Origin of the sequence: Aquibium pacificum, assembly GCF_040839445.1 — a bacterium.
In the GTDB taxonomy this organism is placed as follows: domain Bacteria; phylum Pseudomonadota; class Alphaproteobacteria; order Rhizobiales; family Rhizobiaceae; genus Aquibium; species Aquibium pacificus.
In genome coordinates this window covers 503,079-560,074 of record NZ_JBDPGJ010000001.1, presented here as the reverse complement: position 1 = coordinate 560,074, position 56,996 = coordinate 503,079, and the positions used below count along the sequence as shown (strand labels likewise).

Sequence of the window (56,996 nt, the reverse complement as noted above, 5' to 3'; positions counted from 1 at the left end):
CCGCCTCGCTGTCGCCTTCCAGACGCAACCAGACCAGCCCCCCCTGCCAGTCGTAGAAGGCATCGGCAGCAGTTTCCATCCGCAACGCCATGACCATCCGGTGAGCCTCGCCCGGCGCCATCGAGAGCCGCCAAACCGGGTTCCGCGTCCCATCGGCAAAGGGCTTGCAGTCGCGCACCTCGCGCCAAAGCGTCCTGGAGCGGACTTCTTCCAGTTCGTCGATGTCAAACGACCGGAACATGTCCTTGAGCATCGTCGCGCGATAGACCACCGACGGTCCGAAGCCCTCGACGCGCAGGAGGGTCGAACCCGCGCCCGATAGCGCGCCGTCGAGCACCTTGCCTGTCACCGTCTCCGGCAGGTGCGCCGCCGCCGATACCTCTGCGCTGGAGCCCATCGCGGCCGCCATGGCCGCCGCCGCCTGTTCCTCCGTTAGGCCGCGCAAGGCCAGCGTGGTCTCGGTCTCGGACTTTGGCAGAACCTTGAAGGTCACGTCGGTCAACGCCGCCAGCGTGCCCCATGAGCCGGCCATCGCCTTGGAGAGATCGTAGCCGGTGACGTTCTTCACCACCCGCCCGCCCGACTTGAAGGCTTCGCCGCGGCCCGAGACGGCACGGATGCCGAGGATGTGGTCGCGCGCGGCGCCTGCCTTGAGACGGCGGGGACCGGCGAGGTTTGCCGCCAGCACCCCGCCGATGCTCCCGCCTCCCGCCTCGCCGCCGAGTAGCGGACCGTAGTCCATCGGTTCGAAGGCGAGTTCCTGGCCGTGCTCGGCCAGCAGCGCCTCGATCTCGGCCACCGGCGTGCCGGAACGGGCCGAGAGCACCAGTTCTTCCGGCTCGTAGAGTGTCACGCCCGTAAAGCGGGACACGTCCATAACGTGCTCGGTCTGCACGGGCCGGCCGATGCCGCGCTTGGAGCCTTGTCCGACGATCTCCAGCGGCTCGCCCTCGCCGGCCGCCCATTGGACGGCGGCCAGCACCTCGGCGGCGGTGGTGGGCGTGAAGGTGGTCATGTGAAATGCGATACCGTCATGCCGGGCCGGGACGTCGTGTATTCTTTGGCAATCGCACAACCTCGAGCTGGCCCCCATTCACGCAGTCCGAGACGCCCCACCAATTCCGCCGAAAGACCAATCCGACCGCCGTCATTGATCGTCAGGACTGGCATGGCGCTTATTCGATCTATACGGGAAAGTACGATTTCTGCCTCCCCATCGTCACTTCACCGGCGTGCCGCGATAGAGATCGGCGACCTTGCAGGAAAAGCCGAACTCGGGAAGCTCGATCAGGTCGTCTGGCGATCGATAGACGCGTCCTTTCCAGTCGTCCGCCCGAGTCCAGACTTCGACCGCGAAATCCCTCTGGGAGAGAACCAACACGCAGAGACAGGACGGCGTGACCGAATAGATCGACCGTTTCCGACTGATCGACTCACGGGTGTTCGAATCGGAGAGAATCTCAGCCGCAAGATAGAAACTCGTTCCGTAGATCTCGTTCTCGACCTCCGCGTCGACCACCGCCACATCGGCTACTGCCAGGAAATCGGGATGTTCTTCAGACCGGATGCCGATCTCCTGAAGCGCTACCAAATCCTTCCTGTGCTTCTCCAGCGCATTGTCCAACAGCCGTGCGAGGTTGCGGCCGATCATTTGATGCGGGCGCGTTGCAGGCGACATCATCATGAACGGCTCTCCGTCGACCAATTGCCAGCGTTCCTCGCGCGGACGATCCTCGATGAACTCCAGAAACTCTTCGACAGTCAGTTTGCCAGACGGTGGCGCGACATGCGTATTCATGGAGACGGCCTCCTACTCCCTTCCATCATAGCGGATTTCCGGCGTCCAACCAAAGCCGCCTCAGGGCACGGCCGGTCCTGGTTCCTCGCGCCCCGCGCTACCATCAAAACCTGGGTATGTCCGGAAACGCTATCTGCCCCCGATGCACGTGCATGCGCCCCAGTTCGGCGCAGCGTCTCAATTGCGGAAAGACCTTGCCCGGGTTGAGCAGATGGTTGGGATCGAAGGCGCATTTCACCCGCATCTGCTGGTCGAGATCGGCCTGGTTGAACATGGTTCCCATCAGGTCGCGCTTCTCCACGCCCACACCGTGCTCGCCGGTGAGTACCCCGCCGACCTCGACACAGAGCCGCAGGATGTCGGCGCCAAAGGCTTCCGCCTTCTCCAGTTCGCCGGGATTATTGGCGTCGTAGAGGATCAGCGGATGCAGGTTTCCGTCACCGGCGTGGAAGACGTTGGCGACGCCGAGCCCGTAGCGCTCCGACATCTCGCGCATCCCGGCCAGCACCTTCGGCAGTTCCTTGCGCGGGATCGTGCCGTCCATACAATAATAGTCTGGAGAGATGCGCCCGACCGCCGGAAAGGCTGCCTTGCGCCCGGCCCAGAAGGACAGCCGCTCCTCGTCCGAGGTCGAAACCCGGCACGTGGTGGAGCCGTTCTCGACCGCGATCCGCTGCACCTCGCCGATCAGATGGTCGATCTCCGGCCCCGGACCGTCGAGTTCGACGATCAGCAGCGCGTCGACATCGAGCGGATAGCCGGCATGCACAAAATCCTCCGCCGCGCGGATGGCCGGCCCATCCATCATCTCCATTCCGCCGGGGATGATGCCGACGCCGATGATGTCGGCCACGCACTGTCCCGCCGCCTCGCTGGACGGAAAGCCGATCAGCAGCGCGCGCGCCGCTTCGGGCTTCTTCAGGATGCGCACTGTCACCTCGGTCACTACGCCGAGCAGGCCCTCGGAACCCGTCATGATGCCCAAGAGGTCATAGCCCTCCGCATCCAGATGCTTGCCGCCGAGGCGTACCACCCCGCCGTTCATCAGCACCATCTCGATACCCAGCACGTTGTTGGCAGTCAGCCCATATTTCAGGCAGTGCACGCCGCCCGAGTTTTCCGCCACGTTGCCGCCGATCGAGCAGGCGATCTGCGATGACGGGTCGGGTGCGTAGTAGAATCCCTCCTGCTCCACCGCATGGGTGATGCCGAGATTGGTTACGCCCGGCTGCGCCGTCACCGTCCGGTTGGCGAAGTCGATGTCGAGGATGCGGTTGAAGCGGCTCATCACCAGCAGCACGGCATCCTCCAGCGGCAGGGCGCCGCCGGACAGGGACGTGCCGGAACCGCGCGGCACCACGCGGATGTTGCGGTCATTGCAGTATTTCAGGATACGCGAGACCTGCGCCGTCGTCTCCGGCAGGACGACGACCAGAGGCAGTTGCCGATACGCGGTCAGCCCGTCCGTCTCGAAGGCGCGCATGCCGTTGACGGCGTCGACCACGCCCTCGTTCGGCACGATGATCTTCATGTCCTCCACGATCTCGGTGCGCCGGCCAAGTGTGGCAGGGTCGGGTTTGGGCATCGCCAGTCCGGTCATGAGGCCTCCGCGCGAAGTGGTAAAAACTCTTTACCAGTTTTTCCGACAGGCGCAAATGGCGGAGACGGTCGATCGCGGGACTCTCGGCGGACTTGTCCCCCCGCCTGCTTCTTGCTCCCTATTCCCCTCCCTCCCCGTGCGTCCGCCTGATGCGCCGCACGGTCCACCAGACGCCCGCGACCACGGGCACTACGAGAGCCGCGGTCAGGGCTTCCGGCTTCACGGCCAGCCCGAACGGCGCAGCGCCCTTGGCGAGATACCCGATCAGCCCGACGACGTAGTAGGACACGGCTGCGACCGAGAGGCCCTCGACCGTCTGCTGCAGGCGAAGCTGCATCTTTGCCCGGCGGTTCATCGAGGCGAGCAGGTCGCGGTTGCCCTGTTCCACTTCCACGTCGACCCAGGTGCGGAGCAGCGTCGCCGCGCGGGCGAGCTTGCGGGACAGGTTCGCCTGCCGCTCCTCCACCGAACGGCAGGTGCGCATAGCCGGGGCCACGCGCCGCTCCAGGAATGCAGACCAGGTCTCGCCGCCCGGCGCCGGCTCCTCGCCAAGGGCCGCCAGCCGCTCCTCGACGATCCCGTGATAGGCGCGGCTCGCGCCGAAGCGGTAGAGGCTGGCCGCCGCATCCGCCTCCAACTCCGCCGCGAGTTCGGTCAGTTCGGCCAGCATGTCCTGGTTGCGCCGCTCCGCGGTGGACCGCATCTGGCTCGTGATCAGCGCCAGCCGATCCTCGATGCGGCGCATCCGCGGCGAAAGCGACTGCGCCAGCGGCAGGCCGAGCATGGCGAGCGTCCGGTAGGTTTCGACTTCGATCAGCCGTTGCGCCAGCGCCCCGATGCGAGCCGGCGCAAGGCCGCGGTCGAGCACGAGGATACGCGTGAGGCCGTTACCGTCCTGGCAAAAGTCGGTAACTGCCGCCGCCATTCCGTTCTCGACCAGCGAATGGCACAGGCTCGCGGGATCGAACGCCTGGATCAGCGCCTCGTTCTCAGCGTTCCAGGGCATGATCATCAGCCGCGCGCCCGAGATCACCAGCCCAGGTGCCGAAAAGCCGTTGCCGAAGGGGTTCTCGTCCCGCCCGCCGGCGGCTGGCGGCGGCCCGTCCCAGAGATAGGTCGAGAATTCCGTGTGCCGCTCCCAGCGCAGCGTGCCCCGGGCCCATGGCATGGCATGGTGACGCGCCTGCCGATCGGGCGGCGCCATTCCCAGACGCCGCGACAGTTCGCTCAGGACGGCGTGGTCGACGGTCGATCCGCCCTCGGTCATGAAGGCGAGCTGGATCAGGTGGCGCGGCGTCTCGATGAGCGGATAGGGGCGCGCGTGCACTTCGCCCACCGCGCCCGCCCTCGCCTCATGCGCGCGGAAGGCCATCACCGTTCCGGTCAGGGGCGTCTCCTGCGGCACCGCGCCTGCGTGCTCGTTCATGATCCCTCCCGAGTGGCGATGGAAGCTTACCCGCACGGATCGACGCGTCCATGCGGCATCGCGTCCGGCAACGCATCCGCCATGCCTCAAGCAACTGGACAAGATTCTTGACCAGTTATAGGGTCGGCGCGTCGCGCATGCTGCGGCCGGAGCACGAGTTGGAAGAAATCTTCGCCCCCATCGAGCATTCCCGAACGTCCGACGAGGTGGTCCACCAGATCGAGAGCCTGATCCTCGAAGGCATCTTTCGCGCCGGCGATCGCCTGCCGGGCGAGCGCGAGCTGTCGCGCCAATTCGACGTCTCGCGGCCGATCCTCCGCGACGCGTTGAAGGAACTGGAAGCGCGTGGCCTGCTCGTAACGCGCCATGGCGGCGGTACGCATGTGGCCGACATCATCGGCGAGGTGTTCACGCGGCCCGTGCTCGACCTGATCGCCACGCACAAGAAGGCGTCGCGTGACTTTCTCGAATACCGGCGCGAACTCGAGGCCGTGGCCGCGGAATATGCCGCGCGGCGCGCGACGCCGGACGACCGGACAATGCTGGCCGACGTGCTCGGCCGGATGAAGACCGCGCACGGACGCGCGGATTTCGCCGAGGAAGCGGCACTCGACGTCGAGTTGCATGGCGCGGTCGGCGAGAGCGCGCACAACATCATCCTCCTGCACACGCTACGCTCATGCTATCGGCTGCTCGCCGACGACGTCTTCGTCAACCGCACGCTGATCTACGCCCTGCCCGGCGCCCGCGACGACCTGCTCGCGCAGCATCAGGCGATCGGAGAGGCGGTCATCGACGGCGATCCGGCAAAGGCGCGGACCGCGGCGCGGGACCATATCGACTATGTGGAGCGCGCCATGAACGAGGCGGAACGCAGCGAAGGCTGGCACAAGGTTTCGCGGCTCAGGCTGATGCACCGCAACGGCGCCGAAACGAGAAAGACGATGGGGAACGCGCATTGAACGCGACGAGTGACAGACCGAAGGTGGGCCTTTTCGTAACCTGCCTGGTGGACCTTTTCCGGCCGGTGGTCGGTTTCGCGGCGGTAAAGCTCATCGAGGATGCCGGCTGCCAGGTCGACGTGCCGATGGCGCAGACCTGCTGCGGCCAGCCGGCCTACAATTCGGGCGACCGGGCCGACACGCGTGCGATCGCGGAAAACACGATCCGCGCCTTCGAGGGCTTCGACTACGTCGTGGCGCCGTCGGGCTCCTGCGCAGGCATGCTGAAGAAGCACTATCCGGCGCTCTTCAAGGACGATCCCGCATGGGAGGCACGCGCGAAGGCCTTTTCGGCAAGGGTGTACGAACTCGTCTCGTTCCTCGTCGACGTGCGCGGCATGGACAGGGTGACGGCGGCCAATGCCGGCGCGGTCACCTACCACGATTCCTGCTCGGGCCTGCGCGAGCTCGGCATCAAGGGCCAGCCGCGCGCGCTGCTCTCTTCCATGGCGGGGACGGAAATCCGCGAGATGCGCGATCCCGACGTCTGCTGCGGCTTCGGCGGCACCTTCTGCGTCAAGTACCCGGACGTGTCGAACGCCATCGTCGAGACGAAGACGATGACCATCGAGGCGAGCGGTGCCGAAACGCTGCTGGCGGGTGATCTCGGCTGCCTGATGAACATGGCCGGCAAGCTGAAGCGCCAGGGCTCCAGGGTCGAGGCCCGCCACGTCGCCGAGGTGCTCGCCGGCATGACCGACACCGCGCCGATCGGCGGGAAGGGCTGACCATGCAGATCACTTCCCCTGCCTTCAAGCAGAACGCCCGCCACGCGCTCGATGACGCCCAGTTGCAGAAGGCGCTCGGCAACGTGCGCGGCGGCTTCATCGACAAGCGCCAGAAGGCGGTCGATGCGCTGCCCGAATTCGACGCGCTGCGCGACAGTGCCCGCGACATCAAGAACCACACGCTGGAGAACCTCGACCTCTACCTCGAAGCCTACGAAAGCCAGGTGACTGCCGCCGGGGGTCATGTCCACTGGGCCGAGACGGCTGCCGACGCCCGCCGCATCGTGCTCGACATCTGCCGCATGACCAATGCCCGCACGGTGACCAAGGGCAAGTCGATGATCACCGAGGAGATCGAGCTCAACGATTTCCTCGAGGCGGCCGGCATCCAGCCGATCGAGACCGATCTGGGCGAATACATCATCCAGTTGCGCGGCGAGCACCCCAGCCACATCATCGCGCCCGCCGTCCACGTCAACAAGGAGCAGGTCGAGGCCGACTTTCGCCGGGTCCACAACCATCTGGCGCCCGACCGCGACCTGACCGAGCCGGAGACGCTGCTCGACGAGGCGCGGCGCATCCTGCGCGCCAAGTATTTCGAGGCCGACGTCGGCATCACCGGCGCGAACTTCCTCGTAGCCGAGACAGGTTCCTCCATCATCGTCACCAACGAGGGCAATGGCGATCTCACCCAGATCCTGCCGCGCGTCCACGTCGTGCTGGCATCGATCGAGAAGATCGTTCCCACGCTGAATGACGCCAGCCAGATCCTGCGGGTCCTGGCACGCTCGGCGACTGGCCAGGACATGAGCGTCTACACGACGCTCTCGACCGGGCCGAAGCGCAACGGCGATCCGGACGGGCCCGAGCAGTACCACGTCATCCTGCTCGACAACGGCCGCTCGTCCATGCTCGGCACGGAGTTCCAGGAGATGCTGCGCTGCATCCGCTGCGGCGCCTGCATGAACCACTGCCCGGTCTATCACGCGATCGGCGGCCACGCCTACGGCTGGGTCTATCCCGGCCCGATGGGCGCGGTTCTGACGCCGGCCCTCATCGGCATCGACAAGGGCGGGCATCTGCCGAACGCCTCCACCTTCTGCGGCCGCTGCGAGGCGGTCTGCCCGATGAAGATCCCGCTGCCGAAGATGATGCGCCACTGGCGCGAGAAGGAATTCGAGCGCGGCCTGAACCCCGCCACGCAGCGCTACGGGCTCGGAATCTGGGCGTGGTTCGCCAGGCGGCCCTGGGCATACAACCTCGCCACGTCGCTCGGTATTCCCGTTCTCGGCATGCTCGGCGGCAGGAATCGACGATTCTCCTGGCTGCCGCTGGCCGGCGGCTGGACCAGGCACCGCGACCTGCCGGCTCCGGAGAGCCGGACCTTCCGGCAGCAGTGGCGCGAGCGGGACGCGATCAAGCAGGGAGCGCTCTCATGAGCCCCCGCGACGCGATCATGACCAAGATCCGCGGCGCGCTCGCCGCAGGCCACAGCGACGAAGCCCGCCGGAAGGCTGTCGAGTCCCGGCTTTCCCGGCCGCCGAAGGGCGTCATCCCCGCCCGTGGCCAGCTCGACGACGATGCGCGCGTCGAACTGTTCTGCGAAATGGCGCGAAGGGTTACCGCGTCCGTCGTGCGGGTGAGGTCGCACGACCGGGTGCCGAAGGCGATCAGCGAGTATCTGCGCGCAAAGAACCTTCCCTCCTCGATCCGCATCGGCGACGATCGCCGCCTGAAATCGATGCCCTGGGACAAGTTCGGGTCGCTTGAGGTCAGGCGCGGCCCTTCCGACGGCTTCGACGAGACGGGCGTCAGCCATGCGCTCGCGGGCATCGCCGAAACGGGTACGGTCGCGCTCGCGTCCGGCAAAGACAACCCCACGACCATCAATTTCCTGCCCGAGCACCATATCGTCGTCGTCGACGCGAAGGATATCTCCGGCGATCTGGAAAGCGTCATGGGGCGGGTCCGGAAAAAGTTCGGCAAGGGCGAGATGCCGCGTACGCTGAACCTGATCACGGGGCCGTCGCGGTCGGGCGACATCGAACAGAAGATCATACTCGGCGCCCACGGCCCCCGCGCGGTTCATGTGATCGTGGTGGGGTAATTGGGCGTCCACTTTCTCGACGCGGCGGGACCGGACGGCGTCCGCATCTACGCGATCGGCGACGTGCACGGACGCCTCGACCTTTTGCGACGCATGCATGCCATCATCCGCGACGAGATCGAGCAGGACAGGCCCGCCGACTGGCGCATCGTTCATCTCGGCGACTACGTTGACCGTGGCCCGGACTCAGCCGGCGTACTCGATTTCCTGACCCACGCGGTGGCTTCCGACGAGCGCAACGTGGCGCTTGCAGGAAACCATGATCTAGGCTTCCTCCAATTCCTCGCCGAACCGGACCCTGGAGGATTGTTCGCAAATTTCGGAGGCCGGGAGACCGCCGCCGCTTACGGGGTCTTCATCACTGGCAGGGACCGCCGCGGCTTTGTCGATGCGCATAGGGAATTGTGCCAGGCGGTTCCGCGCGAGCATGTCGGGTTCCTGTCTGTGCGGCCCTATTCGGTGTCTTTCGGCGACTTCTTCTTCTGCCACGCCGGCATACGCCCCGGCATCCCGCTCGAGCGGCAGAACCCCCACGATCTCGTCTGGATACGGAACGACTTCCTCGATTGGCCGCACCTTCACCCGAAGGTCATCGTCCACGGCCACACGCCGCACCACGAGCCGCAGTTGATGCCGAACCGGGTCAACGTCGACACCCTCGCCTACCAGTCCGGCAGGCTCACCGCGCTGGTGATAGAGGGCACGCAAAAGCGGTTGATCTCAGCTTCCGCGGAAAGTTGAGGTCGTTATGGCAACTGAAGGAAATAGTTAGGAGAACCGCGTCACCGGTTGGTAGCGCTGACGCCATATCCATCGACGACCTGATGCCCGGAAGCGGCGTCGGCAGCGTAAATTCCTGCACCCCAGAGGGCAATGCCGGAGAGCATGAAGAGGGAGAGCAGCGTGGCTTTCACGGGTGTCATCTCGGTTTCTCGTTGCGTCGCATTCGACACGATCGCGGTTACTATTCGGTTTCATCGCCGCACGGATTTCGTAACGGGACGGTTTCTCCCGTGAATACGATTTGCGAGTTCGAAAGTTCCCGTCGCAGATCCGCTCCGGGCGGCGTCTCCATAGTCTGGTAGCGGGATCGGTGATAGACTTCCGTGAAATCCTCCACACGGATTCCGGAAGGCGTATCAAAAATGTCACGTCTGCTGATCGCGATGCTGTCGCTTTTCCTCTCACTGCCGCTCGCCTCTCACGCGACGCCCGTCGAGGGGCTTCTCCCCGAGCCGCGCCTCGGCGACGATGGCCTCCACATCCAGGATTGGTTCCTGCAGTCGTTCCTCGATATCGGCGAAGACCTCGCCGAAGCGCAGGCGAACGGCAAGGGGCTCGTGGTCGTGTTCGAACAGTCCGGCTGTCCCTATTGCCGCGAGATGCACCGCGTGAACCTGCGCGATGCCGCGATCGTCGAGCAGATCAAGGCGACGTTCGACGTGCTTCAACTCGACCTGCGCGGCAGCCGCAACGTGACCGACACGGATGGCGAGGAACTGCCGGAGCGTGAGCTTGCCCGCAAATGGGGCGTGGTCTTCACCCCGACGCTCATCTTCATCCCGCAGGATGCGGATCCCGCGGGCAAACCGGCCAATATGGCGGCAGCGGCGGTCATGCCGGGCTACTTCAAGCCTTTCCACTTCGCGTCGATGTTCGACTACGTCGCGAGCGGCGCCTGGCGCGACCAGCATTTCCAGGAGTTCATCACCGCGCGCGCCGATAAGCTTCGCTCGGAAGGCGCCGAGGTCGAAATCTGGGACTGAACTTTTCTCAGACCGCCGCCAGCCAGGCGCGCGCGATGGCGAGGCCGGCCGCGTCCGCCTGCGGCCCGTGGCGTGCCGCCTCCGCCTCGAAGCGGTCGCGCCAGTCGGGATGGTGCTCGGCAAGATAGTCGGCGAAGTTTTCGTTCCAGCTCCGTACGAGGCCCCGGTCCGCCTCGAAATGAAATTGTATCCCATAGGACGCCCGCCCCACCCGGAAAGCCTGGTTGTGCGCCGCCATGTTGCCGGCGAGCCGGACCGCGCCTCTCGGCAGGGTGAAGGTATCGTCGTGCCACTGAAAGATCGGGAAACGCTCCGGCAACGGGCCCAGGACCGGATCAGTCTTCCCCTCGTCCGTCAGTTCGACCTCCTGCCATCCGAATTCGGGCGCGGCGCCGATCAGATTGTCCGCCCCGAAAGCCCGTGCCAGCATCTGCGCTCCGAGACAGACGCCGAGCACGGCGCGGTCCGCCGACGCGAAATCGCGCATCAGTTCCACCAGTTGCGGCATGTAGGGGTACTCCGCGTCGGCGAGCGCGTTCTGGCCGCCGCCGAGCACGATCAGTCCGTCATGGCCGTCGTCCGGCGACGGCAGCGGCTCCCCCACATATGACTTCACGACATCGACCTGGGCACCCGCCTCATCGAGGGCGAAGCCGATCTGGCCGAGGCCCGTGTCGTCGTAGTTCTGAATGGCGAGGATACGCATGGATGCCCGGATCGTGTGGCGGAAAGGGTCCCGACAGCGATAGCATGACCGCCTTCGCGCGCAAGGCCGCACCTTCAGGGAGATGAGACCGATGCCGCTCCGGAACCGCGTCGATCCGTCGGGCGAAATTTACGCCGATACCGCCCGCGGCATGTTTACGGGCAACCGTGGCGTCATTCACGATCCGGCCACGAAGACGCTGCTTTCCCGCCGCTGGACGACGAAAGCCTGGATCGTCTGCCTGTGCGATTTTCGTGGACGCAGGCGCGAGGTGATGGGCCGCAACGCGCCCTCCGGCGGCGCCGGCTGGACCGAGCTGTTCTTCCTCGACGAGGTCACCGCGCTCGCCGCCGGCCACCGCCCCTGCTTCTACTGCCGGCGCCGAGCCGCGAAGGAGTTTGTCCGGTGCTTCGCGGCCGCGCGGGGATTGCCCACAGTGACCGCGCCGGAGATGGATGCCGTTCTCCACACGCAAAGATGCGCCTCAGACGGCGCGTCTATCAATGTCGGGGATGTCCGATCACTGCCCGATGGGACGATGGTGGCTTCCGCTGGCAAGTATCTCGCGGTCCGTGACGGCCGGCTGCTCGAATGGTCTTTCGAAGGCTATCGCGTCGCCACGCCGGCATCAGAGACCATGGCGGCAAGACTCCTTACGCCGCCCGCGACGGTCGCAACTCTGAACGCGGGATACCAGCCGATCTGGCACGGATCCGCCTCTTAAGCCCGCGGTAACCATCCTGCGTAACGCGACGGTAGTGCGGAGCGGTCATGTTGGAGGAACATACGGGGGCATATCAGGTGAGCGGCACGTTCGACATTTTCACTCTCTTTGCCGCCAATGCCATCTGCCTGGTCATCATGGCAGCCGCGTTTCTTTTCGCCGGTCGAGGCGGTCACGGACACCGGTTCTGGAAATCCTGGGCGTTCGCCAACCTTTGTATCGCCGCCTCAATCCTGCTCTACATGTTTGCCGGGCCGATCCTGCAGTCGGCATTCTCCGCCGTGCCGAACAGTCTGCTCCTGGCTGGCTTCGGGCTGAGGTGGCAGGCATCGCGCGAGTTTGGCAGGCGCGATCCCGTGAGATCCATTGTGTGGGGTCCGGCGCTGCTGATGTTCGTAATCTGTCTGATGGCTCCGCTGATCGGCTCGCGCGGGCTCGTCTATACGAGCACCAATCTGCTCCTGACGGCGATGGCCGCTGCCACCGCCTGGGAATTCTGGCGCGATCGGGCCGACAAATTGCCATCGAGATACGGGCTCACCGGCGCCTATGCGTTTATGGCGGCTTCGTTCGGCGTCCGCACCATTCAGGGTTTGATCAGTGGCGAATCCCTGAGCGACTACATACCGAATGACACGCTGTTGATCGCTCACTTGATGCTCGGCCTCGTCTATACCTGCTCCAGTGGCGCTTTCGCGCTTTCGATCGCCTATGAAAGGAATGCATCCAAACTTCGCATCTGGGCGATGTACGACGCCCTGACCAATCTTCTGAACCGCGGTGCCTTCGAGGAACTCTCCCGCCAGAAACTCGCCGAAAGTGCCAGCAGCGCCCTCGTCGTCTTCGACATCGACCATTTCAAGCAGATCAACGACCGCTACGGTCACGCAGCAGGCGACGAGGCGCTCCGCCAGTGTGCCGCGCTGTGCCGGGAGACGGCCGGAAGCAATCGCATCGTGGGACGCATCGGTGGAGAGGAGTTCGCGATCTTCATGCCCGACGCGGGACCCGAGGATGCAGCGTTCCTGGCGGAGCGACTGCGCATGGCCGTCGATTCCACCATCTTCCGCTGTGGAGAACGGGCCTTGCGGCTGACGGTGAGCCTCGGCTGCAGCTGGCGCGAAACGTCCGGAGACGACTACGAAGTCATGATGCGGGAAGCCGACGCCGCGCTCTACCGCGCCAAGGATGCAGGCAGGAACCGCGTCGAACGCGCAGTCGCCTGACGGGTACGGCCGGGCTCTTCGTCCGTCACCCCCTGCCTTGACCGCGCCACAAGCCTCCCGCATGGACGCCGCCATGCGCGCGAATTACCGGATGCAGAGGCTTTTCGTAACGGCGGATCTCGCCCAGGGAGAGCCGTTCGATGCCGAACAGTCACAGGCTCACTACCTCCTGAACGTACTCAGGATGAGCCCGGGGTCGGAACTTCTGGTCTTCAACGGCCGCGACGGCGAATGGCTGGCCGCGGTCGGCGAAACGGGCAAGAAGAAGGCGCAGATCGTCCCGACCGCCCAGACGCGCGCCCAGCCGAAGCTGCCCGACCTGCTCTACTGCTTTGCCCCGCTGAAGCAGGGGCGCCTCGACTACATGGTCCAGAAGTCCGTGGAGATGGGCGCGGGCACCCTCCAGCCGGTGATCACCCAGCACACCCAGATGTCGACCGTCGGCGTCGAGCGCCTCCAGGCCAACGCGCTGGAAGCGGCGGAGCAGTGCGGTATCCTCGCCGTACCGGTGGTACGGGAGGCGATCAAACTGGAGCGGCTACTGTGGGAATGGGAACCCGGCCGGCGCCTGATTTTCTGCGATGAAGGCGTTGCGACCAACAATCCGCTGGAATTCCTGCAAGGCATCGAGGAACGGCGGCTCGGGCTGCTCGTCGGGCCGGAAGGCGGCTTCTCCGAAGAAGAGCGCAACCAGCTACGCGGGCTTCCCTACGTGACGCCGATCCCGCTCGGCCCCCGCATCCTGCGCGCCGATACCGCCGCCGTCGCCGCGCTTGCAGTCGTGCAGGCGACGATCGGCGACTGGCGCTGACAGCCGGGCAGGCTCGTCGACTTTTTTGTGAGTACGTCGCCGCTCTCGCCGTTTAGGCCACCTTGTGCCAGTGATTGTTCCCGAACGATCGACCAGGGGGAACGACGGATCATGGCCCAGCCGCTGCAGCGCGAACGCATCCAGTATGTCGTGGAGGGCGGCGCACACCTCTCTGGCGAAATCGAACCCTCGGGCAACAAGAACGCCGCGCTGCCCATCGTCGCTGCCGCCCTTTTGACCTCCGATCGCGTGGAACTCTCCAACGTGCCGCGCATCCGCGACGTCGAAGCGCTGGTCGAACTGATCCGCACGGTGGGGGCAGAGGCTATATGGACCGGCCGCAACAGCCTGACGATCGAGGCCCGCGACCTGCGGCCCGCCGATCTCAACCCGGCGCTGTGCGCCCGCATCCGCGCGTCGATACTCCTTGCCGGCCCCTGCTCGCCCGCTGCGGAGAACTCACCCTGCCGCCGCCGGGCGGCGACGTCATCGGCCGTCGCCGGGTCGACACTCATTTCCTCGTCCTCCAGCAGCTCGGCGCCGAGATCGAGGCCGACGAGGTCTACCGCTTCAGGACGGATGGCCTGAAGGGTGCCGACGTCTTCTTCGACGAGCCGTCTGTCACCGCCACGGAGAACGCGCTCTGTGCCGCCGTGGCCGCCGAGGGCAGGACGGTGCTGCGCAACTGCGCCTCCGAGCCGCACGTACAGGACCTCGCGCGCTTCCTGATCGCGATGGGCGCCGAGATTGAGGGCATCGGCACCAACACCATGACCATCGAGGGCGGCCGGCCGCTTTCGGGCGCCAGCCACCGTATCGGGGCCGACCACATCGAGGTGGCGTCGCTGATCGGGCTGGCGGCGGTGACCCGTTCCGCCATCACGATCCGCAATGCCGGCGTCGCGCACCTGCGCTCCACGCTCATGAACTTCGAGCGCCTGGGCATCCGTTGCCGCATCGAGGGCGACGATCTCGTCGTCCCGGGCGAGCAGGAGATGCGCGTCCAGTCGGATTTCGGCGGCCACGTTCCCAAAATCGAGGATCAGCCCTGGCCGGCTTTCCCGGCCGACGCCATGTCGATCGCCGTCGTCACGGCGACCCAGTGCGAGGGCATGGTGCTGCTCTTCGAGAAGATGTTCGAGAGCCGGATGTTCTTCGTCGACAAGCTGATCGCCATGGACGCGCGCATCGTCCTGTGCGATCCGCACCGCGTCGTCGTCTCCGGCCCCGCCCGGCTTCGCGCGGCGAGGGTGGAGAGCCCCGACATTCGCGCCGGCATGGCCATGCTGATCGCGGCCCTCTGCGCGGAGGGTACCAGTATCATCGAGAACGCCCAGCAGATCGAGCGCGGCTACGAGCGCATCGAGGAGCGGCTGAATGCGCTCGGCGCGCGCATCGTGCGCAATCCGCCCCGCGAGGGCTGAGCCACAGCCCAAGAGCAGACCGAGGGCGGCGGCGGTCCGCGTCGCGCGGCGCCTTTGCGCTTGCCATCGCCGCGGTCGCGTGCGACCAGCGCCCTCCACCGCCTGGGGACGTCGCACGTCCCGCATTGCAACCCCCATCTGAAACGAAAGGACGCTCGCCATGGCACGCGCGCTCGGGCTCGATTTCGGCACGACCAACACGGTCCTGGCGCTCGCCGAAGAGGCCGACGGCGCCACGCGTTCGATCCCCTTCACCTCTGATGCGGGCACGACCGACACGATGCGCACCGCGCTGTCGTTCATGAAGGAGGGCCGCAGCACCGCTTCCCTGCGGGTCGAGGCCGGGCAGGCCGCGATCCGTCTCTTCGTCGAGCATCCCGGCGACTGCCGCTTCCTGCAGTCGATCAAGACCTTCGCCGCCAGCGCCGCTTTCCAGGCGACGATCGTCCACGCCAGGAAGCAGACCTTCGAGGACCTGATGGAGGCTTTCCTGCGCCGGCTGCAGGCCTATGCCGGGAATGGCTGGCCATCCGACGTCGCGCGGCTGGTCGTCGGCCGTCCCGTGCGTTTCGCCGGCGCCAATCCGGACGAGCAACTGGCGCTGGAGCGGTACCGGGCAGCGCTCGACCGCTTCGGATTCCCGGAAATCCACTATGTCTACGAGCCGGTCGCCGCGGCTTACTGGTTCGCGCAGTCGCTGCGCGGGGACGCCACCGTGCTGGTCGCGGATTTCGGCGGCGGCACCACCGACTATTCCCTGATCCGCTTCGAGCGCCACGCGGGAGAACTGCGCGCCACGCCGATCGGCCATTCCGGCGTCGGCATCGCGGGCGATCACTTCGACTACCGCATGATCGACAATCTGGTGTCGCCGGAGATCGGAAAAGGCAGCCGGTTCAGGAGCTTCGGCAAGATTCTCGATATCCCCGGCAGCTACTTCGCCAGCTTCGGGCGCTGGAACCAGCTCTCGATCTTCAAGACCACGCGGGAATTCGCGGATTTGAAGAGCCTGGTGCGCCACGCCACGGAGCCGGAGAAGCTCGAATTGTTCATCGACCTGATCGAGTATGACGAAGGCTATCCTCTCTACCAGGCGAACTCGGCCACCAAGATGGCGCTGTCCGAGGCGGAGGAAGCCGAGTTCCGTTTCGATCCGCTCGGCCCGGCCGGGCGCAAGACGGTCAGGCGCGCCGATTTCGAGACATGGATCGCCGACGACCTTGCCCGCATCGAGGGCGCGCTCGACGAGGTGCTGTCTGCGACGCATACGCCGGCGATGGCCGTCGACAAGGTCTTCCTGACCGGCGGCACGTCCTTCGTCCCGGCGGTCCGCCGCATCTTCGAGCGCCGCTTCGACAGGGACTGGATCGAGAGCGGCGGCGAGCTTCTTTCCATTGCCCACGGGCTGGCGTTGATCGGCGAGAGCGGCGACGTCGAGCGCTGGGCGGCGTAACCGGCTGTCCGATCAACCGCGCTTGAACGGATCGTCAGCTTTTTTCGCTTGCCCTTGCTCCCGCTGTTCGGCCATCACTCGCGCGCCGACGCCAGATCGGCCGACAGTATCGTCTCGAGGAAATGCCGATGGCGCGCGACACGACCGATTCCCGTCCGATCGAGGGCTTCGACGAACTCGTCGACCACATGGCCGAGGGCTGCAAGCCAAAGGACAAGTGGCGGATCGGTACCGAACACGAGAAATTCCCGTTCTACGTCGACGGCAACGCGCCCGTTCCCTACGAGGGCGAGCGCGGCATCAAGGCGCTGCTCGAGGGCATGCAGCGCGTGCTGGGCTGGGAGCCGATCCTCGACGGCGGCAGGATCATCGGCCTCGTGGAGCCCACCGGCCAGGGCGCCATCTCGCTGGAGCCCGGCGGCCAGTTCGAACTCTCCGGCGCGCCGGTCGAGACGATCCACCAGACCTGCCGCGAGGGCAATGCCCACCTGGCCCAGTTGCGCGAGATCGCCGAGCCGCTCGGCATCCGCTTCCTCGGCCTCGGCGGCAGCCCCAAATGGACGCTGGCCGAGACGCCGCGCATGCCGAAATCGCGCTACGACATCATGACCGCCTATATGCCGAAGGTCGGAAGCCGCGGGCTCGACATGATGTACCGCACTTGCACGATCCAGGTGAACCTCGACTTCGAGAGCGAGGCCGACATGCGCCGCAAGATGCAGGTCTCGCTGAAGCTGCAGCCGCTGTCGACAGCCCTCTTTGCCAATTCACCCTTCACGGAAGGGCGACCGAACGGCCTGAAATCCTGGCGCGGAGAGATCTGGCGCGACACGGACAACAAGCGCGCCGGGCTGCTCCCCTTCTGCTTCTCGCCCGATTTCGGCTTCGCAGACTATGCAGATTGGGCGCTCGATGTGCCGATGTACTTCCTCATCCGCGACGGCAGGTACTACGACTGCACCCACGTCACATTCCGCCAGTTCATGGACGGCGCACTGCGCAATTCCGTGCCGGACGGTTTCCCCACCATGGGCGACTGGGCGAACCATCTCTCGACGCTGTTTCCGGACGTGCGCCTGAAGCGGTTTCTGGAAATGCGTGGCGCCGACGGTGGCCCGTGGCGGCGCATTTGCGCCCTGCCCGCCTTCTGGGTCGGCTTACTCTACGACGGCGAGGCGCTCGACGCCGCCGAGACGCTGACCTCGGCGTGGACGTACGAGGACGTGCTGGCCCAGCGCGACGCCGTCCCCCGCCAGGGCATCGACGCCTCCTTTGGCTCAGGCACGTTGCGCGATGTCGCCCGCGACGTGCTCGCAATCTCCCGGCTCGGCTTGAAGAACCGGGCACGCAAGAACCGCGAGGGGTTCGACGAGACGAACTTCCTGTCGCCGCTCGACGAAGTGGTCGCCCGCGGCACTACGTCCGCCGACGAAATGGTCACCGCCTATCACACCCGGTGGGGCGGATCGATCGAGCCGGTTTTCCTGGAGTATGCATACTGAGGGGAATGTGCTCTACGGCTCGTCACCGGTCGTGGCCTGGATCGGATCGGACCCGATGGTCGGCGCCCGATGCGGACGACGCTCGTTCCTGATAAGCAATTCCAGGTCCACGTCCGTTCCAAATTCGAGAGCCAGCCGCCGGTAGAACCGCTCGACAGGTTCGGACGCCGCCTCGGGCGTCGTGCAGGGATTCCTCCCCTTCGCTCCGATAGGCGCAGAGGCGTCGTGGTTTTCTCGATCGGAAGGTGTGCGTCTCTTCATGGTGTCCTTTGCCGGGCACTGGGTCGGACGCGCATGCATCCAGGATCGGGAACCGGGTCTCGCAACGCCTTCTGTGCAATGATACGCTTTCATGAATGCTTGTTCGAGGAGAACCCCATGCTGCCGCTCTACGACATGCTCGCCGCGCAGAACGGTCAGGCCTTCGAGGCGCTGGCGCGCCAGTTCGGGCTGTCGCAGCAGCAGGCGCACGCGGCGGTCGAGGCCGTCCTGCCGGCCTTCAGCCAAGGCCTGAAGCAGAACGCCTCCGATCCCTATGGCCTTGGGACGTTCATCGCGGCACTTTCCAGCGGCCAGCATGCGAACTATTTCGACAATCCGGCCAACGCGTTTTCTCCGGCCGGCCTCGCCGACGGCAACGGCGTTCTCGGCCATCTTTTCGGTTCGAAGGACCTGTCGCGCGCCGTAGCGCAGCAGGCGTCCTCCTTGACCGGCCTCGGCGAGGGGGTGATCCGGCAGATGCTGCCGGCGATGGCGGCCATGATCATGGGCGGTCTGTTCAAGCAGATGACCGGCCAGCTCGGCCCCGGGCCGGCCGTGCAGCCCAATTTCGGCTCCGCGAGCTTCGGCGGAAGTAACCCCATGGCCGACGTCATGGCGCAGATGATGCGCCAGGGAACGGCCGCGATGACCAACCAGCCACAGCAACGCACTTCCGAACAGCCGAATCCGATGGACAATCCCTTCGGCCGAATGATGCAGGATATGTTTGCCGGCGCTTCCGGAAAACAGCCAAAGCCCGAACCGGCGAAGAGCCCCCTCGAAGGCAACCCGTTCGGAAAGATGATGGAAGACTGGATGCGCATGGCTCAGCCGGGGGCTACGCAAGACGAACCGCAGGAGGTCCAGCGAGAGAACCCGAGCGGCCGTCCGAGGACACCGTGGGACGATCTCTTCGGAGACATGTTCGAGACCGGCGCCAGGCAGCGCGACGACTACCAGAAGAACATGGAAGCCATCGTGGACCGCTACCTCAGGGATGTGGCCCGCAGCCGCTGACCTCACGGCGCAGATAGCAAGGCTACCCGCCGACTTTGATCGCGAACGTCAGTCCCCCATCAGCAGACGCGCTTCCCGCGCGGCTTCGATGAAATCCCTTCGGGCGCGGTGAGGCTGGACGTCGCCCTTGAGCGCGGAGAGGCACGACGCCATCGCCTTCTGTCGTCTCGGCAGATCCGTGCCGGGCCAGTCGCGCAGAAGTGCCTCGGCCGCTTCCCTGAGGCTTCGAACCTCGCGAACCCTTCCGAGTCGCGGTTCGATGACGATCGACGATTTGAAGCGCCTGTCCTTCAGCATGCGCATTGCTATAGCCGCGCCAGATAAGCCACGAAATATATTATGTTAATTTCCATCGGCCGATGGTCGCCGCGTCGATCAGCGTCCGGTCCGGCCTTTTCGCGCCAGCACGAAATCGTGCTCCACGTCCCAGAACGAACCCGCGAACTCCAGTTCCCGAGCGCGTTCCGCGTCGTCGATCTTGCGGAATTCGGCGAGCAGGCTCTCCTTCACGCCGAACACCGCATCGGAATTGATGTATCGATCATCCGGGTCGAAGATGTGCGTCGTCAGCGTCTCGAAACCGTCGGCCTTGATGATGTAGTGCAGGTGCGCCGGCCGGTAGGGATGGCGCCCGAGCTGGCCGAGCAGCTGGCCAACTGGGCCGTCGTCGGGAATCGGGTAGAACTTCGGCTTCACCGCGCGGAACCAGTAGCGGCCGTCCGGTCCGGTTCGGAAGATGCCACGGAGGTTGAAATCGGGCTGGATGCCCTTCTGCTGAACGTCGTAGAAGCCTTCGTCGTTAGCCTGCCAGACGTCGATCACCGCATCGCGGATCGGTTGGCCATCCGTGTCGAGGATGCGGCCCGAAACCACCATGTCCTCGCCCTTCTGGTCCAGGCAGATGTTGGCGCCCATCGGCAGTTCCGGCGCGCCTTCGACGTGGAAGGGACCGAGCACGGTGCTCTCCGACGCGCCCGAGGGCTTGCGGTTGTTGATCGCGTCGACCAACATCGACACGCCGAGGATGTCGGAGAGCAGGATGTATTCCTGACGCCACTCGTTGCACGTCTGACCCGTCTTCGTGAGGAACAGGATCGCCTGCAGCCATTCCTCCTGCGTCGGCTCGATCTCCTTCACCGCCTCATGCAGTTTGCGCGTGATCACCTCCATGGCGAACTTCAGCCGCTCGTTCTTCGCCGCCGCGTTGCGGCCAGTGACGACTTCCACCGAGTTTTCCTCGGTGAAGAATCCCTTTTCGTGTGCTTCGGTCATGGCGTTCACCTGTCCAGGATTGATGTGAGTACGCGCCGCAGTTCGGCCGCCGGATCGTCGGAGATCGTCTCGCTACGCCACGCGACGTGGTGGTCCGGGCGCACCAGCACCGCGCCGGAATCGCGCGTCTCGCGTGCGCGGGCCCAATCGCCGGCATAGTCTTCCCACTGCTGGCGCGGACCGATCGTCTGCACGGCGATGTCGATCCCGAGTTCCTCGCCGACGGTTCGTGCCGCCTCGTTCCAGCTGTTGCCGCCGATGCCAGTCAGGATGGAGAAACGTCCGTGCCCAGCGAGGTCGAGCGTGGAAACCTTCTCGCCGTTCGGACCGAAGACCCAGACGTGCGGCAGCCGTGCACCGGGCCACGTCGTGGGCTGGTAGTGCAGTTCGGCGTCCTTCTGGAACGGCGGCTCGGCCTGCCCGTCGGTCACGACCGCATCCGACCGGTAGCGCTGGTTCATCTCGACGCCATGCGCGTCGAATTCGTAGACCTTGAAGGCGATCGCCTCGCGGATGGCGGTGCGCTGGGCCTCGGCATCGCCCGTGTCGTCGCAGCGCGCGTCCATGTTCTGCTGCATCTTCACCGGGTCGATCGAATCCAGCAGCCCGAGCCCCTTGAAGATCGGCCCGAACTCCTCGATCGACTTGTTGGCGCGGGTGACGATCTGCTTGGCGATCGGCGCGCGCTCGACCTGATAGCTGTCGAGCAGACGTGTTCCCGCCTGTCCCCTTATGACCATGGCGAGCTTCCAGGCGAGATTGAAGGCGTCCTGGATGGACGTATTGGAGCCGAGCCCGTTCGATGGCGGGTGCCGGTGGATCGCATCGCCCATGCAGAACACTCGTCCGCTGGAGAGCGTCGTCGCGTACATGTTGTTGACCGTCCAGGTCGAGACGGAGGTGATCTCGACGTCGAGATCGGGATCGCCGACGAGATCCCGCGCGACCTTCTTCGCGAAGGCCTCGTCCACCTCCGGCTCGGGTCCGTTTATATCGTAGCCCCAGACGATCAGCCACTCGTTCCAGGGCCGGATCATGCGGACCAGCCCCATGCCAATGCCGCCGACGTTCGATCCCGGCTGCAGCACCCAGTAGAGCACCGAGGGCCGGTGGGCGACGTACTTCGACAGGTCGGCCTTGAACAGGATGTTCATCGAGCCGCCGACGCCCATCTTGCCTTCGAACTCCAGCCCTGCGTGCTCCGCGACTTTGGAGTTGCCGCCGTCCGCGCCGACCATGTATTTCGAGCGGATCGTGATCTCCTTGCCGGTCAGCCGGTCGAGGCAGGTGGTGGTGACGCCGTCGGCATCCTGTTCGTGGCGGAGATACTCCGTCGACATGCGCGCCTGGGTCCCGCGCGAGCACGCGGTCTTGAAGAGCACCGGCTCCATGTAGGTCTGCGGGCAATCGTTCATGTGGGTCGGCGAGGAGAGCAGGTGCTCGGCGCGCGACAGCGGATGCTTGCCCCAGCTGCGCATCCGCCCGATCTCCTCGCCTGCCAGCGACGTGCAGAACACGTTCTCGCCCATCAGGTCCTGCTCCGTGCCGTAGAGGTAGACCTCGTCCTCGACCGCGCGGCCGAGGTCGCGCAGCACCTCCATTGCCCGCTGGTTGGTGATGTGCGCGCGCGGCGTGTTGGCGAGCCAGCGGTAGCGATTGATGACCATGTTCTCCACCCCATAGGTCGAGAGCAGCGCGGCAGTGGCCGAGCCGGCCGGCCCCGTGCCGATGATGAGTACGTCGGTGGTGATGTCAGCCATGCGGCCCTCCCCTCGTGCCTGGTTTGTCGAAAGTCGGCCCGCCCTTGAGGATGCGGCGGACCGGAAAGAACTGGATGCCGGCGCGGTCGCTGAAGAGGCCCCACAGCCCCCTCGGCGCGAACAGCATCACGGCGATGCCGATCAGGCCCAGCACCAGCAGATACCATGAACCGAAATCGGCGAGCGTCTTCTGCAGGATGAAGAACACGATGACGCCCACGATCGGGCCTTCCAGCGTGCCGATACCGCCGATGACGACGATGAAGATGACGTAGGCCGTCCAGTCGATGACGGAGAAGGCGGCATCCGGTGAGATGCGGGCCTTCTGGACGTAGATGAGAGCGCCGGCCAGCCCGGTTCCGAAGGCCACGGCCACGTAGACGATCCACTTGATGCGCCGCGCGTCGACGCCGACCGAACGCGCCGCTTCCTGGTTGTCGCGCACGGCCGCCAGTCCGAGCCCCTGCCGGGACCGCAGCAGCCAGTAGATGAAGCCGACCGTGGCGCAGACCAGTACCAGCGCCAGCCAGTAGGTGAGGATGTCGGCGGCCTGCGAGGAGCGCACGCCGAAGGCGTTCGAGATCCACTCGACCGGCCCGAAGTCGCGGATGGCAGTGTTCGGCAGCGACGTGCCCGTGCCGCCGCCGAGCGCGCGCCATTGCGCCAGGACAAGCCGGACAATCTCGGCCACCACCCAGGTGCCGATGGCGAAGTAGGCGCCGTAGAGCCGGAAGACGAAGAAGCCGGTGGCGACCGAAAGAAGCGCCGCGGCGAGACCGCCGATGAGGATCGCGCTGACCGGGTCCAGCCCCCAAAGGCTGACGCAGGCAAACATCGCATAGGCGCCGAAGCCGACGAAGGCCTGCTGCCCGACCGAGACCAGGCCGGCATAACCGGCGAGCAGGTTCCAGTTCTGCGCAAGCACCAGCATGGTCAGGATGAAGAACAGGTCCTGCAGCGTTCCGCGCGAGACGAAGAGCGGCGCGGCAATGGCGACCGCGAGCAGGATGGCCGCGACCACCGCGAAGCCGGTCGCCGCGCGGGTGCGGGTCCGGACCGTCCAGGGGGTTCTGGCGCCTTCGCTCATCGCCGCCTCAATCGGTCGCGCGCGGGAATAGGCCGCGCGGCCTTGCGAGCAGCACGACAAGGAAGGCGACGTGGCCGGCCAGGATCTGCCATTCGGGATTGATCGCGGCGCCGAGCGTCTGCGCCACGCCGATGATGATGCCACCCGCCAGCGTGCCCCAAAATGAACCGAGCCCGCCGATGATAACCGCCTCGAAGGCGTAGATCAGCCGCGCCGGTCCGATCGTCGGGTCGAAATTGGACCGGGTGCCCAGATAGAGCGCCGCGATCGTCACCACGATCATCGCGAGCCCCGTCGCTGTCGCGAACAGCCGTTTCGGATCGACGCCCATCAGCCCCGCCGTCACCGCGTCGTCCGACGTGGCGCGGAAGGCGCGGCCGAGTTCGGTGCGGTAGAAGAGGAGATTGAGGCCGAGGATCACCGCGACGGCCGAGACGAAAGTAAGCAGCGGCATGACGCCGACGGCGATCGGGCCGAGACTGATCGAGGCGGTTTCCAGCGCGCCAGCCGGAATGCGCCGGCTGTCGGCCGAAAAGCTCTCCAGAAGCGCGTTCTGGATGACGATCGACAGGCCGAAGGTGACGAGCAGCGGCGGCAGGATGTCGTCGCCGAGCGTGCGGTTGAGCACGTGGTACTGCAAGAGCCATCCGAGTCCGAACATTACCGGCAGGGCCACCGCCGCCGCGATGAAGGGGTTGAGCCCAAGTGCGGTCACCAGGACGAGGATCAGGAACGCGCCGAGCACGATCAGGTCGCCGTGGGCGAGGTTGACGAGCCGCATGACGCCGAACACGAGGCTAAGCCCCGCCGCGAACAGCGCATAGAGCCCCCCGAGCAGTATCCCCTGCACGATCGTGTCAATCCAGATCATGCCGCGGCTCCGAAATAGGCGGCGTGGATGCGCTGGCGGTCGAGTTCGGCCGGCCGCCCGCTGAGCGTCACGCGGCCCTCCATCATGCAGTAGACGCGGTCCGCGACCTTCAGCGCCTGTCCGATGTCCTGCTCGACGATAACGAGCGAGGCGCCCGCGGCCTTGATCTTCGGGAAGGCGGCGTAGATGTCGCGGATGACGACCGGCGCCAGCCCGAGGCTGATCTCGTCGCACAGAAGCACGCGCGGGTTTGACATCAGCGCCCGTCCGATCGCGACCATCTGCTGCTGCCCGCCCGAGAGCGCCGTGCCGGAGCTGCCGCGGCGCTCCTTCAGGATCGGGAACAGGTCGTAGACCGTTTCGAGCGACCAGGCGCCCTCGGTCTTGCGGCCGTAGCTGCCCATCAGCAGGTTCTCCTCGACGGACAACGACGGGAAGAGCTTGCGGCCTTCCGGCACCATGGCGATGCCGCGCGCCATGACTTTTGCCGAGGCGAGCTCCCCGATCGGCTCGCCGTCGAAGAGGACTTCTCCGGGCGCATTCGGCAGGACGCCGGCGATCGAGCGCATCAGCGTGGTCTTGCCGGCGCCGTTCGCCCCGATGATGGCGACCGTCTCGCCCGCCTCGAGCGCGATGTCCACGCCGAACAGCGCCTGGAAATCGCCGTAACGGGCCGTCAGCCCCTTCGTGACGAGCAGCGGCATCAGACCTCGATCCCGAGATAGATTTCGCGCACCTCGCGCGAGGCCATGATCTCGTCGGGCTTGCCGATGCCGATCACCTTGCCGAAATCGAGCACCAGCAGGCGCTCCACCACCGAGTTCAGCGCATGCAGCACATGCTCGATCCAGATGATCGACATGCCGGAGGCGTGGATGTCGCGGATCGTGGCGACGAGTTGCGTGCATTCGCCTTCCGTCAGTCCGCCGGCGATCTCGTCGAGCAGGAGCACCTTGGGTGCCGTCGCCAGCGCCCGCGCCAGTTCCAGCCGCTTGCGCTCCAGCAGTGACAACTGCCCGGCCGGAACGTTAGCGCGCGCGATCAGCCCCGTCTGGACCAGGATGTCGGCGCAGGCGTCGGCGACCTCCGCCTCGCGCTTGCGCGAGCCGAAGGAACCGGCGACCAGCAGGTTCTCGAAGGCGGTGAGCTTCTCGAACGGCTGCGGGATCTGGAACGTCCTGCCAATGCCCATCAGGCAGCGCTGCATCGGCGGTGCGGGGGTCACGTCCGTACCGGCGAAGACGATGCGGCCGCCGTCCACCTTGAGATTGCCGGTGACCAGATTGAAGAGCGTGGACTTGCCGGCGCCATTCGGCCCGATGATGCCGAGCGCCTCGCCCGAGCCGAGCGAGAACGACACATCGTCGGCGACCGTCAGGGCGCCGAACCTCTTCGTCAGACCGGTGATTTCGAGCACAGGCTGCACGCTCGCGGAACTCCAGGATGGTGGTGTGGTGGTGGGCGGGCGGATTCCCGCCCGCCCGTCGTTCACGTCAGGCGATCGGTTCCATCTGGCCGCCCGTGGGGATGTTCGGCGCGGTCTTGTTGTCGACGACGACGAGATCGTAGCCGCCGCCATCCTTCAGTCGCCACTGGCCGCCGACGAGCGGGGTCTTGGCGACGTTCATCTGGGCGAAGGGCGGCAGGTTGGCGCCGTCCCACGTCACCGGGCCTACCAGCGTGTCGAGCTTGGTGGCGGCGATCGCGGCCACGACCGCATCGGGATCGGTGGTGTCGCCCGCCCGCTTGGCGACGTCGACGGCGACCTCGAACAGCGCGTGGATGAAGCCGATCGGCTGCGTCCAGGGACGGCCGGTCGCAGCACTGAAACCTTCGGCCACCTGTGCCGAAGTCTCGCCGGTCAGCGACGACTTGAAGGGATGGCTCGGCGACCACCATACCTCGGACGAGAGGTTGTGGCCGGAATCGCCCAGCGCTTCCACCGCCTGCGGAAACAGGATCGCCTTGCCGATCGAGGCGACCTTCGGCGTGAAGCCCTGCTGCTTGGCCTGGTTCCAGAAGGTGGTGAAGTCCGGCGGGATCACCACGCCGGTGATGATCTCGGCGTTCGCCTGTTTGAATGCGTTGATCTGTGCCGAGAAGTCGTCGGTGAGGTTCTGGTAGCGGCCCGGATCGGTGAGCTTGTAGCCTTTTTCCGCCAGCACCGGCGGGAAGCCGACGTTCGGATCGCCCCAGGCGTTGCCGTCGCCATCATTGGGGAAGAGCGCGCCGACCTGCTTGTTGGTCTCGACCTGCGCCCACATGTTGGTGAAGACGGCGATGACGTCCTCCAGCCCCCAGAAGAAGTGGAAGGAGCTGTTGAAGGGCTGCCATGAGGCCGGGTCTCCGGGATTGCCCTGCTGGCCGATGAACCAGGGCTGCCACGGCGCCATGGTGGAGATGCAGGGCACTTCCTCGGCCTCGCAGGTCGTGGTGACCGGATTGGTGGTCTCCGGCGTCGAGGCCACGAGCATCAGGTGGATCTCGTCGCTGACGATCAGTTCCTTCGCCACTTCGGCGGCGCGGTTAGGATTGGACTGGCTGTCCTTGACGATGACCTCGAAGTTCAGGCCGGCGGCCTTGGTCGCGGTCATGAAGTTGTCGATGACGAACTTGTCGGCCTCGGCGAAGGCGGCGAGCGGCCCGGTCTGCGGGCTGACATAGCCGAGCTTCACCGGCCCGTTCTGGGCCAGCGCCGGCATCGCGAGGCCGGAGGTGCCGGCGAGCACGCCGGTCGCGGCGGCATTCTTGAGCAGTGTTCTTCTGGTGATCATGTCCTGTCCTCCCTGTTGATGTGACTGCGCTTCATTGCGGCGGTTGCCGTCCCTCCAGGGCATCCTGGAGGAGCGAGCGGATCTGCTGTCGGTCGAAGGGCCTCGGGTTTGAATAGGGGTTCTTCGTCGCGATCTCGGCGGCGCGGTCGAGATCGGCTTCGGAGAGGCCGAAATCCGCAAGCCGCATCGGCGCGCCGAGCCCTTGCGCGAAACGGAAAAGTCCGCGCCCCGGCGTGTCGCCGAAAGCCTCGGCGACAGGCTCGAGCAGCCCGGCCGCGGCACCGGCGTTGAACCCGACCGTGTGCGGCAGCAGGATGGCGTGGGTCTCGGCGTGCGGCGTGCCGAAGCTGCCGCCGAGCGTGTGGCAGAGCTTGTGGTGCAGCGCCATCGCGGAGCCCCCCAGAGCGATGCCGCAGAGCCAGGCACCGTACTGCGCAAGGCCGCGAGCCTCGGCATCGGAGGGCGTGCGCACCACCGCGGGAAGCGCCTCGGCGAGCGCGCGGATCGCCTCGGCGGACATCAGCGCGATGACCGGGTTGCGGTCTTCCGCGTAGAGCGCTTCGGCGGCGTGGGCCAGCGCATTGAGGCCAGAGGTGACGGTCAGGCCGACCGGCAGCGTCAGGGTGAGGTCGACGTCGTAGATGACGGTCTCGGGCAGGATCGAGGCGTCGCGGCGCGTGGTCTTTTCGCCGCCGGCGGTCTCGCCCAGGATGTCGGTCATCTCCGAACCGGCATAGGTGGTGGGGATCACGACCTGGTCGGCGCCGATGCGGGTCGCGATGGCCTTGCCGAGCCCCGTGGTCGAGCCGCCTCCGAGCGCCACGACGCAGTCCGCACCGGTGTTCCGAAAAACCTCCAGCGCCTTTTCGGTGACCTCGACCGGCGTGTGCATAGCGGCTTCGGTGAAGACACCCGCCGCAAGCGGTCCGAGCCGGTCCGCGAGCGCATACGCATCGGCCTCCTGGTTGGGCGTCGAGAGCACGAGGGCGCGGGAATGCCCGAGCCGCTCCACTTCGGAGCCGGTGCGGGCGATGGTTCCGGCACCAAAGATCACCCGCGACCGCAGGCCGGGAAAAACGAAGGGAGCGATCGGTGTCATGGCGTTGCTCCAGTCTGGGCAAGTATCCCGGCGAAGACGTCGATCTCGGCGTCGGACACCTCGTGCGCTCGGGCGGGAAAGCTCTCCGCCCGCAGCCGCGCGCCGCAAACGGCGAATTCGGCGGCCGCTGCGAAGGCCGCGGAGGCCGGTATCCACGGATCAGCGTCGCTTCCCGACAGGTAGACCGGCAGTCCGCCGAGGCTGCGGCGCGGCGAGGCTTCGGTCGGCGGACCGACACGGCAGCCCGTCAGCGCCACCAGCGCACCCAGCGCGCGATCGCGGCGCATGGCGTACTCCAGCACCACGCAGGCGCCCTGCGAAAAACCTGCGAGCACCGGCCGAGCGGCCGGCGCGCCATCGGCCGCCGCCGCCGCGATTGCCGCATCGATCGCGTCGAGTGCCTCATCCAGCTGGTCGAGCGTCGCCTCGGACGCGGGATCCACCGCACGTGCGTCGTACCAGGCTTCCCAAGGCGAGCGCGGCAGCACGAAGTGTGTGTCACCGGTAGGCAGACGGGCGATCACGTGCTCGCCCATCTCCTCCGGCGTCTGCGCACGCCCATGCACGAACACGCAGAGCCGCGCGGCGCTTCGAGGTGGAGCGCCGAGCCTCAGGGACGTGTCGCGCATCTGCGCCAAATCGTTCTCCTCCCGCCTGACGGGCCTACCAGTGGAACTCTTCGAGGCCGGCGATCATCTCAGCCTTTCGGTCCTCGAACCAGGGCGGGAAGACCAGCGTACGGCCGGTCTGGCCCGCCGGCTCGTCCACCGCCCAGCCCTGCGGCACCGTCCAGGCGATCTCGAACAGCGCACCGCTGGGCGAGCGCACGTAGCAGGACTTGAAGTAGTTGCGGTCCTTCTGGTCGGAGACGTCGGTGAAGCCCAGTCCTTCCAGATGCGCCTTCAGCTTGAGCTGGTTCTCCTCGTCGCCGGTGTCGAGCGCCAGGTGGTGGATGGTGCCGCCGGCGAGCGTCCAGGTGCCCTGCGGCTTGTCCGGTTCGTGCAGCACCTCGACAGCGGTAGTCGCACCGGCGCCGGCCAGCTTGAACTTCAGGTCCGAGCCATCCTCGCCGTCCTTCTCCATGCCCATGCCGATGGTCATGAAATCGTCCATGGACGTCCGGTCGAACACAGCGATGCCGATACCGTAAATGCCCTTGATGCCGTTCTCGGCGCTGATGCCGTCCGAGACGATGGAACGCCGATCATCCTTTTCGGCCGCCACCAGTTCGTGCGGGATGCCGCAGGGGTGCGCGAAGGCGACGCGCGGCAGGCCGAAGCGCTCGGTGCGCTCGGCCTTGAAGCCGGCCCCGTTCAGCCTGTCCTCCCAGAAGTCGAGGCTCTTCGGCGGCACCGACAGCTGGATGATCTTCGACTGGTTGGTTCCGCGCTTGCCGAAGATGCCCGGCTTGCGAAAAGGGAAGGTGGTGACGATGGTCGAGGCGTCGCCGGTCTCGTTGGCGTAGTAGAGATGGTAGACGGGCGTCGTGCCGTCGAAGAGCACGGTCTTCTTGATCGACTTCATGCCGAGCGTGCCGGTGAAGAAGTCGAAGTCCTCCTGGGCGCCGTCGACGCTCATCGTGACATGGTGGTATCCGCTGATCAGTGCCATCTCGTTCCTCCCTTGAAGTCAGGCTTGGGGCATGATGGTGCGTCGTTCCTACGCCACCGGTCTCGCGGGCTTGGCGCGCGCCATGACGAAGTCGAAATCGAGCGACCATGCCGGCACGCCGTCGGCGCCCGATTGCGGCCGAAAGTCCCCGATCAGCTCCGGCTTGACGCCGAACAGGGCGTCGCGGTGCAGGTCGGGATCGCCGCGCTCGTAGACATGCGTGGTGAGCGTCTCGAACCCTTCGGCGCGGATCATGAAATGCAGGTGCGCCGGGCGGCGCAGCGGATAGCCGACATGCCTCAGCAACTGCCCGACCGGGCCGTCGTCCGGCACGCGATAGCCGGCCGGTTTGACCGTGCGGTAGTAGAAGTGGCCGTCGGCGCCGGTGGTGAAGGCGCCGCGCAGGTTGAATTCCGGCTGCAGGTCGGGCTGCTGGTTCTCGTACAGGCCTTCTGAATTGGCCTGCCAGGTCTCGACCACCGCGCCCGGGATCGGATTTCCGTCGAGGTCCCGGACGTGGCCGGAGACGCAGAGCGGCTCCCCCACTCCGTCGAGCGAGACGATCGCGCCCAGCGGCAGGCGCGGCACGTCGGCACGGTAGAACGGGCCGCGGATCGTGTTGGGCGTGGCGCCAGCCGGGCGCCGCGTGTTGATGTCCTCGACGAGCGCGGAGACCCCGAGCAGATCGGACAGCAGGATCCATTCCTGCCGCTTCTCGTCGCTGGCATGGCCGACGTCGGTTAGAAATCCGATGACACGGCGCCAGTCGGCCTGGCTCGGACGCGCTTCCTTCACAATCTGGTGCAGGTGCTCGACCACGCTGACCAGCACGCGCGACAGGCGCCCGTCGCCCGCTCCCAGCAGGCGCTCGGCGACAAGTTGCGATGAATTGTGCTCGCCATAGGGATGGCCGGTCGGCAGCGGCATCGTTCCTCCCCGGGAATTTCACCGGACGTTGCTGAACCGAGGATAGCCGGACGATGACGATACAGGATGATTTTCCTGCCACTTTAGCATAGCATATCGCTATGAAGCTCGATGAACGTCATCTCGTCCAGCTGGCTGCCGTGGTCCAGGCGGGCGGAGTGACCGAGGGCGCGGCCCTGATCGGCATGACGCAACCCGCCGTCTCCCGCACGCTTTCGATGCTGGAAAAGCGGCTCGGGGAAGCACTGTTCGTGAGGGGCCGCCGCCCTCTGCAGCCTACGCCGCTGGGCCGCGCGCTGGCGGAGCACGGCCAGGCGATGCTGCTCGCCTCTCGCAAGGCTTCCGAACTCGCCGCCAGCTTCCACCACGGCCGCACCGGGCTGGTGCGCATCGGCGGAACGCCCTTCTTCATGGACGCCCTCATCTCCGGCACGATCGCCGAGTTCCAGAACAACTATCCGGATGTCCGCGTCGACCAGAGCTATGGATACCTTCAGGAGCTCCAGGCGGCGGTCATCGCCGGCCGGCTCGACCTCGCCATCTGCCCGATCGACATTCTCGACGAGGGGTCGGGGCTGGAGTTCCAGGAGATTCTGCCGGGCCGCAACGTCGTCGCCTGCCGCTCGACCCATCCGCTGCTGTTGAAGCGCCGTCTGGGCGGCAAGGAACTGCTCGACTATCCGTGGATCGCGCCGCCGCCCGGCAGCCCACTGTTGGCCGACCTGCGCAGCCTCTTGCTGTCGCTCGGCGCCACCGAGATCAAGGTACGCTATTCCGGCGGCTCGCTGACCAGCGCCATGACTTACCTGAAGAGCACCGACGCGCTGACCGTCCTGCCGCACGGCGTGGTGTTCGCATTCCGAAAGGAAAAGTCGATCACCGCGCTGCCCCTGAACATCCCGCACCCGGAACGCGCGCTCGGCCTGCTCCGCCTCGCCGGCGCGCCCCGCTCACCGGCCGTGGAAAAATTCGCCCTGCACGTGCGCCAGAGCTTCGACAGCCTGCGCCACTTGATCAAGCGGCACGAGCAGGCGGTGGTGTGGGGCGCGTGAAGTGTCATGCCCGCCGGAGGACGCGGGGTAGAATTCGATCGGCAGCGATGGTCGGCGTTCCGCACGGCATGGCTCATGACGTATCGTTCGGCTTCGCTATCCAGCCGCTACCGCGACGGCCGTGGCCCGACGCCGCGTGAGACGCCAGGCCGCCACGCTCGCATTGGCGGTCGAGCAGGTTTCCGATGGGCAAGAGTGTGCAGAGGGCGGCGGCCAGCGCATAGAAGCGCGCGGCGAGTCGCAGCGCGTCATCCGGGTCGTTCCCGGCCGGCGCGATCCCTTCGAGTTCCGAGAGCGGCAAGCCCACGGTCTCGAAGACGTAGTCTTCTGACACCGCCTCCGCATAGCGCAAGAGGACAAGCACGAACCAGCGCACCGGGGCTGACCGCGTGGCGGCTTGCTCAGCCATGGCGGCGAAGGAGACGAGCAGCGCCATGACGCGCCGAAGCATCCTCTCGTCCACCATTGCCGCATGCACGTCCATGTCGCGTCCCTTCGCTCACCGGCCGGTAGTGTGCCGCTGGTCATAGGTGCGTGGATGGAATTCGACGAAGTCGTTGATCCGGCTGGGGCCGGCGCCGGTCTCGTCCACCCAAACCGGAGGTCTGGGAGACCGCCTCCCTCCGCTTCGTCATCCTCGGCCGACCGGAGCGCAGCGGAGGAAGAGCCGGGGATCCAGGCCTGAGGGGCGACGGCGGGCGGGACGGCGGAGGACGGGAACGGCTTCGCAACGGCGCCAGGCCGCGATCAGCGTAAACCCTTTGAAGGTGATGGTACGGTTGCTCGGGATCGAACCGAGGACCTCCGGATCCACAATCCGGCGCTCTAACCATCTGAGCTACAACCGCACGCCCGGTGCAACGAAGCGAGTGTGCAAATACGGTCAAATGCACGCGAATGCAAGCGCTGCAACGGCATTGATTGTCTCATAGCGGCGCCAGGAAACCGGCGCGGAGACGCGGCGGATCGCGATGCGCGGCAAGGAAAAGGGCCGGCGCGAAGCCGACCCTTTTCATTTGCACGACAGGCGGGAGGAGGATGCCCGTCGCGGCTCCGGGCGCGTGGGGGAGAGGATCGCGCTCCGGGTACTTGGGCTATCGAACGCCTCAGGCGACCTTGAGTTCCTTCATCGACTTCTCGAAGGCGTCCTTGGCCGGCTTCGAGAGTTCGTCAACGGCCTTGGTCGACGCGGACTGCATGTCCTTGACCTGGTCGACGGCCATCTCGATGCGCTTGCGCATGTAAGCGGTCTGGAGCTCGATGACCTCGGAAAGCGACTTGGCGCCGAGGAGCGATTCCATGTAGGAGAAGTCGGTCTCGGTGTTGGCGCGCATCGCGGCAATCGACTTCAGCGACAGGTCCGTGCTGGCCTTCTTCATGGTCTCCATGGCGGTCTCGACGGCCTTCTGGCCTTCCTCGGCGCTGGACTTGAACTTGGCGTAGGCCTCCTTCGACTGCTCGACGCCCTTCTCGGCGAAGGAGCGGAACTGGTCGGTCGCCTTGGCGGCGTCGAAGGTCGGGAATTCGATGGTTTCTGCGGTCTTTGCTGCTTTCGACATCTGAGGTAATCCTTCCTGTTGCGGGCAACGGCCTGACGCTGAACATTCTCTGGCCGCTTGATGCTCACAATATAGGCAGAGTTTTTGTGCATTGCAACATTTTTCTCGCAATGCAGCATAAACGGCGGGGAGATTAACCAACGAACCACAAAACCGTGCCCGCCCGGGGCCGCAATGTGGACGCGGGGAGGCATCTCTTTTACTAACAAAGTCTTAACGTCCGGTTTAAGGGGAGTCGGACGTGACGGGATCGGTGTGGATGGCATCCAGCGAATATTCCTTCATCGACATCGCGGTTCTGGACGCGGTTCGTGCGCGATTTGCCGCAGGTCATGCGCTGGCGATTCTTTCGGCCGACCTGGAGGAAGTGATCTGGGCGAACGGTCCCGGGGCGAAGCTGTTTGGCTTTCCCGACATCGAGGCCATCATGGGCGCCTCGGCCGGGCTCGGGTTCGCGCAGCGGCGCCAGATTGCGGCGACGACGGGGTTCCCGCGGATCGGGACGGACCGGCCCCTCCTCGTCAGGCTCGCTTCCGGCGTTACGAGCCGCGCCATACCTTTCCTCGCAAGCAGCGTGACGCTGCCGGATGGCGAGGTTGGGATCCTGCTGGCCGCTCCCCCGGCGGCGGGAGACGACCGCAACCCGGGCGAACTGGCAAGGCTGGCCATCTCGGGCTTCAGCGAGGCCGGCTACTTCGCCGCTCTGCTCTCGGGCGCGACGGTCGTCGCCGCCACTCCGGGATTCCAGGCTCTCGGCATCGAAACGGAAACCGTCGACGGCCTCGTCGCCGACGTCGCGGACGCGCAGGACCGCCTGGTCAAGCGCCTCATCCCCGCCGCGAGCGGCCGCATACCGGCGGGGATCGCGCGCCTGACGGACGAACCGGGAATGCACCTCTTGGTCGCGGTCGACGACCCGGACCTCTACCGCCACGATGACTTCTTCGAGGGCGACGAGGAGCCGGACCCGAAGGCGCTGCAGGAGCGCGGGCTCCCGCAAGGCGAATCCGGCCCCGGACGCTCCCCGTGGACCCCGGCTTCTCCGGCGGCAGAGCTTCCGGAAGTCGGGGACGATGCAGCCGATTCCTCGTCGCCAGAGGTCGCGCCCGAGGCACACCCGGGTGCGAAGGACGAGGTGTCGCCCGAGCATCGGGCCGGCATAGACAGATGGTATTTCGAAGCGGATGCCGCGGCTGCGGCCGATGCGCAGGAAGAACCCCCTCCTGCATCGTCGTCGGAACCAGTCGCATCCGTCGGCGAAGAGGGTCTTCCCGCGCCCGATGAGGGTCCGGCACCCGTCATCGAGGAGACGGAGTCAGCGCCCGAAGAAACGCAGCCCGCGCTGGAAGACGCGGAGAACATCTCCGTGCCTCCGAGCCCTGCGCCTGCGACAGAGTATCGGAACACCGCTCCCGTGCGGTTTGCGTGGCGCACGGACGCCGTCGGAAATTTCAGCAGCATATCGCCCGAGTTCCTGATCGCGGTCGGGGCCGCGGAGACGGCAGTGATCGGCCGTTCGTTCGCGCAGGTCGCGGAGCATTTCGGCATGGACCCCGGCCACGAGATCGCGGGTCTGCTGGAGCGTCGCGATACCTGGTCCGGCAGAACGGTGCTGTGGCCGATCGAGGGGACGGACCTTGCAGCCCCCGTCGATCTCGCCGCCCTTCCCGTCTATGCGCGCAACCGGTCGTTCGAGGGGTTTCGCGGTTTCGGGATCGCTCGCCTGGGTGACGCCGTCGCGGCTCCCCGGCCCCCGACGTTGCTGCCGAATGTGTCCGCGGCGGAGGAAATCCCCGCGCCTGAGGCCGAAGAACCGGTCCCTGCCGCGGATGACGGCAACAAACCCGCGGAAGCCGCGCCCTCCGACGATGTGGTCGACTCGGCGGAAGCTGGGCTGATCGCGACTGACGAACCGGAGACTGCTCCCGCTGCGCCGGCCGACCCTGCCCCGGAGAGCCGTGACGATCCGTTCCGGGGAGAGACCCCCGTCATAGCGATCGAGGAGGCCCGCTACCGGCGCTATTCCGACAAGATCATCCGTCTTGCCGAACACCGTCCAAACCAACCCGAGCGCGGCCTTTCGCCCGTCGAGCGCAACGCCTTTCGCGAGATCGGAGACCGCCTCAAGGAGGTGACGCAGCCATCCGCGCGGCAACCTGAGTCTGAGCGTGCGGCTGAAAATGGCGAAACTCTCGCGGAGACGGAACCAGTTGCTCCGCCCAGTCCCGTTGATCAGGTCTCGCCGCAGGAGGCGGAAGAGGACACGACCGTATTGCCGCTCCTCTCCGACGCGACCTCGCGATCGGATGAACCGGAAGCGAACGACCCGCGATTGGTCGAGGAGTTGCCCTACATCGAAGTCGAGGAGGAACTCTTCGACGAACCGCTGCCGCCGGAGCAGGCCGCGTCGGACGCCGATTCTGGCAATGGGCAAGCACCAGTCCCTCACGAAGAAGAACAAGCCCCGGCGCTTCCCGAGGAATTTGCATTCGACGGCGACCGCCTTCCCGCAAGACATGCAGGGCACGTGTTCGACGGACAGGCGTACGAGAGCCGCGAGGAAGTGGAAGACGTCGCCGCACAGGGCTTCCAAGTACCTGAATCGGACGATGGCGACATGGAAGATGTTTCCCTCCAGCCTGTGGACGGTGCCACCGCCGCCTCACAGGGTGACGACGGCGAAGTCGACGGGGCTGAAATCGAGGAAGTCTCCGAGGAGGTTGGACAACCCGATCCGGTGGATCCGGCAGTGCAACCTGAAACGCACGGCCCGGCCGACCTGCCTTTTCTGCCTTCCGCCGTCTCCTCGCTCGTCAGCGACGCGCCGGCACCCGATGCCGATGCCGAGGTGCTGTCACGGCTCCCGCTCCCGCTGCTGATCCATCGCGGCGACAGGCTGCTCTTCGCCAACCGGGCCTTCTGCGAATTGACGGGATACGAATCGCTCGACGACCTCGAGGAGAGCGGCGGCCTCGGTCAGCTTTTCCTCGAGCCGTATCAATCCGAAGCCGAGAACGGCGAACCCGCGCGGGGCACCGTCCTTTCCACCAAGGCCGGCCACACGATCCCGGTAAGGGCGCATCTCCAGTCGGTCCCGTGGATGGGCGGCAAGGCGCTGCTTCTGGCCCTGAGCCCGCTGGAGGTGGCGCCGCCCCTCCCCCTGGCGTCCGGGCCCGACGCGGAATCGGCCACGGGATTCGGCGACCGCGTCGAGGAAATGCGCACCATCCTCGATACGGCCACCGACGGCGTCGTCCTAATCACTCCCGAAGGGACGATCCGTTCCATAAGCCGGCCGGCGGAAGCGCTGTTCGGCTACGAGGACAAGGAGGTGGCAGGCAAACCGTTCGCCGTGCTCTTCGCCGTCGAGAGCCAGCGGGCGGCGCGCGATTATCTCGAGAGCCTGTCCGAGAACGGAGTGGCGAGCGTACTCAACGACGGACGGGAAGTCATCGGCCGCGAGGCGCAGGGCCGGTTCATCCCACTTTTCATGACGATCGGCCGCCTGCCCGGCGGCAACGGCTACTGTGCAGTGATGCGCGACATTACCCAGTGGAAGAGGGCAGAGGAGGAACTCACCCACGCACGCGCCCTAGCTGAACGCGCCTCGTCGCAGAAATCGGAGTTCCTTGCCCGCGTCAGCCACGAGATTCGCACGCCGCTCAACGCCATCATCGGGTTTTCCGAACTCATGATGGACGAAAAGTTCGGTCCGATGGGCAATGACCGGTACCGGGACTATCTCCGCGACATCAACCGTTCGGGCAGCCATGTGCTCGATCTCGTCAACGACCTGCTCGACATCTCCAAGATCGAGGCCGGCGAGCAGGAGATGGCCTACGAGGCCGTGTCACTGAACGACGTGCTGGCCGAAACCGTGGCGATGATGCAGCCGCAAGCGAACAGGGAACGTGTCATCATCCGTTCGAGCTTCGCCTCGCGCCTGCCTGAAGTCGTGGCGGATCTGCGCAGCATACGCCAGATCGGCCTGAACCTCCTGTCGAACGCGGTGCGGTTTACGCAACCGGGCGGGCAGGTGATCGTCTCGACCTCGTGCGAGGCGACCGGCGACGTCGTCATGCGGGTCAGGGACACGGGGGTGGGCATGTCCGCGGCCGAGATCGAACAGGCGCTGAAGCCGTTCAAGCAGATCAATTCGCTCAAGCGCAAGCGCACCGACGGCACCGGGCTCGGACTCCCGCTGACCAAGGCGATGGTCGAGGCAAACCGGGCCCGTTTCGCGATCAACTCCACGCCCGGCGAGGGCACGCTTGTGGAGGTCACCTTCCCCTCCGCGCGCGTTTTGGCCGGCTGAGGCGATCATTCGCGGAAATGTGATCATTCGCCGCACACCAATTCCTGACGCTTTCACTCTGAAATTATTCGCTAATTCCTGACAGCGTTAGTTTAGAAATGTTCTAAATAACTGAATTTGCTAGACTTATGTTGACCGACCGACAGCTTTGCACCAAAAGGTGCCTCTGTTCGGGATGAGATGGCGCTCTTCCAGTCCCGGGATTCGAACAACGTGAGGAGACCACCCATGCCCTTCAGCAATTCGCGCGCAAGGGGCGCGCGCCTGGCCGCGATCGCCCTTTCGGCATCCTTTGCCTTTTCGACCGCCCCGGCGCTGGCCGAGGGCGTGGTGAACATCTATTCCTATCGCCAACCTGACCTGATCAAGCCCGTCCTTGACGCCTTCACGGCCGAAACCGGCATCGAGACCGAGGTGCTGTTCCTCGACAAGGGTCTCGAGGAGCGCATCGCGGCCGAGGGACAGAACTCGCCCGCCGACGTCATCCTGACGGTCGACATCTCGCGGCTGACGGCCGCCGAGGAAAAAGGTGTCACCCAGCCGGTCGACGATCCGGCCATCAACGCGACGATCCCGGCGGAGTACCGCGATCCCGAGGGCCACTGGTTCGGCGTCACCCGCCGTGGCCGCGTCATCTACGCTTCGAAGGACCGCGTCTCCGACACGAACATCTCCTATGCCGATCTCGCCGATCCGAAATGGGCGGGCAAGATCTGCATCCGTTCGGGCCAGCATGACTACAACCTGGCCCTGTTCTCGGCCCTGATGGCTCACTGGGGCGAGGAAGAGACCGAGCAGTGGATGAAGGGCTTCAAGGCCAATCTGGCGCGCAAGCCCGAGGGCAACGATCGTGGACAGGCAAAGAGCATCATGGCCGGCGAATGCGATCTGGCGCTCGGCAATACGTATTATGTCGGTCTCATGATGACCAACGAGAAGGAGCCCGAGCAGAAGGACTGGGCGAACGCGATCCACGTCATCTTCCCCTCGATCGACGACGCGGGCACGCATGTGAACATCTCAGGCATGGCGATGGCCAGGCATGCGCCCAACCGCGAGAATGCGCTCAAGCTCATGGAATTCCTCGCCAGCGAGGAGGCGCAGAGGATCTATGCCGCCGAAGTGTTCGAGTACCCGGTCAAGGACGGCGTCGAGGCTTCCGACATCGTGAAGAGCTTCGGCACGCTCGACGCGGACAAGCTGCCGCTGTCAAAGATCGCCGATCACCGCAAGGCGGCTTCCGAGATGGTCGACCGCGTCGGCCTGGACGATGGTCCCGCGAGTTGACGCGACGCGATTGACGGGGATCGGGCCGGATCGCTGATCCGGCCCTTTTCTGTTTGACAGCAGCGCTTGAACCGGTCGCAGTATCCAGCCCATGCCGAAGATGAACGCAAGGAGCGCCTCCGCGAAGGCGATCAGATCCCCCAGGGCGAGACACGAGCGTCATCCGGTGGCTCTGGCATCCGCGGCCTTCATCGCCGCGATCGTTCTCGTTCCTATCGCGTCGATCGTCGCGATTGCCGTTTCAGGCACGGGAGCCGACTGGCCGCATCTGGCCCGCAACGTCCTGCCGCGGTCCACCGCGACCACGCTTTGGCTTCTTGCGATGGTCTCGGCCGGAACGGCTTCGATCGGCGTGACCTGCGCATGGCTCGTCGTCGCCTTCGACTTCCCGTTCAGGCGCCTTCTCGCCTGGGCTCTGGTCCTGCCCCTGGCGGTGCCGACCTACCTGGCGGCCTACGCCTTCGGAGAGTTCTTCCACTTTACCGGGCCCGTCCAGACGGCCCTGCGCCATGTCTTTGGCTTCCAGACCGTCAGGGATTACTGGTTTCCCGACATCCGCACCACCGAAGGTGCCGCGATCGTGCTTTCGTCGGTGCTGTATCCTTATGTCTACCTGACGACGCGGGTGGTCTTCATCATGCAGGGCCGCAACATCGCCGACGTGGCGCGCACCCTCGGAGCGCGGCCGTCGAAGGTGTTTTTCCGCATCCTGCTTCCGGTGGCTCGCCCGGCCGTGGTCGCCGGCGTCGCCCTGGTCCTCATGGAGACGGTCAACGACATCGGAGCGGTCGAGTATCTCGGCGTCAGGACGCTCACCTTCTCCGTCTATTCGACCTGGCTCAACCGCGGCAGCCTCGAAGGCGCCGCCCAGATCGCGATGGTGATGCTGGTCCTGGTGCTGGCGATCCTGCAGGCGGAACGATGGGCCCGGCGGCGCCAGCGCTTTCACGGCGCAAGGGCGACGCATATGCGCGTCAGGCCGCCAAGGGTGATCCTCACCGGCTGGCGGCGATGGCTGGCGGCCTGCGCGGTGCTGATGCCGGTCCTGGCGGGGTTCGGCATTCCACTCCTGGTCTTCGGGGACTACGCAAGCCGGCGGCTGGAACAGCTCGGCGAGCCCGCATTGCAATCCGCCTTCGTCAACAGCGTCGTGACAGCCGGGGCCACCGCATTGGTAACGGTTTTCGCAGCGATGCTGATGATCAACGCGGCGCGGCTATCACGCTCCAGCGCGGTTGGCAGCATGGCGCGACTGGCATCGAGCGGATATGCTTTGCCGGGCACCATTCTGGGGCTCGGACTTCTCTTCACATTGACGCGGCTCGACAACGCGATCGACGGGTTTCTGCGGCTCAACGTCGGGATTTCGAGTGGGCTCCTCTTCACGGGCTCCGCGGCGGCGGTGGTGCTCGCCTGCTCCATTCGCTTCCTCGCTCTCGCCGAAGGCGCGATCCGCTCGGGAATGGAGAAGCTGCCGCCGCATCTCGATGAAGCTGCCAGAAGCCTCGGACGTTCTCCACTTGCGAGCGCCCGCGAAATCCTCCTGCCGCTGCTGCGTCCCGCCATACTGACGTCGGCGGTTTTGGTGTTCGTCGATACCGTCAAGGAGCTCTCGGCGACGATCCTGCTCCGCCCCTTCGGCTTCTCCACGCTCGCCACGCATGTCTACGAGAACGCATCCCGCGGGGTGATCGAGGACGGAGCGGTCGCCGCCCTCCTCATCATCGTCACCGCGCTCGTCCCGGTGATCCTGCTCTCGGGAGCCCTGATGCGCGATTCCGAAGTGTCGCACAGCTAAAAAAAGAGGCGCCCGCAAGGGCGCCTCAGGATCAAGAATTGCTGTCACAACGAGGACTTGAGCGAAACGACGAACCCGCGGGGGGCGTGGGATTTCTCCCTCAAGTTACGCATGAATATCAGCGCTATCCCTTAACAAAACCTTACCAAGTTAAGAACAGGTTTACGCGAGTGTCCCAGACGTCGAACTTAGGTAAATTTCGCATTTGCAGATCGTTAACCACGCGTCTTCAGGTCTTGAGTGACGGTACGTCCCTGAACAGATCGAGGGCCTCGGGATTTGCCAGCGCCTCCTTGTTCTTGACCGCGCGGCCGTGCACCACGTCGCGCACCGCAAGTTCCGTGATCTTGCCGGATTTGGTGCGCGGGATGTCGCTGACCGCGACGATCTTCGCAGGAACGTGGCGGGGACTTGCGCCCGTCCGGATCTTCGACCTGATCCGCTTCTCGAGGTCCGCGTCGAGATCGAGCCCGGGCGCAAGCCGCACGAACAGGACCACACGCACGTCGTCCTCCCAGTCCTGCCCGATACAGATGGCCTCTACGACCTCCTCCATCTGCTCGACCTGGTTGTAGATCTCTGCCGTGCCGATACGCACCCCGCCGGGGTTCAGCGTGGCGTCGGACCGGCCGTAGATAATGAAGCCGTCATGTTCGGTCAGTTCGGCATAGTCGCCATGGCACCACACGTTTTCGAAACGGTCGAAATAGGCGGAATGGTACTTCGCCCCGTCGGGATCGTTCCAGAACATCACCGGCATCGACGGAAAGGGTCTGGTGCAGACGAGTTCGCCCTTTTCCTGCTTTACCGGCTTGCCGTCGTCGTTCCAGACCTCGACGGCCATGCCGAGACCCGCGCCCTGAATCTCTCCGCTCCAGACCGGCCGTGTCGGAATGCCAAGCACGAAGCAGGAAACGATGTCGGTGCCGCCGGAGATGGAGGCAAGATGCACGTCCTTCTTGATGCCCGAATAGACGAACTCGAACCCCTCGGGCGAAAGCGGCGACCCGGTCGACGAGATCACCCGCACGGACGACAGGTCGTGCGACTTGATCGGCTCGAGACCGGATTTACGGACCGCGTCGATGAACTTCGCCGACGTGCCGAAATAGGTCATCTTCTCGGCCTGGGCAAAATCGAAGACCACGTTGCCGTCGGGATGGAAGGGCGAACCGTCGTAGAGCAGCAAGGTCGCGCCCGAGGCGAGCCCCGATACCAGCCAGTTCCACATCATCCAACCGCAGGTCGTGAAATAGAAGAAGCGGTCGCCCTCCTGGATGCCGGCGTGCAGCCGTTGCTCCTTCACATGCTGGAGCAGCGTTCCGCCGGCAGAATGGACGATACATTTCGGAATGCCGGTCGTGCCCGACGAGAACAGGATGTAGAGCGGATGCGCGAACGGCAGGCGTTCGAAGACGGGTTCTCGTGCCTCATGGCGGGAAATGGCCGTCGCGAAGGTTTCGGCGCCGCGGACCCCGCCGCCGACCTCTGCGGCTTCCCCCAGATAGTCCACAACCAGCGTCTTGCGCACGGTCGGAAGCCTGTCGACGACTTTGGCGACCTTCTCGCCGATCTCGATCCGCTTTCCCCCATACCAGTAGCCGTCGACGGTCACGAAGATCACCGGCTCGATCTGGCCGAACCTGTCGAGGACGCCTTGCTCACCGAAATCAGGAGAACAGGAGGACCAGACCGCCCCGAGGGATGCGGCGGCCAGCATGGCCGCGATCGTCTCGGGCATGTTGGGCATCATGGCGGCGACACGGTCTCCGGCTTTCAAACCTTCGTCGAGAAAGACCTGCTGCAATTGCGAGACCATCGCCCGCAGACCGTCCCAGGAGACGCGCCGTTCCACCTTGTCTTCACCCCGGAAGACGAGCGCATCCGAAGGGCCCTTCCTGCATAGGAGGTTCTCTGCGAAGTTCAGCCGCGCGTCCGGAAAGAAGGATGCGCCGGGCATGCGATCCCCGTCCTCGATGATTCTTACGCCCGGTTCACCGACGATGCCGCAGTATTGCCATACCAGTTTCCAAAAAGCCTCACGGTCTGTTACAGACCAGTCATGAAGTTGTTCATATGTCGCGATCGGGCGCGCGGTCCGCTTGGATGCCTCATGCATGAATGTCATCATGGGCGAGCGTTGGACTTCATCGAGGGAGGGTGACCAGAGCGGTTCGGTCCGGGGCATTGAGGTTCTCCAGATAGGCCGGGCGGTTATGCATAGTGCGCCCCGGCAGGGCAAGACGGCGTCGGTAGGAATGACTGCCATCACCGGGCCGCAAATGGCTGGGATGCGGGTCCGCCACTAGCCGGAAAGCATGCCATCGGCGAAAGGTCGCCGCGTGCGCGTAAGTAGTTCTTGACGAGGCAGCATGCCATCCAGGACGGCACGACGAACCATTTGGATCATCGCGGGTGTCGCGATTCTGCTTTTCGCGATGGTCTCTGCGATCCCCTTCGTCGCGTCCACGCAGATCGTGCGAAACCGCATCTCGCACGAGCTGAGCGAGTGGAGCGGCTATCGGGTCGTCCTTCGCGGCGCGCCGCGCATCCAAGTCTGGCCTGCGTTCGAGGCCCACCTGCAGGATGTCGCCTTTCTCGAATGGGGCGCGACCGATGCGCCTCCGATCCTTCAGGCGGACCGCATCGAGATCGACCTGTCGGCGATAGCCGCGCTGCGCGGAGACATCGCCTTCTCCGACATCTCCGTGCTTCGTCCCGTGCTCCGCGTCAGATCTTCGCCCGATGGCATGATGCTGCCCGCTGCGCCCGGCGGCAGCAGGATGGTGCGCGCGATCGACACGGCGCGGGCCCTGGTGGACGCCAATCCGGCGCAGCCGGACGTGTCGCTGATGCCGTCCGACACGTTCGGCACGATCGAGTTCGCGGATGGCCGCGTGTTGCTCGTCGAAGCGGGGGAAGAGCGCGAGATCATCTCCAGCATCACCGGCCGCGCCGCATGGCCGGCGCTCAACCGGTCGGGCACCCTGGTGGCCAATGCGGTCTGGCGTGGCGAACCCCTGACGGTCGACATCTCCGCGCAGCAGCCGCTGGCGCTCTTCGGCGGCGGCAATTCGCGCATAACGGCCTCGCTGACGTCGGCGCCGCTGACCGGCAGCTTCGAAGGCCTGACGACCCTTTCGAAGAGCGGCTTCGTCGATGGAACGGTGAAGCTCACCTCCCCTTCCCTGCGCCGGGCTCTCGAATGGTCAAAAACCGACATTCAGCCCGGAGCGGCGGTGGGGTCGGCTTCGATCTCCGGCCGCCTCATCGGTGATTCGCTGCGGATGAAGATCGAGGACGCGCAGTTGGCGTTCGGCGGCCATCCCGGCAACGGCCTCCTGGAGTTCTCGCTGGCGAACGGCATACCCGCCGTTTCCGGAACACTCGCGTTCCAGTCCTTCGATGCCTATTCGTTCATCTCCGCGTTCACACGCCTCCCGGGAGACGGTGCGCGATGGTCCGATGAAATGGACGTGGCATTCACGCGGCAGGTAAACCTCGATCTGCGCCTCTCGGCGGCGAGCGCCGTCGTCGGTCCCCTGACGATGACGGACGTCGCGGCGACCGCCCAGGTCAAGGACGGACTTGCCGCCTTCGACATATCCGATGCGACGGTGTTTGGCGGCACGCTCCAGACCGGCTTTCGAGTGGACACGCGGTCCGATCACAACGGCACGGAACTCAGGATGCTGGCGAGCGACATCGACATGCAGGGCGCGGCCGGCGCGATGGGCTCGAAGCTTCCGATGCCGAAGGGCAAGGGCACCCTCTCGATCGCGCTCAAGGGCCCGAAGTCCCGATGGGATCAGCTCGCCCAAACCCTCAGCGGGACGATTTCGCTGAAGTTCGGTCCCGGCAGCCTCCAGGGTCTCGATCTCGCAGCTTTCGTCGCGCGTGCCGAAAAGGGCGGCTTCTTCGCGCTCAACGAGGTTCCAACCGGCGTCATACCATTCGAATCGGCAGAGTTCCGCGCCGCGGTGTCGGAGGGCATGGCCCGCCTCGAACTTGCCAAGGCGACACTGCCGGAAAAGACCGTCTCGTTTACCGGCATCATACCTTATGTCGGGCACGGGCTGGCACTCTCGGGCCTGATCTCGTCCAGGGAATCCGCCGCCCCCAAGCAGGCACCGGCTTCCTTTTTCGTCGGCGGTTCCTGGGACGCACCCTTCGTTTCGCCCATCATGCGGACCATGCCGATCGAATGAACGTCGGGCCGCAGGTTTGAGCAATTTTTCAGAACCCGCGAATCGCTATAGGCTTCCGCTACCATCGGCGCGATCGAACGATCGCTCCACGCGCGAGGCAACGGAACCCGTACGTGGATTTGTCTCAAAGGGGCGAGTTTGCTGCGTCTGGCTTCGGCAACGTTGAAGATAATCTTCGTGTCGCTGATTACCGGCGCGGGGTTGTCGGCGCTGGACGTTACCGCGGCGGACATTCTGATGGAGATCGGCATGACACCGGAGAACGTGCTCGAACTCCTCGAACGCGGTGTCTCGTGGGCAGTGCCGAACATCGTCCTTGGTTCGATGGTGATCGTGCCCGTCTGGCTCGTCATCTTTCTGCTCAGACCGCCACGGGGCTGAGAAGCGCGATCAGTTCCGCTGCGCCGCCTGTTCGTCGCGCTGACGCTGAACCTCCCGGCTCTTGTTGACGACCGATGCGATCAGCACGCCCGCGGCGACGACAGCGATCAGGAGCGTGCACGCGGCATTGATTTCGGGCGTCACGCCGAGCCGCACCTGGCTGTAGATCTTCATCGGCAGCGTCGTCGCCCCCGGTCCGGAGGTGAAGCTCGCGATCACCAGGTCGTCGAGCGAAAGCGTGAAGGCCAGCATCCAGCCGGAAATGATTGCCGGCAGGATCACCGGCAGCGTGATCGCGAAAAACGTCCGCACCGGTGGCGCACCGAGGTCCATTGCCGCTTCCTCCAGCGACCGGTCGAAGGTAATCAGGCGCGACTGGACCACCACCGCGACGAAGCACATCGAGAACGTGATGTGCGCCAGCGTGACGGTGAGGAAGCCCCGGTCGAGCCCGATCGCGACGAAGAGCAGCAGCAGCGACAGACCGGTGATGACCTCAGGCATGACCAGCGGCGCGAACACCATGCCCGAGAAAAGGACGCGGCCGCGGAAGCGCGTGTAGCGAGTGAGCGCGAGTGCTGCGAGCGTGCCGAGCACCGTGGCGAAGCTCGCCGAGATGAAGCCGACGCGGGCCGTCACCCAGGCCGCGTCGATCAGGCCCTGGTTGCGAAAGAGTTCGCCGTACCATTTCGTCGAGAAGCCGGCCCAGACCGTGACGAGCTTCGACTCGTTGAAGGAGAAGATGATCAGGAGGACGATCGGCAGATACAGGAAGGCGAAGCCGAGCACGACCGAGGCGATGTTGAAGCGGGACCAGGTGGTGTTCATCGCGCTGCCCTCACCGGCTCTTTTCCTGCGCGCGCGCCTGCGACTGCTGGAACAGCATGATCGGCACGACGAGCAGAAGAAGCAGGATGACGGCCACGGCCGAGGAGACCGGCCAGTCGCGGTTGTTGAAGAACTCGTTCCACAGCGTCTTGCCAATCATCAGCGTCTGCGAGCCGCCGAGCAGGTCGGGTATGACGAACTCGCCCATCGCCGGGATGAAGACCAGCATCGCGCCGGCAACGACGCCAGGCAGCGCGAGCGGGAAGGTGATCTTCCAGAAAGCCGAGATCGGCGGGCAACCGAGATCCTGCGCCGCCTCGACCAGCGTATAGTCCATCTTCTCCAGCGCCGAATAGAGCGGCAGCACCATAAAGGGCAGATATGAATAGACGATCCCGATGTAGATCGCCGTGTGCGTATTGAGGATTTGCAGCGGTTGGTCGATGACGCCGGTCCATATCAGGAACTGGTTGAGCAGGCCCTCCGGCTTCAGGATGCCGATCCAGGCGTAGACGCGGATCAGGAAGCTCGTCCAGAACGGCAGGATCACCAGCATCAGCAGCGTCGGGCGCAACGCGGTCGGTGCGCGCGCCATGCCGTAGGCAATGGGGAAACCGACGGCCAGCGTGATCACGGTGGAGACGGCCGCGATCACGATGCTGGAGATATATGCGTTGAAATAGAGAGCGTCCTCGGTCAGCCAAATGTAGTTGTCCAGCGTGAGTTCGCGCAGGTTGCCGAAGAAGCCCGAGATGCCGTCCTCCAACCCGAAGACCGGCATATAGGGCGGCATGGCGATCGCCGTCGTCGACAGGGAGATCTTGAAGACGATGAGGAAGGGAACGAGGAAGAAGACGAGCAGCCAGAGATAGGGGACAAGGATGACGAGGCGGTTGCCGATCGCCCGGCCGAGCCCACCCTCGGCCGGAGCCGCCGCGCTGTAAGTCCCGATCCCGTCCGACGCGGTCGTCTGTGCCATAGCCCTACCTCGTCAGGACGATGCCGGCATCCGGCGCGAAGGAAATCCACGCGCGGTCGTTCCAGGTCAGCTGATCGTCGGTGAGCCGGGCGCTGTTGAGCGCGCTCGCCTTGACGACCTGCCCGTCGGCCAGACGCACGTGATAGACCGTCATGTCGCCGAGATAGGCGAGGTCGAAGATTTCGCCCTCCATCACGTTGGGCGTGCCCTCGGCCGGCCGGCGCGGCGAGACCCTGATCTTCTCGGGCCGGATGGCGAATGCGATTTCGCCGCTGCCGACATGGTCGGGCGCATTCTCCACCAGGATCTGCGCGCCGCTCGCCCCGGTGATCCGCAGGTTCGAACCCTCGCGCGCCGCCACGCTGCCCTCGAGCAGGTTTACGGTGCCGACGAAGCTGGCCACGAAGCGCGAGGCCGGCGCTTCGTAGACCTCGGCGGGCGTCGCCACCTGCATCACCTCGCCCTTGTCGAGGATGGCGATGCGGTCGGCCATGGTCATCGCCTCCTCCTGGTCGTGCGTCACGACGACGAAGGTGAGGCCGAGATTCTGCTGCAGGTCCATCAGCTCGAACTGCGTCTCCTCGCGCAGCTTCTTGTCCAGCGCGCCGAGCGGCTCGTCGAGCAGGAGCACCTTCGGCCGCTTTGCGACGGAGCGGGCAAGCGCGACCCGCTGGCGCTGCCCGCCCGAAAGCTGGTGCGGTTTGCGCCTGGCGAACTGCTCGAGCTTGACCAGCTTCAGCATCTCGGCAACCCGCTCGGCGATCTGCGCCTTCGGCATGCCGTCCTGCTTGAGCCCGAAGGCGATGTTCTGCTCCACGCTCATGTGCGGGAAGAGCGCGTAGGACTGGAACATCATGTTGACCGGCCGCCGATAGGGCGGGATGCCGCGCAGGTCCTGCCCGTCGAGCAGGATGCGCCCGGAGGTCGGCTCCTCGAAGCCGGCGAGCATCCTGAGCAGCGTGGACTTGCCGCAGCCGGACGCGCCGAGGAGGGCGAAGAACTCGCGCTCGTAGATGTCGAGCGAGAGGTTGTTGACGGCGGTGAAGTCGCCGAACCGCTTGGTGATGTTCTCGAAGGAAATGTAGGGCCTGGCGGCCGGATCGGCCCACGGCGCGAAGCTTCTGCGAATGCTGCCGAGCGATTTCATGGGTTCCCCCGGTTGCACGCTTGCCCCAAAAGCGAAGCCCCCGGCGCTTGCGCCAGGGGCAGGTTGGGAAGGTCCTACTGGCCGGTGACGACCCTCGTCCAGATCCGTGTCACCAGGCGCTGCGTTTTCGCGTCCAGCGGGACGGTGGTGAAGAGGTTGTTCAGCGTCTCCTCGTCCGGATAGACGGCCGGATCGCCGATCACCTCTTCGTCCAGAAGTTCCTGCGAGGCCTTGTTGCCGTTGGCGTAGTAGACATAGTTGGACGCCTTGGCGATCACGTCCGGGCGCATGATGTAGTTCAGGAACTCGTGCGCTTCGGCGACGTGCGGCGCATCGGCAGGAATGGCCATCTGGTCGAACCACATCTGGGCGCCTTCCTTCGGGATCGAGTAGTCTATGGCCACGCCCTGATCGGCCTCGGCGGCGCGGTCCCGTGCCTGGAACATGTCACCCGACCATCCGACGGCCAGGCAGATGTCGCCGTTGGCGAGCGCGTTGATGTATTCGGACGAATGGAACTTGCGGATGGAGGGCCGGATGCTCAAGAGCAGTTCCTCCGCCTTCGCGAGTTCGTCCGGATCGGTCGAATTCGGGTCGAGGCCGAGATATTTGAGCGCGGCCGGGATCATCTCGGCCGGTGCGTCGAGCATGTAGACGCCGCAGTCGGCGAGCTTGGCCAGCTTCTCAGGATCGAAGACCACGTCCCAGCTGTCGATCTTCTCGATGCCGAGCGCATCCTGCACCTTGTTGACATTGTAGCCGATGCCGGTGGTGCCCCACATGTAGTTGATCGAATAATCGTTCGCCGGATCGTACTTCTCGGTGCGGCTGGCGATCACATCCCACATGTTCGACAGGTTCGGAAGCTTGGACTTGTCGAGCTTCTGGAAGACGCCGGCCTGGATCTGGCGGGCGAGGAAAGTTCCGGTGGGCACCACGACGTCGTAGCCGGTGCCGCCGGCGAGCAGCTTGGTCTCGAGGATCTCGTTGGAATCGAAGACGTCGTAGACGACCTTGATGCCGGTCTCCTTGGTAAAGTCCTCTAGGATGGAGTCGTCGATGTAGTCCGACCAGTTGTAGACGTTGACGACCCGGTCCTGCGCCTGCCCCCCACTGGTGAGCGCGACGAGCGCCGTCGCAGCCAGCAGATAGCCCCAGCTCTTCATGATGTCGTTCTCCTCTGTTGTCCCTCCCGGCTCGCCTAGCAGAGTCCCTTCGGCCGGGTATGATGCGAAAGCCTATTGGCGTTTTTGCAATGCGACAAGCGGCAATTTCGAAGCGGGTCGCTCAAAGGTAGGTCGAGCGCTCGAGCGGCGTTATCTCGCTCCAGAACGCCATGATTTCCGCGCGCTTGAGGTCGCGATAGACTTTCGCGAGAAGCGGTCCGAGGGCGCGGTCCACGAAGCTGCTCTTGGCCGCAAGCTGAAGCGCATCGTCCATGTCGTCGGGCAGCGAAAGCCCGTCCTCGTCGTAGGCGTTTCCCTCCACGGGCGGCGGCGGCGTAAGCCCGCCCTCGATGCCCTCCACCATGCCCTGGATGAGCGCCGCCATCACGAGATAGGGATTGGCGTCGGCCCCGGCGATCCGGTGCTCGACGCGGCGGTTGGAATCGTTGGAAACCGGGATGCGCAGCGCCACCGATCGGTTGTTCTCGGCCCATACCGCGCGTGTCGGAGCATAGGATCCCGGCGTGATACGTCGGAAGCCGTTCCAGGTGTTGATGAACAGGAGCAGCGATTCCGGCATCGTCAGGAGCAGGCCCGCAACCGCCGACTCCAATGTCTTGCGGCCATTGGGACCGGCAAAGATGTTCTTGCCGTCGGTTCCGAGAATAGAGGCGTGCACGTGCATGCCATTGCCCGCATACTCCAGGAACGGCTTTGCCATGAAGGTCGCCTGGAGGCCGTGCGCGCGGGCACAGCCGATCACGATGCGCCTCAGCATGATGACGTCGTCGGCCGCGCGGAGCGGATCGCCGCGATGCTTCAGGTTGACCTCGAACTGGCCGGGCGCGGCTTCCTTGATGATGGTGTCGATAGGCAGGCTCTGCTCGTCGGCGGCGTCGCGGATCATGTCGAAGAGTTCGGCATGCTCGGCCAGATCGTCCATGCCGTACATGCGCAGCCGGTCCGGGCCGGCGACCGCCCCCACGGGACCCGGCATACCGTCGTCCCAGTCGATCTCGGGATCGAGCAGGTAGAACTCGAGTTCGAAGGCAACGACGGGGAAGAAGCCCTTCGCATTCGCCTCCGCGACCCTCTTCTTCAGCACCTGCCGGGGGTCGGCCATGTAGGGCTCGCCCTCAGGCGTGAACGTCTGGAGCAGGACTTGCGCCGTCTTCCGCTTCGCCCATGGAACGATGGACAGCGAACCGCGCGTGGCGCGGCAGTAGCCGTCCTTGTCGCCGGTCTCGATGTGGAGCCCGGTCTCAGTGACTTCCCGTCCCCACACGTCCAGTCCGTGTAGCGACATCGGAAAGTTGACGCCGTCCTGGAACGCCTTCTTCAGCGCGTCGCCGGGCGCCCATTTTCCGCGGATAATACCGTTGGGATCGACGAGCAGGAACTCCACGGCCTCGATGTCGGGGTGCTTTTCCACGAAGGCGCGATACTCCGCCGCGTGGCCGGGTGAAATGAAAGGGGAGCTTTCGGCGTCTTCGGGGGAAGCATTCCCGTCGTCAAGGGCAGAAGCCGCGGCGCGGGTATCGGGGAGCGATTTTGTACCGGCGAGCACGGCACCGGGATCCGAGAAGGGCAAGATGAGCCTGTGTCTTTGTTTCAGATGGCCTAAGCTGCGCTTCCCGTCACGAGATTGTCAATCCTTGGGTCCCCGTCCGCCTCGTCAGTTCGGCGCTGGCATGCCGGTGACGCCCGGCTTGGCCGGTCGGCTCTGCCGGCGGAACTCCATGCCGATGTGGACGAGGAGTGCCGCGAAAACCACGCTGCCGCCCAGGATGGTGCGGGACGACGGGAGTTCGCCGTGGATGAGCCAGACCCACACCGGTCCAAGCAGGGTCTCGAAGGTGCCGAGCAGCGCCGCGTAGGCCGCCGGGATCAGCCTCGCGCCGGTCGCGAACAGCGCCAGCCCCAGCCCGAGGTTCAGCGCCCCGAAGGCGAAGAGGAACCCCATGTCCGAACCCGATACTGCGAGCGACCCCGCCTGGGTGAAGGCGAAGACCGCCGCGATGACCGTTCCGAGGCAGGTCGCGGGCGTCATGCGGACATGGGCGAAGCGGCGGGTAATTACCGTTGCAATGGAGAAGACCACGGCGATCAGCACCGCGAGACCGTCACCGATGGGGGAGACGTCTCCGTCGAGCGAATCCGAGACCATGATCGCTACGCCGATGATGACGGCTGCGATGGCCGCCCATGTCGAACGGGAGACGCGTTCGCCGAAGAGCAGGAAGGCGAGCAGCGCGGCGAGCAGCGGCACGCCGGCCTGCATGAGCAGGATGTTTGCAACCGTGGTATGCGACAGCGCGACCACGAACGCGGTCGACGCCGCCGCAAAACACAGGGCGACCGCAAGCCCCGGCACCCCCATCGACCGGAACAGCCCCGCCATGCCGCGCCCGCCGTCGCGCAGGAGCATGAAGCCGATGAGGAACGCGGCGGCCCAGGCCGACCGCCAGAATACGGTCGTCCAGGCGTCCGCGTTCTCGACGAACCGTCCGATGGCGCCGCCGAAACTCCAGGTCAAAGCTGAGAGGAAGACCAGAAGGAAACCGACGCGCTCCTCGCGCGGCGACGGTGTCGACAAAGTGGAAGCGGGTTGCGCGGAAGCCATTGGAACACCGGACCGAGGAGCATATCGCGGAAGCATGATCGCCAGGCGGCGGCTAGCGCCAGCGACGGTTCGAACGTAAGCCAGAGGGGATCGATTTCGTAGCAGACTTCGCAGCGGAATCAGCGCAGGATTTCGAAGCCGGCCGGAACCTCGCCACCTCCCTCTTCCTCGACCGTCACATCATCGACCCGGGCGCCCGGCGGTCCATGGCGCAGTCGGTCGAGCATCTGATGTACGACGTCTTGCGCCCCATGCAGCAGCGCCCGCACGGAACCGTCCTCCTCGTTGCGCACCCAGCCGGTCAACCCGAGTCCCAGCGCCTCCCGGCGTGTCCACCAGCGGAAGCTCACGCCCTGCACGCGGCCCGTGACGCGCACTCTTACGGTCTTGGTATCAGACATCGCTCTACTCCTCGATTTCGAAGCTGTGGTCCTGTGGCGGTCGAGGCAAGCCCCCTGTAAGAAGGCGGATCGAACGAAGACGGAGGAATGCGATGAAGGCGGCGTGGTACGAGACGAATGGCGAGGCGCGCGACGTGCTCGTGGTGGGCGAAGTCGAGACGCCGAAGCCTGGTCCGGGCGAGGTCCGCGTCAAGCTGAAGACGTCGGGCGCGAACCCTTCCGATGTAAAGAGCCGCCGCGGCCGGCCGCTGATCGCGCCACGCATCATCCCACACTCCGATGGCGCCGGCGTGATCGACCTCGTCGGCGAAGGGGTTGCCGAAAGCCGCGTCGGCGAGCGCGTCTGGATCTGGAACGGCCAGTGGAAGCGGGCTTTCGGCACGGCGGCCGAATACATCGTGGTGCCCGGCGTGCAGGCGGTGAAGCTTCCCGACAATACGAGCTTCGACGCCGGCGCCTGCTTCGGCATACCGGCACTGACAGCCGTGCATGGCGTGACGCTGGCGGGAGCCGCCCCTGGCAAGACGATCCTCGTCACCGGTGGCGCGGCGGCGGTCGGCCACTACGCCACACAGATGGCCGTCCAGCGAGGCGCGCGCGTGATCGTCACCGCCTCGAAGGAACGGGCGGATCATGCCCGCTCGGCCGACGCGGCCGAGATCATCGACTACAAGAACGAGGACGTCGCCGCGCGCGTGAAGGAACTGACCGGCGGCAAGGGCGCGGACGCCATCCTCGACATGGACCTCTCCTCCACCGCGCCGCTCCTGCCGAAGGGCGTACTGGCCCAGTACGGCAAGCTGGTCTGCTACGGATCGAACGTTCCGGCCGACATTCCGGTCTCTTTCACCGCCGGCCTTTGGGGCAGCCTGACGATCCAGTTCTACCTGGTCTATGAACTCAGACAGGAGGAGCGCAGCGCAGCCGTCACCGAACTAACCTGGATGCTGGAGGCCGGAACGCTGAAGCACACGATCGGCGCGCGCTTTCCGCTCGACGACATCGCCGCCGCGCAGGAGGCGGTCGAGGGCGGCAAGGTGATCGGGAACGTCGTGGTGGAGATGTAGGCACAGATCCTGGCGGCTCTGAGGCGCGCGCCGGCGCTACGACCACTGGAACGGAAGCGGCGCCTCGCGAAAGGCGAAACGGTCGAGATGACTCTGCACGACACCCTCGATGCGATCGCGAATCTCCTCGTTGGTCGCTTCGACAGTCACCGACAGCCCCTGCTCGCTCGCGGACATGGAAACCACCGCATCCTGGAAGCGAACGGTCCCGGCCCGCTCGTCGAACGCCACGTCGAGCTTGTGGCTCCAGTGCTTGCATAGCTGTTGCAGGTAGCGGGATGCGTTGGCGGTCGGAACGTGGGCGGTGGCTGTCGACATGCGGCGCTTCCGATGCATTCAGTTGATATTGTTGACTACACAAGTCATAATATCACGCTACGACAACTGGGCAACCGCGCCGACTTCTTGATGCTCTTCACCTGAAATCGAAGGCACTCAGCCCCGTCACCATCTCGTCCAGCCCGAGCGGCCGCGTGACCGGCGGCTCGGCGCGGGCGAGGCAGCCGGAGCGTTCGCACAGGCGGCAGGCGGGGCCGATCGGTATGGCCGGCACATGGCCCGGCTTGTCGCCGCGCGAGGGCGAGGCGCTCGCCAGGGCGGCCGAATAGACGATTTCGTCCCTGAAGCCGATGTCGCACCCGAGCAGGATCGCGGTGCGGCGGGGCCGCTCCGAGAAGGCACCCTGCGGCCCTTCCAGCGTGCGCGCGATGGTCAGGAATTCCGCCCCGTCCGGCATCTCCACCGCCTCGACCAGGATCTGGCCCGGCTGGGTGAAGGCGGCATGCACGGCGAGCTTCGGGCATCCTCCCCCAAATCGGCTCTGCGGAAAGCCCTGAGCGCCCGCCCGGCGGAAGCGATTGCCCGCATTGTCGACTTCCAGCATGAAGAAGGGAACGCCCGCGGAACCGGGCTTCTGAAGCGTGGTGAGCCGGTTGGCCGCCTGCTCGAACGAAACGCCGAACCGCGAGCGAAGCACGTCGATGTCGTAGCGCGAGCGCTGCGCTGCGGCGAGGAACGCCTGGTACGGCATCATCAGCGCGTGCGCCGCATAGCGTCCGATCTCGAACCGCGCCAGCCGGCGGGCCTCGTCGGAAGAGAGTTTCAGCGCCTGTATCTCGCCCGCGACCGCGACGTTCATCCGCAGCAGGCAGGCCTCCATGGCAATCTCTCGCAACTGGTCGAAGGGCGACAGGCGCTCCGATATGAACAGCCGCTGGGAATGCCGGTCGTAGCGCCGCCGCCAGTTCGGCATGGTGGCGACAGGCAGCACGCGCACCACGATGCCGTGTTCGCGCTTGAGCCAGGCCTTGAGCGCGACGATCAGGTCTTCGGCCGGTTCGAACAGCGCATGGAACGCCGAGACCTCTTCCTCGATCCCTGGAAAATGGTTGGCGCGCCGTTCGAAAGTTTCCCTCACCTCGTCGATCGGCAGGCGGGCGCCCGACAGCGCCGTCGCGCGCCCCTCCCGCGCGAGCAGTTCGGTGAGGTCGGAGAGCCTCTCGGCTTGTTCCCGGTATGCGCGGAAGAGCTTCACCATGGCCGCCGAGGCGTTCGGGGCCGCCTCCGCGATCTCGATGAGTTCCTGGTCGCCGGGCAGTTCTCCCGCCAGCAGCGGATCGGCGAACACCTCCTTCAGCGTCGCGATCGAGCCGCCCGATTGCGCCTGCAACTCCTCGGGATCGATCTTGTAGACCGACGCGAGCTTCAGGATCAGTTGGACGGTGAGAGGCCGCTGGTTGCGCTCGATCAGGTTGAGGTAGGAGGGGGAGATCCCGAGACCTTCCGCCATCGCAGTCTGGGTGAGGCCCTTCGAGTTGCGCACGCGCCGAATCCGCGGCCCGGCGAAAATCTTCTGCTCGGCCATTTCGCTTGCCTTTACGAAACTTTACAAAATTGCACCTTTGACATTCTTGACAAATTTACAAAAGCCAATTGTCAAACACAAGACATCTTCACCCGAATTATCCGAACGAAAATGCGGTTTCCCTCGTTCTTTGCTGCATCGCAATGTAAATGCTGTCGCATCAACGTTGGGAAGCGTCAGCCACCCGAACTGCCCGGAAGAACCACTCGGAGATTATGATGACTGATTTTTACAATCTCGTCCCCTCGGCGCCGGAAGGCCGCTACGACGGCATCGAACGCCCCTATACGCCGGAAGACGTGAAGCGCCTTCGCGGCTCCGTCCAGATCAGGTATTCGCTGGCCGAAATGGGCGCCAACCGGCTGTGGAAGCTCATCCACCAGGAGGATTTCGTCAATGCGCTGGGAGCGCTCTCCGGCAACCAAGCCATGCAGATGGTGCGCGCCGGCCTGAAGGCGATCTATCTCTCCGGCTGGCAGGTCGCCGCCGACGCCAACACGGCGTCCGCGATGTATCCCGACCAGTCCCTCTATCCGGCCAATGCCGGCCCCGAGTTGGCCAAGCGCATCAACAAGACACTGCAGCGCGCCGACCAGATCGAGACCTCGGAGGGCAACGGCCTCTCGGTCGACACCTGGTTCGCCCCGATCGTGGCCGACGCCGAAGCCGGTTTCGGCGGACCGCTCAATTCCTTCGAGATCATGAAGGCCTACATCGAGGCCGGTGCCGCCGGCGTCCACTTCGAGGACCAGCTGGCGTCGGAGAAGAAGTGCGGTCATCTCGGCGGCAAGGTGCTGATCCCGACCGCTGCGCACATCCGCAACTTGAACGCCGCGCGTCTCGCCGCCGATGTGATGGGCGTCCCGACCCTCGTCGTCGCCCGGACCGACGCAGAGGCCGCCAAGCTGCTCACCTCAGACATCGACGAGACCGACCAGCCCTTCGTCGACTACAATGCCGGCCGCACGGCGGAAGGCTTCTACAACGTCAGGAACGGCATCGAGCCCTGCATCGCCCGCGCGGTGGCCTATGCGCCCTTCTGTGACCTGATCTGGTGCGAGACGTCGAAGCCCGACCTCGCGCAGGCGAAGAAGTTTGCCGACGGCGTGCGCAAGCATCACCCCGACAAGCTCCTGGCCTACAACTGCTCGCCGTCCTTCAACTGGAAGAAAAACCTGGACGACGCGACCATCGCAAAATTCCAGCGCGAGCTCGGCGCGATGGGCTACAAGTTCCAGTTCATCACGCTGGCTGGCTTCCACCAGCTGAACTACGGCATGTTCGAACTCGCCCGCGGCTACAAGGAGCGTCAGATGGCGGCCTATTCCGAGCTGCAGGAAGCCGAGTTCGCTTCCGAGGTGAACGGCTAC

General features: G+C 65.4%; 50 protein-coding genes, 1 tRNA gene and 1 pseudogene (2 of these 52 cut by a window edge). 21 read left to right on the top strand and 31 right to left on the bottom strand.

Annotated elements, in window-relative coordinates; all coding sequences use genetic code 11:
* The 4 genes from glcE to ABGN05_RS02720 form a co-directional block, all read right to left on the bottom strand.
* Positions 1-1,015, bottom strand: partial view of a glycolate oxidase subunit GlcE gene (glcE, locus tag ABGN05_RS02735; protein ID WP_367952455.1) — the 5' portion only. The gene continues 233 nt to the left of window position 1, outside the view; only the first 1,015 of its 1,248 coding nucleotides appear in the window; its start codon is at positions 1,013-1,015; its stop codon lies beyond the left edge, outside the window.
* Positions 1,016-1,219: 204 nt separating this feature from the next.
* Complete coding sequence (locus ABGN05_RS02730; protein ID WP_367952454.1) at positions 1,220-1,798, bottom strand: Uma2 family endonuclease; 579 nt, start codon at positions 1,796-1,798, stop codon at positions 1,220-1,222.
* A gap of 103 nt (positions 1,799-1,901) precedes the next feature.
* Entirely contained in the window at positions 1,902-3,398 is a 1,497-nt protein-coding gene (locus tag ABGN05_RS02725) for an FAD-linked oxidase C-terminal domain-containing protein (RefSeq protein ID WP_367952453.1), read from the bottom strand.
* Between the two features lie 118 nt (positions 3,399-3,516).
* A complete protein-coding gene (locus ABGN05_RS02720) occupies positions 3,517-4,824 on the bottom strand; it encodes a DUF3422 family protein (RefSeq protein ID WP_367952452.1) in 1,308 nt (435 codons plus the stop codon).
* A gap of 158 nt (positions 4,825-4,982) precedes the next feature.
* Here ABGN05_RS02720 and ABGN05_RS02715 point away from each other — a divergent pair, with 158 nt between their 5' ends.
* From ABGN05_RS02715 to ABGN05_RS02695, 5 genes are read left to right on the top strand one after another with little or no spacing between them, the layout of a single operon-like run.
* Positions 4,983-5,786: a FadR/GntR family transcriptional regulator gene (locus tag ABGN05_RS02715; protein WP_367953127.1), complete on the top strand. Its 804-nt coding sequence runs from the start codon at positions 4,983-4,985 to the stop codon at positions 5,784-5,786.
* Complete coding sequence (locus ABGN05_RS02710; RefSeq protein WP_367952451.1) at positions 5,783-6,553, top strand: (Fe-S)-binding protein; 771 nt, start codon at positions 5,783-5,785, stop codon at positions 6,551-6,553. The genes ABGN05_RS02715 and ABGN05_RS02710 overlap by 4 nt, the downstream gene beginning before the upstream one ends.
* 2 nt (positions 6,554-6,555) lie before the next feature.
* Positions 6,556-7,992, top strand: a complete 1,437-nt coding sequence (locus ABGN05_RS02705; RefSeq protein WP_367952450.1) for a LutB/LldF family L-lactate oxidation iron-sulfur protein — start codon at positions 6,556-6,558, stop codon at positions 7,990-7,992.
* The gene (locus ABGN05_RS02700; RefSeq protein WP_367952449.1) at positions 7,989-8,660 is read left to right on the top strand and encodes a LutC/YkgG family protein; all 672 of its coding nucleotides are present in this window, start codon (positions 7,989-7,991) and stop codon (positions 8,658-8,660) included. The genes ABGN05_RS02705 and ABGN05_RS02700 overlap by 4 nt, the downstream gene beginning before the upstream one ends.
* On the top strand, positions 8,661-9,401 hold the full coding sequence (locus ABGN05_RS02695; RefSeq protein WP_367952448.1) for a metallophosphoesterase: 741 nt from the start codon (positions 8,661-8,663) through the stop codon (positions 9,399-9,401).
* A gap of 41 nt (positions 9,402-9,442) precedes the next feature.
* Here the strand turns inward: ABGN05_RS02695 and ABGN05_RS02690 are convergent, their stop codons facing one another.
* Positions 9,443-9,583: a hypothetical protein gene (locus ABGN05_RS02690; RefSeq protein WP_367952447.1), complete on the bottom strand. Its 141-nt coding sequence runs from the start codon at positions 9,581-9,583 to the stop codon at positions 9,443-9,445.
* A gap of 222 nt (positions 9,584-9,805) precedes the next feature.
* On the opposite strand from ABGN05_RS02690, the gene ABGN05_RS02685 reads away from it, so the two are divergent.
* Positions 9,806-10,426, top strand: coding sequence for a thioredoxin family protein (locus tag ABGN05_RS02685; protein WP_367952446.1), 621 nt, complete (start codon positions 9,806-9,808; stop codon positions 10,424-10,426).
* A gap of 7 nt (positions 10,427-10,433) precedes the next feature.
* Here the strand turns inward: ABGN05_RS02685 and ABGN05_RS02680 are convergent, their stop codons facing one another.
* On the bottom strand, positions 10,434-11,132 hold the full coding sequence (locus tag ABGN05_RS02680) for a type 1 glutamine amidotransferase (RefSeq protein ID WP_367952445.1): 699 nt from the start codon (positions 11,130-11,132) through the stop codon (positions 10,434-10,436).
* Between the two features lie 91 nt (positions 11,133-11,223).
* Between ABGN05_RS02680 and ABGN05_RS02675 the strand changes: the two genes are divergently transcribed.
* From ABGN05_RS02675 to ABGN05_RS02645, 7 genes and pseudogenes are all read left to right on the top strand, one after another.
* Positions 11,224-11,856, top strand: coding sequence for a hypothetical protein (locus tag ABGN05_RS02675; RefSeq protein WP_367952444.1), 633 nt, complete (start codon positions 11,224-11,226; stop codon positions 11,854-11,856).
* Between the two features lie 47 nt (positions 11,857-11,903).
* Positions 11,904-13,082, top strand: a complete 1,179-nt coding sequence (locus ABGN05_RS02670) for a GGDEF domain-containing protein (RefSeq protein WP_367952443.1) — start codon at positions 11,904-11,906, stop codon at positions 13,080-13,082.
* A gap of 73 nt (positions 13,083-13,155) precedes the next feature.
* Positions 13,156-13,893 (top strand): 16S rRNA (uracil(1498)-N(3))-methyltransferase, encoded by a 738-nt coding sequence (locus ABGN05_RS02665; protein WP_367952442.1) that lies wholly within the window; start codon positions 13,156-13,158, stop codon positions 13,891-13,893.
* A 210-nt stretch (positions 13,894-14,103) separates the two neighbouring features.
* Positions 14,104-15,317, top strand: a pseudogene (murA, locus tag ABGN05_RS02660) (UDP-N-acetylglucosamine 1-carboxyvinyltransferase).
* A gap of 160 nt (positions 15,318-15,477) precedes the next feature.
* A complete protein-coding gene (locus ABGN05_RS02655; RefSeq protein ID WP_367952441.1) occupies positions 15,478-16,770 on the top strand; it encodes an Hsp70 family protein in 1,293 nt (430 codons plus the stop codon).
* 128 nt (positions 16,771-16,898) lie between these two features.
* A complete protein-coding gene (locus tag ABGN05_RS02650) occupies positions 16,899-18,272 on the top strand; it encodes a glutamate--cysteine ligase (RefSeq protein WP_367952440.1) in 1,374 nt (457 codons plus the stop codon).
* Between the two features lie 378 nt (positions 18,273-18,650).
* Positions 18,651-19,550, top strand: a complete 900-nt coding sequence (locus ABGN05_RS02645) for a DUF937 domain-containing protein (RefSeq protein ID WP_367952439.1) — start codon at positions 18,651-18,653, stop codon at positions 19,548-19,550.
* Positions 19,551-19,598: 48 nt separating this feature from the next.
* Here ABGN05_RS02645 and ABGN05_RS02640 read toward each other — a convergent pair whose 3' ends face one another.
* The 12 genes from ABGN05_RS02640 to ABGN05_RS02585 all read right to left on the bottom strand — a co-directional run bounded on the left by ABGN05_RS02640 (position 19,599) and on the right by ABGN05_RS02585 (position 30,951).
* On the bottom strand, positions 19,599-19,853 hold the full coding sequence (locus tag ABGN05_RS02640; protein WP_367952438.1) for a DUF982 domain-containing protein: 255 nt from the start codon (positions 19,851-19,853) through the stop codon (positions 19,599-19,601).
* A 72-nt stretch (positions 19,854-19,925) separates the two neighbouring features.
* Complete coding sequence (locus ABGN05_RS02635; RefSeq protein ID WP_367952437.1) at positions 19,926-20,822, bottom strand: intradiol ring-cleavage dioxygenase; 897 nt, start codon at positions 20,820-20,822, stop codon at positions 19,926-19,928.
* 5 nt (positions 20,823-20,827) lie between these two features.
* Positions 20,828-22,582, bottom strand: coding sequence for an FAD-dependent oxidoreductase (locus tag ABGN05_RS02630; RefSeq protein WP_367952436.1), 1,755 nt, complete (start codon positions 22,580-22,582; stop codon positions 20,828-20,830).
* Positions 22,575-23,669: a branched-chain amino acid ABC transporter permease gene (locus ABGN05_RS02625; RefSeq protein ID WP_367952435.1), complete on the bottom strand. Its 1,095-nt coding sequence runs from the start codon at positions 23,667-23,669 to the stop codon at positions 22,575-22,577. Before ABGN05_RS02625 ends, ABGN05_RS02630 begins: the two co-directional genes overlap by 8 nt.
* Before the next feature lie 7 nt (positions 23,670-23,676).
* Positions 23,677-24,540: a branched-chain amino acid ABC transporter permease gene (locus ABGN05_RS02620; protein ID WP_367952434.1), complete on the bottom strand. Its 864-nt coding sequence runs from the start codon at positions 24,538-24,540 to the stop codon at positions 23,677-23,679.
* Entirely contained in the window at positions 24,537-25,244 is a 708-nt protein-coding gene (locus ABGN05_RS02615) for an ABC transporter ATP-binding protein (RefSeq protein ID WP_367952433.1), read from the bottom strand. Before ABGN05_RS02615 ends, ABGN05_RS02620 begins: the two co-directional genes overlap by 4 nt.
* Positions 25,244-25,957, bottom strand: a complete 714-nt coding sequence (locus tag ABGN05_RS02610) for an ABC transporter ATP-binding protein (protein ID WP_373695891.1) — start codon at positions 25,955-25,957, stop codon at positions 25,244-25,246. The genes ABGN05_RS02615 and ABGN05_RS02610 overlap by 1 nt, the downstream gene beginning before the upstream one ends.
* 76 nt (positions 25,958-26,033) lie before the next feature.
* Positions 26,034-27,314: an ABC transporter substrate-binding protein gene (locus ABGN05_RS02605; protein ID WP_367952431.1), complete on the bottom strand. Its 1,281-nt coding sequence runs from the start codon at positions 27,312-27,314 to the stop codon at positions 26,034-26,036.
* A gap of 31 nt (positions 27,315-27,345) precedes the next feature.
* Positions 27,346-28,413 carry a maleylacetate reductase gene (locus tag ABGN05_RS02600; RefSeq protein ID WP_367952430.1) on the bottom strand — a complete coding sequence of 356 codons (1,068 nt, stop codon included), beginning with the start codon at positions 28,411-28,413 and terminating at the stop codon, positions 27,346-27,348.
* Positions 28,410-29,042, bottom strand: coding sequence for an alpha/beta hydrolase (locus tag ABGN05_RS02595; RefSeq protein WP_367953126.1), 633 nt, complete (start codon positions 29,040-29,042; stop codon positions 28,410-28,412). Before ABGN05_RS02595 ends, ABGN05_RS02600 begins: the two co-directional genes overlap by 4 nt.
* 34 nt (positions 29,043-29,076) lie before the next feature.
* On the bottom strand, positions 29,077-30,024 hold the full coding sequence (locus tag ABGN05_RS02590) for a VOC family protein (RefSeq protein WP_367952429.1): 948 nt from the start codon (positions 30,022-30,024) through the stop codon (positions 29,077-29,079).
* Positions 30,025-30,072: 48 nt separating this feature from the next.
* Entirely contained in the window at positions 30,073-30,951 is an 879-nt protein-coding gene (locus tag ABGN05_RS02585) for a dioxygenase family protein (protein ID WP_367952428.1), read from the bottom strand.
* A gap of 101 nt (positions 30,952-31,052) precedes the next feature.
* Between ABGN05_RS02585 and ABGN05_RS02580 the strand changes: the two genes are divergently transcribed.
* Positions 31,053-32,003 carry a LysR family transcriptional regulator gene (locus ABGN05_RS02580; protein WP_367952427.1) on the top strand — a complete coding sequence of 317 codons (951 nt, stop codon included), beginning with the start codon at positions 31,053-31,055 and terminating at the stop codon, positions 32,001-32,003.
* A 73-nt stretch (positions 32,004-32,076) separates the two neighbouring features.
* On the opposite strand, the gene ABGN05_RS02575 is transcribed toward ABGN05_RS02580, so the two are convergent.
* The 3 genes from ABGN05_RS02575 to ABGN05_RS02565 form a co-directional block, all read right to left on the bottom strand.
* Positions 32,077-32,487 carry a hypothetical protein gene (locus ABGN05_RS02575; RefSeq protein ID WP_367952426.1) on the bottom strand — a complete coding sequence of 137 codons (411 nt, stop codon included), beginning with the start codon at positions 32,485-32,487 and terminating at the stop codon, positions 32,077-32,079.
* A gap of 287 nt (positions 32,488-32,774) precedes the next feature.
* Positions 32,775-32,851 (bottom strand) — tRNA-His (locus ABGN05_RS02570).
* Between the two features lie 258 nt (positions 32,852-33,109).
* A complete protein-coding gene (locus ABGN05_RS02565) occupies positions 33,110-33,562 on the bottom strand; it encodes a phasin (RefSeq protein ID WP_367952425.1) in 453 nt (150 codons plus the stop codon).
* A 259-nt stretch (positions 33,563-33,821) separates the two neighbouring features.
* Here ABGN05_RS02565 and ABGN05_RS02560 point away from each other — a divergent pair, with 259 nt between their 5' ends.
* From ABGN05_RS02560 to ABGN05_RS02550, 3 genes are all read left to right on the top strand, one after another.
* Entirely contained in the window at positions 33,822-37,877 is a 4,056-nt protein-coding gene (locus ABGN05_RS02560; protein WP_367952424.1) for a PAS domain S-box protein, read from the top strand.
* Between the two features lie 228 nt (positions 37,878-38,105).
* Complete coding sequence (locus ABGN05_RS02555; RefSeq protein ID WP_367952423.1) at positions 38,106-39,164, top strand: Fe(3+) ABC transporter substrate-binding protein; 1,059 nt, start codon at positions 38,106-38,108, stop codon at positions 39,162-39,164.
* Positions 39,165-39,264: 100 nt separating this feature from the next.
* A complete protein-coding gene (locus ABGN05_RS02550) occupies positions 39,265-40,962 on the top strand; it encodes an ABC transporter permease (RefSeq protein WP_373695890.1) in 1,698 nt (565 codons plus the stop codon).
* Positions 40,963-41,191: 229 nt separating this feature from the next.
* Here the strand turns inward: ABGN05_RS02550 and ABGN05_RS02545 are convergent, their stop codons facing one another.
* Positions 41,192-43,150, bottom strand: a complete 1,959-nt coding sequence (locus tag ABGN05_RS02545) for an acetoacetate--CoA ligase (RefSeq protein WP_367952421.1) — start codon at positions 43,148-43,150, stop codon at positions 41,192-41,194.
* A 184-nt stretch (positions 43,151-43,334) separates the two neighbouring features.
* Here ABGN05_RS02545 and ABGN05_RS02540 point away from each other — a divergent pair, with 184 nt between their 5' ends.
* Both ABGN05_RS02540 and ABGN05_RS02535 read left to right on the top strand, forming a co-directional pair.
* Positions 43,335-45,170 carry an AsmA family protein gene (locus ABGN05_RS02540; RefSeq protein WP_367952420.1) on the top strand — a complete coding sequence of 612 codons (1,836 nt, stop codon included), beginning with the start codon at positions 43,335-43,337 and terminating at the stop codon, positions 45,168-45,170.
* 177 nt (positions 45,171-45,347) lie between these two features.
* Positions 45,348-45,551, top strand: coding sequence for a DUF6460 domain-containing protein (locus ABGN05_RS02535; protein WP_367952419.1), 204 nt, complete (start codon positions 45,348-45,350; stop codon positions 45,549-45,551).
* A gap of 9 nt (positions 45,552-45,560) precedes the next feature.
* On the opposite strand, the gene ABGN05_RS02530 is transcribed toward ABGN05_RS02535, so the two are convergent.
* The 7 genes from ABGN05_RS02530 to ABGN05_RS02500 form a co-directional block, all read right to left on the bottom strand.
* Positions 45,561-46,379 carry an ABC transporter permease subunit gene (locus tag ABGN05_RS02530; protein ID WP_367952418.1) on the bottom strand — a complete coding sequence of 273 codons (819 nt, stop codon included), beginning with the start codon at positions 46,377-46,379 and terminating at the stop codon, positions 45,561-45,563.
* Positions 46,380-46,389: 10 nt separating this feature from the next.
* Positions 46,390-47,358, bottom strand: coding sequence for an ABC transporter permease subunit (locus ABGN05_RS02525; RefSeq protein WP_367952417.1), 969 nt, complete (start codon positions 47,356-47,358; stop codon positions 46,390-46,392).
* Between the two features lie 4 nt (positions 47,359-47,362).
* The gene (locus ABGN05_RS02520) at positions 47,363-48,505 is read right to left on the bottom strand and encodes an ABC transporter ATP-binding protein (RefSeq protein ID WP_367952416.1); all 1,143 of its coding nucleotides are present in this window, start codon (positions 48,503-48,505) and stop codon (positions 47,363-47,365) included.
* A gap of 74 nt (positions 48,506-48,579) precedes the next feature.
* On the bottom strand, positions 48,580-49,671 hold the full coding sequence (locus tag ABGN05_RS02515) for a polyamine ABC transporter substrate-binding protein (protein ID WP_367952415.1): 1,092 nt from the start codon (positions 49,669-49,671) through the stop codon (positions 48,580-48,582).
* 121 nt (positions 49,672-49,792) lie between these two features.
* The gene (locus tag ABGN05_RS02510) at positions 49,793-51,238 is read right to left on the bottom strand and encodes a glutamine synthetase family protein (RefSeq protein ID WP_367952414.1); all 1,446 of its coding nucleotides are present in this window, start codon (positions 51,236-51,238) and stop codon (positions 49,793-49,795) included.
* Positions 51,239-51,346: 108 nt separating this feature from the next.
* A complete protein-coding gene (locus ABGN05_RS02505; protein WP_367952413.1) occupies positions 51,347-52,294 on the bottom strand; it encodes a DMT family transporter in 948 nt (315 codons plus the stop codon).
* Between the two features lie 119 nt (positions 52,295-52,413).
* Complete coding sequence (locus ABGN05_RS02500; protein WP_367952412.1) at positions 52,414-52,695, bottom strand: acylphosphatase; 282 nt, start codon at positions 52,693-52,695, stop codon at positions 52,414-52,416.
* Positions 52,696-52,787: 92 nt separating this feature from the next.
* On the opposite strand from ABGN05_RS02500, the gene ABGN05_RS02495 reads away from it, so the two are divergent.
* The gene (locus ABGN05_RS02495; RefSeq protein ID WP_367952411.1) at positions 52,788-53,762 is read left to right on the top strand and encodes an NADPH:quinone reductase; all 975 of its coding nucleotides are present in this window, start codon (positions 52,788-52,790) and stop codon (positions 53,760-53,762) included.
* A gap of 36 nt (positions 53,763-53,798) precedes the next feature.
* Here ABGN05_RS02495 and ABGN05_RS02490 read toward each other — a convergent pair whose 3' ends face one another.
* Positions 53,799-54,080, bottom strand: coding sequence for a DUF2218 domain-containing protein (locus ABGN05_RS02490; protein ID WP_367952410.1), 282 nt, complete (start codon positions 54,078-54,080; stop codon positions 53,799-53,801).
* A gap of 97 nt (positions 54,081-54,177) precedes the next feature.
* On the bottom strand, positions 54,178-55,626 hold the full coding sequence (locus ABGN05_RS02485) for a helix-turn-helix domain-containing protein (protein WP_367952409.1): 1,449 nt from the start codon (positions 55,624-55,626) through the stop codon (positions 54,178-54,180).
* A gap of 218 nt (positions 55,627-55,844) precedes the next feature.
* Between ABGN05_RS02485 and aceA the strand changes: the two genes are divergently transcribed.
* Positions 55,845-56,996: the 5' portion of an isocitrate lyase gene (gene aceA, locus ABGN05_RS02480; protein WP_367952408.1), read on the top strand. The gene runs 138 nt beyond the window's last position; the window shows 1,152 of its 1,290 coding nt (coding positions 1-1,152); it begins with the start codon at positions 55,845-55,847; the stop codon falls past the right edge of the window.

Bases quoted from the DNA above. Each gene is read 5' to 3' on its own strand.
- ABGN05_RS02730 (WP_367952454.1), bottom strand. From the start codon at position 1,798: ATGAATACGCATGTCGCGCCACCGTCTGGCAAACTGACTGTCGAAGAG.
- ABGN05_RS02725 (WP_367952453.1), bottom strand. From the start codon at position 3,398: ATGACCGGACTGGCGATGCCCAAACCCGACCCTGCCACACTTGGCCGG.
- ABGN05_RS02720 (WP_367952452.1), bottom strand. From the start codon at position 4,824: ATGAACGAGCACGCAGGCGCGGTGCCGCAGGAGACGCCCCTGACCGGA.
- ABGN05_RS02705 (WP_367952450.1), top strand. From the start codon at position 6,556: ATGCAGATCACTTCCCCTGCCTTCAAGCAGAACGCCCGCCACGCGCTC.
- ABGN05_RS02700 (WP_367952449.1), top strand. From the start codon at position 7,989: ATGAGCCCCCGCGACGCGATCATGACCAAGATCCGCGGCGCGCTCGCC.
- ABGN05_RS02690 (WP_367952447.1), bottom strand. From the start codon at position 9,583: ATGACACCCGTGAAAGCCACGCTGCTCTCCCTCTTCATGCTCTCCGGC.
- ABGN05_RS02685 (WP_367952446.1), top strand. From the start codon at position 9,806: ATGTCACGTCTGCTGATCGCGATGCTGTCGCTTTTCCTCTCACTGCCG.
- ABGN05_RS02680 (WP_367952445.1), bottom strand. From the start codon at position 11,132: ATGCGTATCCTCGCCATTCAGAACTACGACGACACGGGCCTCGGCCAG.
- ABGN05_RS02675 (WP_367952444.1), top strand. From the start codon at position 11,224: ATGCCGCTCCGGAACCGCGTCGATCCGTCGGGCGAAATTTACGCCGAT.
- ABGN05_RS02670 (WP_367952443.1), top strand. From the start codon at position 11,904: ATGTTGGAGGAACATACGGGGGCATATCAGGTGAGCGGCACGTTCGAC.
- ABGN05_RS02665 (WP_367952442.1), top strand. From the start codon at position 13,156: ATGCGCGCGAATTACCGGATGCAGAGGCTTTTCGTAACGGCGGATCTC.
- ABGN05_RS02655 (WP_367952441.1), top strand. From the start codon at position 15,478: ATGGCACGCGCGCTCGGGCTCGATTTCGGCACGACCAACACGGTCCTG.
- ABGN05_RS02650 (WP_367952440.1), top strand. From the start codon at position 16,899: ATGGCGCGCGACACGACCGATTCCCGTCCGATCGAGGGCTTCGACGAA.
- ABGN05_RS02645 (WP_367952439.1), top strand. From the start codon at position 18,651: ATGCTGCCGCTCTACGACATGCTCGCCGCGCAGAACGGTCAGGCCTTC.
- ABGN05_RS02640 (WP_367952438.1), bottom strand. From the start codon at position 19,853: ATGCGCATGCTGAAGGACAGGCGCTTCAAATCGTCGATCGTCATCGAA.
- ABGN05_RS02635 (WP_367952437.1), bottom strand. From the start codon at position 20,822: ATGACCGAAGCACACGAAAAGGGATTCTTCACCGAGGAAAACTCGGTG.
- ABGN05_RS02630 (WP_367952436.1), bottom strand. From the start codon at position 22,582: ATGGCTGACATCACCACCGACGTACTCATCATCGGCACGGGGCCGGCC.
- ABGN05_RS02625 (WP_367952435.1), bottom strand. From the start codon at position 23,669: ATGAGCGAAGGCGCCAGAACCCCCTGGACGGTCCGGACCCGCACCCGC.
- ABGN05_RS02620 (WP_367952434.1), bottom strand. From the start codon at position 24,540: ATGATCTGGATTGACACGATCGTGCAGGGGATACTGCTCGGGGGGCTC.
- ABGN05_RS02615 (WP_367952433.1), bottom strand. From the start codon at position 25,244: ATGCCGCTGCTCGTCACGAAGGGGCTGACGGCCCGTTACGGCGATTTC.
- ABGN05_RS02605 (WP_367952431.1), bottom strand. From the start codon at position 27,314: ATGATCACCAGAAGAACACTGCTCAAGAATGCCGCCGCGACCGGCGTG.
- ABGN05_RS02600 (WP_367952430.1), bottom strand. From the start codon at position 28,413: ATGACACCGATCGCTCCCTTCGTTTTTCCCGGCCTGCGGTCGCGGGTG.
- ABGN05_RS02595 (WP_367953126.1), bottom strand. From the start codon at position 29,042: ATGCGCGACACGTCCCTGAGGCTCGGCGCTCCACCTCGAAGCGCCGCG.
- ABGN05_RS02590 (WP_367952429.1), bottom strand. From the start codon at position 30,024: ATGGCACTGATCAGCGGATACCACCATGTCACGATGAGCGTCGACGGC.
- ABGN05_RS02585 (WP_367952428.1), bottom strand. From the start codon at position 30,951: ATGCCGCTGCCGACCGGCCATCCCTATGGCGAGCACAATTCATCGCAA.
- ABGN05_RS02580 (WP_367952427.1), top strand. From the start codon at position 31,053: ATGAAGCTCGATGAACGTCATCTCGTCCAGCTGGCTGCCGTGGTCCAG.
- ABGN05_RS02575 (WP_367952426.1), bottom strand. From the start codon at position 32,487: ATGGACGTGCATGCGGCAATGGTGGACGAGAGGATGCTTCGGCGCGTC.
- ABGN05_RS02565 (WP_367952425.1), bottom strand. From the start codon at position 33,562: ATGTCGAAAGCAGCAAAGACCGCAGAAACCATCGAATTCCCGACCTTC.
- ABGN05_RS02560 (WP_367952424.1), top strand. From the start codon at position 33,822: ATGGCATCCAGCGAATATTCCTTCATCGACATCGCGGTTCTGGACGCG.
- ABGN05_RS02555 (WP_367952423.1), top strand. From the start codon at position 38,106: ATGCCCTTCAGCAATTCGCGCGCAAGGGGCGCGCGCCTGGCCGCGATC.
- ABGN05_RS02550 (WP_373695890.1), top strand. From the start codon at position 39,265: ATGAACGCAAGGAGCGCCTCCGCGAAGGCGATCAGATCCCCCAGGGCG.
- ABGN05_RS02545 (WP_367952421.1), bottom strand. From the start codon at position 43,150: ATGCCCCGGACCGAACCGCTCTGGTCACCCTCCCTCGATGAAGTCCAA.
- ABGN05_RS02540 (WP_367952420.1), top strand. From the start codon at position 43,335: ATGCCATCCAGGACGGCACGACGAACCATTTGGATCATCGCGGGTGTC.
- ABGN05_RS02530 (WP_367952418.1), bottom strand. From the start codon at position 46,379: ATGAACACCACCTGGTCCCGCTTCAACATCGCCTCGGTCGTGCTCGGC.
- ABGN05_RS02525 (WP_367952417.1), bottom strand. From the start codon at position 47,358: ATGGCACAGACGACCGCGTCGGACGGGATCGGGACTTACAGCGCGGCG.
- ABGN05_RS02520 (WP_367952416.1), bottom strand. From the start codon at position 48,505: ATGAAATCGCTCGGCAGCATTCGCAGAAGCTTCGCGCCGTGGGCCGAT.
- ABGN05_RS02515 (WP_367952415.1), bottom strand. From the start codon at position 49,671: ATGAAGAGCTGGGGCTATCTGCTGGCTGCGACGGCGCTCGTCGCGCTC.
- ABGN05_RS02505 (WP_367952413.1), bottom strand. From the start codon at position 52,294: ATGGCTTCCGCGCAACCCGCTTCCACTTTGTCGACACCGTCGCCGCGC.
- ABGN05_RS02500 (WP_367952412.1), bottom strand. From the start codon at position 52,695: ATGTCTGATACCAAGACCGTAAGAGTGCGCGTCACGGGCCGCGTGCAG.
- ABGN05_RS02495 (WP_367952411.1), top strand. From the start codon at position 52,788: ATGAAGGCGGCGTGGTACGAGACGAATGGCGAGGCGCGCGACGTGCTC.
- ABGN05_RS02490 (WP_367952410.1), bottom strand. From the start codon at position 54,080: ATGTCGACAGCCACCGCCCACGTTCCGACCGCCAACGCATCCCGCTAC.
- ABGN05_RS02485 (WP_367952409.1), bottom strand. From the start codon at position 55,626: ATGGCCGAGCAGAAGATTTTCGCCGGGCCGCGGATTCGGCGCGTGCGC.